This is a genomic window from Glycomyces sp. NPDC050141 (assembly GCF_055586545.1).
The window spans coordinates 106,374-160,659 of sequence record NZ_JBVJHZ010000002.1; the positions used below are offsets into that span (position 1 = coordinate 106,374).

Annotated in this window: 56 protein-coding genes and 1 pseudogene (1 of these 57 running past the window's edge); 19 read left to right on the forward strand and 38 right to left on the reverse strand. The window is 69.8% G+C overall.

The genetic code is table 11. The annotated features are described in order from the left end of the window. The first annotated feature begins 268 nt into the window (after positions 1-268). Positions 269-676, forward strand: coding sequence for a hypothetical protein (locus tag ACZ60M_RS01755; RefSeq protein WP_465413664.1), 408 nt, complete (start codon positions 269-271; stop codon positions 674-676). 141 nt (positions 677-817) lie between these two features. Here the strand turns inward: ACZ60M_RS01755 and ACZ60M_RS01760 are convergent, their stop codons facing one another. The 12 genes from ACZ60M_RS01760 to ACZ60M_RS01815 all read right to left on the reverse strand — a co-directional run bounded on the left by ACZ60M_RS01760 (position 818) and on the right by ACZ60M_RS01815 (position 10,000). After that, positions 818-1,048: a hypothetical protein gene (locus ACZ60M_RS01760; RefSeq protein WP_465413666.1), complete on the reverse strand. Its 231-nt coding sequence runs from the start codon at positions 1,046-1,048 to the stop codon at positions 818-820. Positions 1,049-1,081: 33 nt separating this feature from the next. Continuing rightward, positions 1,082-1,504 carry a hypothetical protein gene (locus tag ACZ60M_RS01765; protein WP_465413668.1) on the reverse strand — a complete coding sequence of 141 codons (423 nt, stop codon included), beginning with the start codon at positions 1,502-1,504 and terminating at the stop codon, positions 1,082-1,084. A 15-nt stretch (positions 1,505-1,519) separates the two neighbouring features. After that, positions 1,520-1,966, reverse strand: a complete 447-nt coding sequence (locus ACZ60M_RS01770; RefSeq protein WP_465413670.1) for a hypothetical protein — start codon at positions 1,964-1,966, stop codon at positions 1,520-1,522. 18 nt (positions 1,967-1,984) lie between these two features. Next, positions 1,985-2,515: a hypothetical protein gene (locus tag ACZ60M_RS01775; protein WP_465413672.1), complete on the reverse strand. Its 531-nt coding sequence runs from the start codon at positions 2,513-2,515 to the stop codon at positions 1,985-1,987. A gap of 4 nt (positions 2,516-2,519) precedes the next feature. Beyond that, complete coding sequence (locus ACZ60M_RS01780; protein ID WP_465413673.1) at positions 2,520-2,864, reverse strand: type VII secretion target; 345 nt, start codon at positions 2,862-2,864, stop codon at positions 2,520-2,522. Positions 2,865-2,984: 120 nt separating this feature from the next. Further along, positions 2,985-4,208 carry an amidohydrolase family protein gene (locus ACZ60M_RS01785; protein ID WP_465413675.1) on the reverse strand — a complete coding sequence of 408 codons (1,224 nt, stop codon included), beginning with the start codon at positions 4,206-4,208 and terminating at the stop codon, positions 2,985-2,987. Beyond that, entirely contained in the window at positions 4,205-5,332 is a 1,128-nt protein-coding gene (locus tag ACZ60M_RS01790; protein ID WP_465413677.1) for an ABC transporter substrate-binding protein, read from the reverse strand. The genes ACZ60M_RS01785 and ACZ60M_RS01790 overlap by 4 nt, the downstream gene beginning before the upstream one ends. 54 nt (positions 5,333-5,386) lie before the next feature. Beyond that, positions 5,387-6,241: an ABC transporter permease gene (locus ACZ60M_RS01795; RefSeq protein WP_465413679.1), complete on the reverse strand. Its 855-nt coding sequence runs from the start codon at positions 6,239-6,241 to the stop codon at positions 5,387-5,389. Then, entirely contained in the window at positions 6,238-6,990 is a 753-nt protein-coding gene (locus tag ACZ60M_RS01800; protein WP_465413681.1) for an ABC transporter ATP-binding protein, read from the reverse strand. Before ACZ60M_RS01800 ends, ACZ60M_RS01795 begins: the two co-directional genes overlap by 4 nt. Positions 6,991-7,129: 139 nt before the next feature. Continuing rightward, positions 7,130-8,314 carry an amidohydrolase gene (locus ACZ60M_RS01805; RefSeq protein ID WP_465413683.1) on the reverse strand — a complete coding sequence of 395 codons (1,185 nt, stop codon included), beginning with the start codon at positions 8,312-8,314 and terminating at the stop codon, positions 7,130-7,132. 21 nt (positions 8,315-8,335) lie between these two features. Next, on the reverse strand, positions 8,336-9,079 hold the full coding sequence (locus tag ACZ60M_RS01810) for a sulfite exporter TauE/SafE family protein (RefSeq protein ID WP_465413685.1): 744 nt from the start codon (positions 9,077-9,079) through the stop codon (positions 8,336-8,338). A gap of 222 nt (positions 9,080-9,301) precedes the next feature. After that, on the reverse strand, positions 9,302-10,000 hold the full coding sequence (locus ACZ60M_RS01815; RefSeq protein ID WP_465413686.1) for a GntR family transcriptional regulator: 699 nt from the start codon (positions 9,998-10,000) through the stop codon (positions 9,302-9,304). A gap of 72 nt (positions 10,001-10,072) precedes the next feature. Here ACZ60M_RS01815 and ACZ60M_RS01820 point away from each other — a divergent pair, with 72 nt between their 5' ends. Then, positions 10,073-11,122 carry an acetamidase/formamidase family protein gene (locus tag ACZ60M_RS01820; protein WP_465413688.1) on the forward strand — a complete coding sequence of 350 codons (1,050 nt, stop codon included), beginning with the start codon at positions 10,073-10,075 and terminating at the stop codon, positions 11,120-11,122. Then, a complete protein-coding gene (locus ACZ60M_RS01825) occupies positions 11,115-12,266 on the forward strand; it encodes an amidase (RefSeq protein ID WP_465413689.1) in 1,152 nt (383 codons plus the stop codon). Before ACZ60M_RS01820 ends, ACZ60M_RS01825 begins: the two co-directional genes overlap by 8 nt. A gap of 379 nt (positions 12,267-12,645) precedes the next feature. Here ACZ60M_RS01825 and ACZ60M_RS01830 read toward each other — a convergent pair whose 3' ends face one another. Beyond that, the gene (locus ACZ60M_RS01830; protein ID WP_465413691.1) at positions 12,646-13,266 is read right to left on the reverse strand and encodes a helix-turn-helix transcriptional regulator; all 621 of its coding nucleotides are present in this window, start codon (positions 13,264-13,266) and stop codon (positions 12,646-12,648) included. 189 nt (positions 13,267-13,455) lie between these two features. On the opposite strand from ACZ60M_RS01830, the gene ACZ60M_RS01835 reads away from it, so the two are divergent. Beyond that, complete coding sequence (locus ACZ60M_RS01835) at positions 13,456-15,192, forward strand: P-loop domain-containing protein (protein WP_465413693.1); 1,737 nt, start codon at positions 13,456-13,458, stop codon at positions 15,190-15,192. A 294-nt stretch (positions 15,193-15,486) separates the two neighbouring features. On the opposite strand, the gene groL is transcribed toward ACZ60M_RS01835, so the two are convergent. Together groL and groES are read right to left on the reverse strand one after the other, a co-directional pair. Beyond that, the gene (groL, locus tag ACZ60M_RS01840; RefSeq protein WP_465413695.1) at positions 15,487-17,124 is read right to left on the reverse strand and encodes a chaperonin GroEL; all 1,638 of its coding nucleotides are present in this window, start codon (positions 17,122-17,124) and stop codon (positions 15,487-15,489) included. A gap of 55 nt (positions 17,125-17,179) precedes the next feature. Further along, a complete protein-coding gene (gene groES / locus ACZ60M_RS01845) occupies positions 17,180-17,479 on the reverse strand; it encodes a co-chaperone GroES (RefSeq protein WP_270118789.1) in 300 nt (99 codons plus the stop codon). Between the two features lie 228 nt (positions 17,480-17,707). Between groES and ACZ60M_RS01850 the strand changes: the two genes are divergently transcribed. After that, complete coding sequence (locus tag ACZ60M_RS01850; RefSeq protein ID WP_465413696.1) at positions 17,708-18,862, forward strand: class I SAM-dependent methyltransferase; 1,155 nt, start codon at positions 17,708-17,710, stop codon at positions 18,860-18,862. Here the strand turns inward: ACZ60M_RS01850 and ACZ60M_RS01855 are convergent. The 3 genes from ACZ60M_RS01855 to ACZ60M_RS01865 form a co-directional block, all read right to left on the reverse strand. After that, the gene (locus tag ACZ60M_RS01855) at positions 18,859-19,140 is read right to left on the reverse strand and encodes a HigA family addiction module antitoxin (protein ID WP_465413698.1); all 282 of its coding nucleotides are present in this window, start codon (positions 19,138-19,140) and stop codon (positions 18,859-18,861) included. The genes ACZ60M_RS01850 and ACZ60M_RS01855 overlap by 4 nt on opposite strands. Before the next feature lies 1 nt (position 19,141). Further along, the gene (locus ACZ60M_RS01860; protein WP_465413700.1) at positions 19,142-19,273 is read right to left on the reverse strand and encodes a hypothetical protein; all 132 of its coding nucleotides are present in this window, start codon (positions 19,271-19,273) and stop codon (positions 19,142-19,144) included. Between the two features lie 104 nt (positions 19,274-19,377). After that, a complete protein-coding gene (locus tag ACZ60M_RS01865; RefSeq protein ID WP_465413702.1) occupies positions 19,378-19,899 on the reverse strand; it encodes a CGNR zinc finger domain-containing protein in 522 nt (173 codons plus the stop codon). Positions 19,900-20,012: 113 nt separating this feature from the next. Here ACZ60M_RS01865 and ACZ60M_RS01870 point away from each other — a divergent pair, with 113 nt between their 5' ends. Genes ACZ60M_RS01870 through ACZ60M_RS01880 form a run of 3 tightly spaced genes read left to right on the forward strand, consistent with a single transcriptional unit; the run spans position 20,013 to position 21,601 of the window. Beyond that, entirely contained in the window at positions 20,013-20,558 is a 546-nt protein-coding gene (locus tag ACZ60M_RS01870) for a carboxymuconolactone decarboxylase family protein (RefSeq protein ID WP_465413704.1), read from the forward strand. Between the two features lie 54 nt (positions 20,559-20,612). Further along, complete coding sequence (locus tag ACZ60M_RS01875) at positions 20,613-21,104, forward strand: HPP family protein (protein WP_465413706.1); 492 nt, start codon at positions 20,613-20,615, stop codon at positions 21,102-21,104. Positions 21,105-21,160: 56 nt separating this feature from the next. Next, the gene (locus ACZ60M_RS01880) at positions 21,161-21,601 is read left to right on the forward strand and encodes a nuclear transport factor 2 family protein (protein ID WP_465413708.1); all 441 of its coding nucleotides are present in this window, start codon (positions 21,161-21,163) and stop codon (positions 21,599-21,601) included. 51 nt (positions 21,602-21,652) lie between these two features. On the opposite strand, the gene ACZ60M_RS01885 is transcribed toward ACZ60M_RS01880, so the two are convergent. The 3 genes from ACZ60M_RS01885 to ACZ60M_RS01895 are packed head-to-tail and all read right to left on the reverse strand — an operon-like array spanning position 21,653 to position 23,733. Beyond that, the gene (locus ACZ60M_RS01885) at positions 21,653-22,042 is read right to left on the reverse strand and encodes a RidA family protein (protein ID WP_465413709.1); all 390 of its coding nucleotides are present in this window, start codon (positions 22,040-22,042) and stop codon (positions 21,653-21,655) included. A 45-nt stretch (positions 22,043-22,087) separates the two neighbouring features. Continuing rightward, complete coding sequence (purE, locus tag ACZ60M_RS01890) at positions 22,088-22,600, reverse strand: 5-(carboxyamino)imidazole ribonucleotide mutase (protein WP_465413711.1); 513 nt, start codon at positions 22,598-22,600, stop codon at positions 22,088-22,090. Next, positions 22,600-23,733, reverse strand: coding sequence for a 5-(carboxyamino)imidazole ribonucleotide synthase (locus ACZ60M_RS01895; protein ID WP_465413713.1), 1,134 nt, complete (start codon positions 23,731-23,733; stop codon positions 22,600-22,602). Before ACZ60M_RS01895 ends, purE begins: the two co-directional genes overlap by 1 nt. A gap of 182 nt (positions 23,734-23,915) precedes the next feature. Here ACZ60M_RS01895 and map point away from each other — a divergent pair, with 182 nt between their 5' ends. Beyond that, positions 23,916-24,683 (forward strand): type I methionyl aminopeptidase, encoded by a 768-nt coding sequence (map, locus tag ACZ60M_RS01900; RefSeq protein WP_465413715.1) that lies wholly within the window; start codon positions 23,916-23,918, stop codon positions 24,681-24,683. Here the strand turns inward: map and ACZ60M_RS01905 are convergent. From ACZ60M_RS01905 to ACZ60M_RS01920, 4 genes are all read right to left on the reverse strand, one after another. Beyond that, a complete protein-coding gene (locus ACZ60M_RS01905; protein ID WP_465413716.1) occupies positions 24,680-25,309 on the reverse strand; it encodes a GNAT family N-acetyltransferase in 630 nt (209 codons plus the stop codon). The genes map and ACZ60M_RS01905 overlap by 4 nt on opposite strands. 25 nt (positions 25,310-25,334) lie before the next feature. Beyond that, on the reverse strand, positions 25,335-26,573 hold the full coding sequence (locus tag ACZ60M_RS01910; protein ID WP_465413718.1) for a molybdopterin molybdotransferase MoeA: 1,239 nt from the start codon (positions 26,571-26,573) through the stop codon (positions 25,335-25,337). A 53-nt stretch (positions 26,574-26,626) separates the two neighbouring features. Continuing rightward, positions 26,627-27,517, reverse strand: a complete 891-nt coding sequence (locus ACZ60M_RS01915; RefSeq protein WP_465413720.1) for a UTP--glucose-1-phosphate uridylyltransferase — start codon at positions 27,515-27,517, stop codon at positions 26,627-26,629. 171 nt (positions 27,518-27,688) lie between these two features. Further along, on the reverse strand, positions 27,689-29,716 hold the full coding sequence (locus ACZ60M_RS01920; RefSeq protein WP_465413722.1) for a diguanylate cyclase: 2,028 nt from the start codon (positions 29,714-29,716) through the stop codon (positions 27,689-27,691). Between the two features lie 158 nt (positions 29,717-29,874). Here ACZ60M_RS01920 and ACZ60M_RS01925 point away from each other — a divergent pair, with 158 nt between their 5' ends. Then, positions 29,875-30,474, forward strand: coding sequence for a 5-formyltetrahydrofolate cyclo-ligase (locus tag ACZ60M_RS01925; protein ID WP_465413724.1), 600 nt, complete (start codon positions 29,875-29,877; stop codon positions 30,472-30,474). Positions 30,475-30,565: 91 nt separating this feature from the next. Further along, complete coding sequence (locus ACZ60M_RS01930; RefSeq protein WP_465413726.1) at positions 30,566-30,880, forward strand: FmdB family zinc ribbon protein; 315 nt, start codon at positions 30,566-30,568, stop codon at positions 30,878-30,880. A gap of 55 nt (positions 30,881-30,935) precedes the next feature. Here ACZ60M_RS01930 and ACZ60M_RS01935 read toward each other — a convergent pair whose 3' ends face one another. The 5 genes and pseudogenes from ACZ60M_RS01935 to ACZ60M_RS01955 form a co-directional block, all read right to left on the reverse strand. Then, complete coding sequence (locus ACZ60M_RS01935; protein ID WP_465413728.1) at positions 30,936-33,128, reverse strand: transglycosylase domain-containing protein; 2,193 nt, start codon at positions 33,126-33,128, stop codon at positions 30,936-30,938. A 62-nt stretch (positions 33,129-33,190) separates the two neighbouring features. Next, a complete protein-coding gene (locus ACZ60M_RS01940) occupies positions 33,191-34,144 on the reverse strand; it encodes a complex I subunit 1/NuoH family protein (RefSeq protein ID WP_465413730.1) in 954 nt (317 codons plus the stop codon). Then, on the reverse strand, positions 34,134-34,700 hold the full coding sequence (locus tag ACZ60M_RS01945; protein ID WP_465413731.1) for an NADH-quinone oxidoreductase subunit C: 567 nt from the start codon (positions 34,698-34,700) through the stop codon (positions 34,134-34,136). The genes ACZ60M_RS01940 and ACZ60M_RS01945 overlap by 11 nt, the downstream gene beginning before the upstream one ends. Next, positions 34,640-35,247, reverse strand: a pseudogene (locus ACZ60M_RS01950) (NADH-quinone oxidoreductase subunit B); the annotation flags it as partial. The gene ACZ60M_RS01945 and the pseudogene ACZ60M_RS01950, both read right to left, overlap by 61 nt. Further along, the gene (locus ACZ60M_RS01955) at positions 35,238-35,606 is read right to left on the reverse strand and encodes an NADH-quinone oxidoreductase subunit A (RefSeq protein WP_465413732.1); all 369 of its coding nucleotides are present in this window, start codon (positions 35,604-35,606) and stop codon (positions 35,238-35,240) included. The pseudogene ACZ60M_RS01950 and the gene ACZ60M_RS01955, both read right to left, overlap by 10 nt. Before the next feature lie 218 nt (positions 35,607-35,824). Here ACZ60M_RS01955 and ACZ60M_RS01960 point away from each other — a divergent pair, with 218 nt between their 5' ends. The 4 genes from ACZ60M_RS01960 (at position 35,825) to ACZ60M_RS01975 (ending at position 40,835) form a co-directional block, all read left to right on the forward strand. After that, positions 35,825-36,697: an RNA polymerase sigma factor gene (locus ACZ60M_RS01960; RefSeq protein WP_465413734.1), complete on the forward strand. Its 873-nt coding sequence runs from the start codon at positions 35,825-35,827 to the stop codon at positions 36,695-36,697. Then, positions 36,694-37,641, forward strand: a complete 948-nt coding sequence (locus ACZ60M_RS01965; RefSeq protein ID WP_465413736.1) for a hypothetical protein — start codon at positions 36,694-36,696, stop codon at positions 37,639-37,641. Before ACZ60M_RS01960 ends, ACZ60M_RS01965 begins: the two co-directional genes overlap by 4 nt. Positions 37,642-37,966: 325 nt before the next feature. Continuing rightward, positions 37,967-39,823: a 2-oxoacid:acceptor oxidoreductase subunit alpha gene (locus ACZ60M_RS01970; protein ID WP_465413738.1), complete on the forward strand. Its 1,857-nt coding sequence runs from the start codon at positions 37,967-37,969 to the stop codon at positions 39,821-39,823. Next, positions 39,816-40,835 (forward strand): 2-oxoacid:ferredoxin oxidoreductase subunit beta, encoded by a 1,020-nt coding sequence (locus tag ACZ60M_RS01975; protein WP_465413740.1) that lies wholly within the window; start codon positions 39,816-39,818, stop codon positions 40,833-40,835. Before ACZ60M_RS01970 ends, ACZ60M_RS01975 begins: the two co-directional genes overlap by 8 nt. Positions 40,836-40,896: 61 nt before the next feature. Here ACZ60M_RS01975 and ACZ60M_RS01980 read toward each other — a convergent pair whose 3' ends face one another. Together ACZ60M_RS01980 and ACZ60M_RS01985 are read right to left on the reverse strand one after the other, a co-directional pair. Beyond that, positions 40,897-42,084 (reverse strand): hypothetical protein, encoded by a 1,188-nt coding sequence (locus tag ACZ60M_RS01980; protein WP_465413742.1) that lies wholly within the window; start codon positions 42,082-42,084, stop codon positions 40,897-40,899. A 74-nt stretch (positions 42,085-42,158) separates the two neighbouring features. Further along, positions 42,159-43,067, reverse strand: a complete 909-nt coding sequence (locus ACZ60M_RS01985) for an IclR family transcriptional regulator (protein ID WP_465413743.1) — start codon at positions 43,065-43,067, stop codon at positions 42,159-42,161. A gap of 459 nt (positions 43,068-43,526) precedes the next feature. Here ACZ60M_RS01985 and ACZ60M_RS01990 point away from each other — a divergent pair, with 459 nt between their 5' ends. The 3 genes from ACZ60M_RS01990 (at position 43,527) to ACZ60M_RS02000 (ending at position 46,431) form a co-directional block, all read left to right on the forward strand. Continuing rightward, positions 43,527-44,693, forward strand: coding sequence for an MFS transporter (locus ACZ60M_RS01990; protein WP_465413745.1), 1,167 nt, complete (start codon positions 43,527-43,529; stop codon positions 44,691-44,693). Positions 44,694-44,770: 77 nt separating this feature from the next. Further along, positions 44,771-45,766 (forward strand): polyprenyl synthetase family protein, encoded by a 996-nt coding sequence (locus tag ACZ60M_RS01995; protein WP_465413747.1) that lies wholly within the window; start codon positions 44,771-44,773, stop codon positions 45,764-45,766. A gap of 71 nt (positions 45,767-45,837) precedes the next feature. Next, positions 45,838-46,431 carry a Uma2 family endonuclease gene (locus ACZ60M_RS02000; protein ID WP_465413749.1) on the forward strand — a complete coding sequence of 198 codons (594 nt, stop codon included), beginning with the start codon at positions 45,838-45,840 and terminating at the stop codon, positions 46,429-46,431. A gap of 7 nt (positions 46,432-46,438) precedes the next feature. On the opposite strand, the gene ACZ60M_RS02005 is transcribed toward ACZ60M_RS02000, so the two are convergent. Together ACZ60M_RS02005 and ACZ60M_RS02010 are read right to left on the reverse strand one after the other, a co-directional pair. Further along, positions 46,439-47,029, reverse strand: a complete 591-nt coding sequence (locus ACZ60M_RS02005) for a TetR/AcrR family transcriptional regulator (RefSeq protein ID WP_465413751.1) — start codon at positions 47,027-47,029, stop codon at positions 46,439-46,441. After that, a complete protein-coding gene (locus ACZ60M_RS02010; RefSeq protein WP_465413753.1) occupies positions 47,007-48,533 on the reverse strand; it encodes a DHA2 family efflux MFS transporter permease subunit in 1,527 nt (508 codons plus the stop codon). The genes ACZ60M_RS02005 and ACZ60M_RS02010 overlap by 23 nt, the downstream gene beginning before the upstream one ends. A gap of 284 nt (positions 48,534-48,817) precedes the next feature. Here ACZ60M_RS02010 and ACZ60M_RS02015 point away from each other — a divergent pair, with 284 nt between their 5' ends. After that, entirely contained in the window at positions 48,818-49,366 is a 549-nt protein-coding gene (locus ACZ60M_RS02015; RefSeq protein ID WP_465413755.1) for a hypothetical protein, read from the forward strand. Between the two features lie 56 nt (positions 49,367-49,422). Here ACZ60M_RS02015 and ACZ60M_RS02020 read toward each other — a convergent pair whose 3' ends face one another. The 4 genes from ACZ60M_RS02020 to ACZ60M_RS02035 all read right to left on the reverse strand — a co-directional run. Continuing rightward, complete coding sequence (locus ACZ60M_RS02020) at positions 49,423-50,334, reverse strand: peptidase inhibitor family I36 protein (protein ID WP_465413757.1); 912 nt, start codon at positions 50,332-50,334, stop codon at positions 49,423-49,425. 68 nt (positions 50,335-50,402) lie between these two features. Beyond that, entirely contained in the window at positions 50,403-51,191 is a 789-nt protein-coding gene (locus ACZ60M_RS02025) for a hypothetical protein (protein ID WP_465413759.1), read from the reverse strand. Positions 51,192-51,396: 205 nt separating this feature from the next. Then, positions 51,397-52,950: an NADH-quinone oxidoreductase subunit NuoN gene (nuoN, locus tag ACZ60M_RS02030; protein WP_465413761.1), complete on the reverse strand. Its 1,554-nt coding sequence runs from the start codon at positions 52,948-52,950 to the stop codon at positions 51,397-51,399. After that, on the reverse strand, positions 52,943-54,286 hold the 3' portion of the coding sequence (locus tag ACZ60M_RS02035; RefSeq protein WP_465413763.1) for an NADH-quinone oxidoreductase subunit M. Its footprint extends 201 nt past the window's final position; 1,344 of the gene's 1,545 nt are visible here — the last part of the coding sequence; its start codon lies off the right edge, out of view; it ends in the stop codon at positions 52,943-52,945. Before ACZ60M_RS02035 ends, nuoN begins: the two co-directional genes overlap by 8 nt.

The following is a 54,286-nucleotide window of genomic DNA, read 5'->3' on the forward strand; positions in this document are numbered from 1 at the left end:
GTTTTTGTTCCACCTGCGGGCCACACCCCCCCCCCCCTGCCGGAGGGGGGGCCGACGGCGCCCCCCCCCCCCCCCCCCCCCCCCCCCCGCCACAACAACTACAACCGCCCGATCCCGGGAGTCAGCTATGCCAGCAGCGGCGGCAAGTCCCGGGAGCCCGACATGTCAGCGGGGGTGACAGGTCGGCGTCAGGGCGGTGCAAGTCCGGCGGCCCATAGTTGCTTCATCAACGAGGAACACCTCACCGAAACGAAGATGGAGCAAGAAGATGAGCATCAACCTTTCCGCCCAGGACCAGACCGTCATCCGCACCGCCGCTTACGGCGCCGTCACCCTCATGTCCTTCGCGGGCATCGCCGGTTCGGCCCACAAGGTCAGCACCGACGGATCGCTGGCGCTCGCCGCTGCGACCGGCGCTGTCGGCCACGCCCTCGCCGGAGCCAAGGCGAAGGACCTGAAGTTCCCGGGCAAGTCCGCCGCCGCGATCGCCGACCAGGTGCTTCCGGCCATCAGCGAGTCCGTGAAGCTGCTGGAGGCGCAGGACCCGGCCGAGGCCGAGAACTTCCGCAGCACCATCACCGTCGTCGTCGAAGCCGCGACCCGCGCCCACAAGGGCGCGCCGAGCCCGGTCATGGCCGAGATGACCCGCAAGATCAACGAGGCCCTCAACGCCTAAGCGCCGCAAGCGCACTCACGCCGCCGTGCCACCAGGCACGGCGGCGTAACCCGTTTTCGCCGTCGACGCCCCGGGCGCCGGCATCGCGGGTGCCGTGATCGTCCGCGCGGGCATCGCCTTCGGGCTGCGCGCGCCGGGCGCTCAGCGCGAGCGCGCCTCGATCCAGGCCAGGGCCGCCTCGGCAGTGCTCGGCTCCGAGTCGTAGTCGATGTGGCCGCGCTGGTAGTCCAGGAAGTACAGGGTCGGGACCCAGCCCGGCTTCGAAAAGTCGTACTCCTCGTGGTGCGCGACCTCGCCGGTCCGGTAGGTGCGCAGCACCCCTGCGGGGCTGCGGCGCGGATGCGTCAGGAAGAAGTACTTGAGGTCGTCCATCGGGTGACTCTGCTGACCAGCGCACCGGCAGCTTTAGAGCTCTTCAACGCCGCAGTTGTCGATCTGGCCCTGCCTCAGCACCTCAAGTGCCGATTCCGAGGTGACCAGACTCCCGTTCGGACTCGTTCCGAAATCGTCGAGCTGTTGCTTTCCGGTAATCCGAAGCCACTTGAACTCCGGAAGCACTGCCTCGTCGTATCCGAAATCGAGGTACTCCTCGGACACCGTGATTTCCACTTCGGCTATTTCAAATCCCGTCAGACCGGCTGCTTCGAGGCGGGACGCCAACTGCGAGGTGACAATGAAGCAGGAGATCGCTTCGAGAAGTTCGTCTCCCAGCCAGTCGTCGAATTCGTATCCGAGTCGGGTCACCAGCGGAGGGTGGACGGATCGGTCCATGACTGTCGCATCGCCAAGCTGTCCGGCGACTTCGGGTCGCAGCAGGTAGTACTTCATGTTTTCTTTCTTCCGTTACGGGACTGGCGGATTGAACATCTTACCATATCTCAGGTCCAGCTTCGTGGCGTGAGCGAGCACTTCTGCTTTGGTGGCGTTCGGATTGTTCTTGTAGAACTCGTTCCAGTCCAGCCTGATGGCGCTCAAGTGAACCTTGTTGTTCACCATGCCCTTTGGAATGCCGCGGAGATTTTCCAGAGAATGGAGCTCATCGTCGGTGAACATATTCGGATAGAACTTGTGGATGTTCTTCTTCTCCACTGCATGGTGCACGACATAGTCGCTCGGACTCAGCGTCGGGTTGGCGGTGAAGAATGTGTTCCTGTAGTCATGATCGGTCGTCGACCCCACGGTCGCCTGGTAGGTGGCCGCGGGGCTCGCCGGCTGCGGCGCTTGCGGAGAAGGAGTCCGCCTGGGGTTGAGGTTTCCTAGGGAGTTCGCTTGCTGGTTGCTTCCTGTCATGGGAGGTGGGGGCCTTCCTCAGGAGGGGCTGAGTTCGAGGGCGGTGCGGACGATGCCGTAGGCGGCGGTGTCCTGGGCGATGAAGGCGGTGTACATGCTGATGAGTGCGGCGTTGAAGGCGACGGCTCCCGCTTGGTAGGCGGCGAGCACCGCCGGGGCGCCCGGTCCGGCCGAGGAGACTTGGGACCACTGGCTCGGTCCCATGATCACGAGGGGGGAGGGAAGGACCTTGTAGCCGATGCCTTCGGCTGCTTGTTTGGTGGCCTTCATGGCGGTGGCGGTGGCCATCATGGTCGCGCCCATAGTTTCCAGGGTTCCCGCGGCCGTGACCAGGGCGGCGTCGCTGCGTCCGATGTAGACCTCGACTTTGGTGGCCCATTTGACCAGGCCCTGGTAGTCCTCGCCCTGCCAGGAGGCGCCGAGACCGGCGACAGTCTGGCCGTACTGTGCGCCGACGCTCGTGAGCTTGCCAGCCGCTTGGAGCAGGCTGGCCCCCAAGGACATCAGCTGCGCCGGGTTGGAGTCGATCGCCTGCTGGAACGTCGGCATCCGGTCACGCCCCGCCGTTGATCGTCGGGACCTTGAAGCCGCTGAGGTCGGACTGCATCGGCTTGAAGGCGTCCGCGACGCCCTTGTCGGCCTCGTCCCAGTCCTCGGCGATGTCGTCGAGGACTTCCTGCGTGTCATCGAGATGCGCCGACAGCTTCTCCATGTCGGCCTTGAAGTCGTCGGCCAGGTCCTTCGCCGCATCGGCGCACATCAGCCCGCGGTTGGCACTCTCGGCGCGCTGCGCGGTCTGGACCACCTGCTGCGGCAGTGCCTTTGTCTCGGAAGCGAACTGCTTCATCTTCTGAGCCGCGCTGCGCAGCTGCATGGCCTCGACGAACACTCCGAGCATCGGCACCACCCCAGGGGCATAAGTGAACTCGACTCAGGGTACCAACATCCTGCCCACCTCGCAGTCGACGAATATCCGCCGCGGCACGTGCGGGATTCGCGGTTCCGGTTGCACCGCAGCCTAGTTGAGGGCCGCCCCGGCCCGGATCACGGTTGCGACGGCCGCAGATTGGAGGAGGGCTTCGTCGGCGGTGGCGGCGTCGAGGACGACGAGGTCGGCTCTCGCACCGGGCTTCGGGCCGTGTTCGGGGAGGCCGAGGATCTTCGCGGGGTTCGCGGTGATCGCGTCGAGGAGCATCGCGCGGTCGGTCGCGGAGACCGCTCGGAAGAGGAGGCCCGCGAGCCACGCGGCTTGGAGCTGGCTGCCGTTGCCGTAGGGCGCGAACGGGTTGCAGAGGTTGTTGTTGGTGATCGCGACCGTCACGCCCGCGCGGGCGGCGCGCAGGAGCGGGGCGACCGGGCGGGTCGCGTGCCAGTTCGTGGCCTCGCGCGGGTGGCCGGTGAGGTACACGTCGGTGGCGGGCATGACGGCGAGGGCGATCCCGGCGTCGGCGAGGGCGTCGAATGCGCGGTCGGCGCGGTCGGCGTCCATGGCCGCGAGGGTGGTGACGTGGCCGATCGCGACGCGGCCGCCCATGCCGGTGGCGCGGGTGCGTTCGACCACGAGGTCGATGAGGGACGCGTCGGGGTCGTCGCTGAAGTCGAGGTGCAGGTCGACGGGTGCGCCGTGGGCCTGGGCGAGGTCGAAGACGAAGTCGAGGTGCGCGGCCGGGTCGGCGTCGACGTAGGGGCAGCCGCCGACGACGTCCGCACCGGAGGCCATGGCGCCCTTGAGGAGTTCGCGCATGCCGTCGAGTTCGAGGCCGCGCTGCGGGAAGGCGACGGTCTGGAGGCGGATGCGGTCGGCGTTGCGGGCGGCGAGGCCGGCGTGGAGGTCCATGAGGTCGAGGCCGACGGCCGGGTCGAGTTCGACCATGGCGCGGGCCGCGAGAGTGCCGTTGCGTACCAGGGTGTCGACGGCGCGCTGGGCGCCGGACGCGACGGTCTCGGGGCCGAGGCGGGGGCGGAGCCGGGCGACCGCTGCGATCGCGTCGCCCAGGTCGGCGGTGAGCTCGGCGCCTTCGGCGGCGAGTTCACGTTCGATCGGGTCGAAGAGGAAGGCCTTGTCGAGGTGGACGTGCGCGTCGACGAAGGCCGGGAGGACCGCCCGGCCCGCGGCGTCGAAGATCCCCGGGCCGACCGCGGTGCCCGGCGCGGCGGCCCGGTCGACGTGTCCCCCTTCGAGGATCAGGTCGGCCGGGCCGCCCGGGAGGCTCGCCCCGGTGATGGCGCTGAGGTGCGTCACTGGAGTCCGATCGAGTCGTCGATGAACTCGTTCGTCATGATGTCGGCGGGCGCGATGCCCTCGGTGATCGCCTCGCCCTGGGCCTCGAAGATCGGCACGACCGAGTCGATGACCCGCTGGACGCGCTCCTCGTCGAAGTTCCCGAGCGTCGCGTCGGGGCCGTTGCCGACGATGCCCTCGGCGAGCTGCACCTCGACCGAGTTCGCGTTGCCCTCCAAGGTGATCGGCGGGCCGTCCGGGATCGTCTCGGCGATCTCCAGGATCGCCTCGTTGACCGGCCCAGGGTCGGCGATGTAGTCGACCTGGGCCTGCTGGAGCATCGGCACCAGCGCCTCCAGGCACGGGCTCAGCTCCTCGAGCTCGCCCGAGCGCACCGACCACGCGTGCGGGTAGATCTCGTACCCCGACTCGTGCACGAGCAGGTAGTCGGCGGGTTTCATCCAGCCTTCGACGTCGTGCTCCCAGCGGTACGGCTCGTTCGAGACGTACCCCTGCTGCATGGACTCGCCGCCGTCGGCGACGAAGCGGGCCGGGGTGCCGTCGAAGGACGCGTCCGCCTGCGACTCGTCGACGTAGCCGTTCGCGATGAGGTAGTCCATGAAGACCTTGCCCTCGGAGTAGACGACGGGCGCGCCGGTGCCCTTGACCTCGTCCCACGAGTCGATGTCGTAGGTCGCCGGGTCGAACATGATGATCTGCGGGTTGATGTCGAGCGACGCGAACACGCCCGTCACCGGGAACTCGGCGTTGGCGCGCACCGCGTCGTCGGTGGGCACGAAGCCGAGCGTGATCGACGTGTCCTGGTACATCTGCGCCGGGATCGGCTGGCCGCCGAGGAACGGGCCGCCAAGGCGCACTTCGATATTGACGCCGGTGTCGCCGAGCGGGCCGACGTAGGCGCCCTTGGCCGCGTCGACCGTGCCGTCGGGACCGACGAGCTGGAACGCGGCCGCGCGCTCGGGCGTGGCGAACCAGTCCGTCTGGATGACCACAGTAGACGGGCAGATGCCGGCGAGGGGGCCTTCGCCGGTGGGCTCGGGAGTCGCGGAGGTCGGCGCGGTGCAGGCGGCGAGGAGGCTCGCTCCGGCGGCGGCCGCGACCGCGGCGGTGAGACGGCGGGACATAGGGGTCTCCTAAGAGGTCGATGGAGTCGGGGCTCGCAGCGGTGGGAGCAGGTCTTAACGCTTGCCGTGCAGGCGGTCGACGCGGGCGGCGAGGAAGTCGAAGCACCAGAACAGGCACAGGCCGACCAGCGACGACAGCAGCAGGGCGGTGAGGAGCTCCTCGGTGGCGAGGCGCTGGCGGTAGACGTCGATCATGCGGCCGATGCCCGGCTCGCCTTGGCGGAAGAAGAAGTCCGCGACGATCGAGCCGATGATGGCCTGGCCGCCGGAGATCTTGAACCCGGAGATCATCGCCGGGAGCGCGGCGGGCAGCTGGAGCTTCCAGAGGCGCTGGAAGCGGCCCGCGCCGTGCAGGGTGAACAGGTCGTGCTGGGCCGGGGCCACGGACTTGAGCCCGAACAGGGTGTTCGTGATGACCGGGAAGAGCGCCACCATCACGCAGACGATCACGCGGGAGCCGAACTCGTACCCGAACCAGAACCCGAACAGCGGCACCACCGCGAGGATCGGGATCGTCTGCAGCACAACGGCGTACGGGTAGAGCGAGTACTCGGCCCAGCGGGTCTGGCTCATCACGACCGCGAAGAGCACGCCGAGGACGATCGCGAGCGCCAGCCCCACGAGCGCGACCTGCACGGTCGACCACAGGGCCGTCAGGATCTCGTTGCGCGCCACCGGGTCGAGCAGGCCCTGGGCGAGGACCTCTTCGGGGGAGGGCAGCAGGAACCGGGACTCGGCGGGAATGAGCAGGTGGCTGGCGCCGGCCCACGCGGCGAGGACGACGACGAAGACCGCGGCGGGCGCGAAGACGCGGACGGGTTTGACCTTGAACGGCCAGAGCGGGCGTTTCGTCTGGGGCGCTTGCGGTCCGGCGGTGGCTGCGGGCGGGGCCTCGAGGGTGGCGGTCATACGCGGGCCTCCTGTTTCGCGCCGCGCAGCGCGGCGGAGACCTCGGCGGCCACGGCCGCGAATTCGGCGGTGTAGCGCAGTTCCGGGTCGCGCGGGTAGGCGAACGGGACGGGGATGTCGGCGGCGACCCTGCCGGGCTGGCCGTTGAGGACGACGACGCGGGTGGACATGAAGACCGACTCGGGGACGGAGTGGGTGACGAAGACGCCGGCGAAGCCGTCGCGGACGAAGAGGCTGCCGACTTCTTCGTTGAGGCGCTGGCGGGTGATCTCGTCGAGGGCGCCGAAGGGTTCGTCGAAGAGGAAGATCTCGGGGTTCATGGTGAGGGCGCGGGCGATGGAGGCGCGCATGCGCATGCCTCCGGAGAGCTGCGCGGGGCGATGCTGCTCGAAGCCTGCGAGGCCGACCCGTTCGATGGCGTCCTGGGCTGCTTGGCGCCGTTGGGTTCTGGGGGTTCCGGCGAGTTCGGCGGGGAGTTCGACGTTGCGGGCGACGGTGCGCCAGGGCAGGAGGGTGGCTTCCTGGAAGACGTAGCCGAGGTGGTCGGTGGCGACTTCGACGGTGCCGCTTGTGGCTGTTTCGAATCCGGCGGCCAGGCGGAGCATCGTGGACTTGCCGCAGCCGGAGGGGCCGACGAGGGAGACGAACTCGCCGGGGCGGATCTGGAGGTCCACTTCTTCGAGGGCGCGGGTGCCGTTCGCGAAGGTGAGTGAGACGCCGTGGAAGGCGAGGGCCGGGTCGATGCTCATCGCGACCACCGCTGGCAGTCGTATACATGACCCGGCCCGAGCCTGGAACTGTGGTTGAGCCGTGGGTTCATGGCTCAGTTTTATAGGTATACCATTGCGATCCGCGAACCGGATCGTTACGAGAACATTTCGTATACAATCATCCGATGATGGTGCCGTTGTGCGCGACGACCTTGCCGCCCTTGACGACGAGCTTGCGGGACGGGACGCTGACCACGGCTTCCGCCGGTGCGGCGGCGTCCAAGGCCACGAGATCGGCATTGCATCCAATCGCGAGACCGTAATCTGCGAGGCCGAGAACGCTTGCACCGCCGTGGGTTCCGGCCGCGAGCGCGAGTTCGATCTCCTCGTCGGCGACGAGCCGGTCGCGGAAGGCGACCTGGTTGATCTTGCGGAGCATGTCGCCGTCGCCGTAGGGGGTCCACAGGTCGCGGATGCCGTCGTTGCCGATGGCCAGTCGCGCGCCGACCTCGTCCATGAGCCGCACCGGGACCACGGGCGCGCCGCCGACGGCGCAGGTGATCATGGCGACCCCGGCGTCGCGGAGCCCTTCGGCTATGCGGCGCTGGTGGTCGGGTTCGAGGCCGCCCATGGCGTAGGCGTGACTGATGGTGACGCGCCCGGCGAGGCCGGTTGCCTTGGTGCGCTGGATGATCAGCTCGTACTCCCAGGCGCCGAGGAGGCCCTGGTCGTGGAGGTGGATGTCGATCTTCGCGCCGTGGCGTTCGGCGAGGGCGAAGACGAGGTCGAGCTGGCCCGCGGGATCGCGGTCGAACCCGGCGGGGTCGAGGCCGCCGATGACCTCGACGCCGTTCTCGAGGGCCGCTTCGAGGAGGTCGGCGACCCCGGGGCGGGTGAGGAGGCCGCCTTGGGGGAAGGCGACGAGTTCGACGTCCACGCTGCCTGCGAGGCGGGCGGCGGCCTCGCGGACGGCTTCGACGCCGCCCAGGCCGACTTCGGGGTCGATGTCGATGTGGCTGCGGACGTGGGTCGTGCCGTGGGAGACCATGGCGGACAGGAGGTTCGCGGCGTAGTCGGGGTTGGGGAGGCCGAGTTCTTCGCGGCGGCCCTCGCCGTTGCGGATGCGGCCTTCGAGGGTGCGGCCGCCGGTGTTGGGGGTCCAGGGGCCGCCGAACATGGTCTTGTCGAGGTGGCAGTGGGCGTCGACGAAGCCGGGGAGGACGATCGCGCCGTCGAGGTCGATGGTGCGGGCGGCTTCGCCGGTGGGAGTGGCGATGCGGCCGTTCGTGATCGCGATGTCGGTGGTGACGAGGGGCGCGCCGGGGGTCCAGGGGCGGGCGTTGCGCAGGAGCAGGTCGGTCATGGGTGGTTCCTTTCTGGAGGGTCAGGTCAGGAGCATCGCGCCGCCGGCGGCGGTGCCGAAGGCGATGACGAGGACGCGGAAGGCGAGGGGTTTGAGGCGGTCGGCGAGCTTGGCTCCGGCGGCGCCGCCGAGGAGGCAGGCGGGCGCGAGGACGAGGACGTGGAGCCAGTCGACGGGGCCGAAGAGGGCGACGGCCACGGTCGCCGTGGTGGAGACGGTGAGGGTGAGCAGGCTTTTGAGGCCGTTGAGGCGGTTGATCGCGGCGTTGACGCCGAGGGCGAGGGCGGTGAGGAGCACGATGCCCATGCCGCCGTTGAAGTAGGCGCCGTAGACGCCGCCGGTGAAGACGCCGAGGTAGAGGAGGGTCGTGGAGTCTTTCTGGCGGGCGGCGAGGCGCTTGGTGATGACGGGCTGGAGGGCGAAGAGCGCGGTCGCGGCGAGGACGAGGTACGGGACGAGCGCGGTGAAGACCTCGGGCGGGGCGGCGAGGAGGGCGGCGGCGCCGCAGGCGGCGCCGAGCGCGCCGGTGAGGACGAGGCGCGGCACGAGGGGCCGGAAGTCGGCAAGGCGCGAGCGCAGCGCGGCGGCACCGCCGAGGTAGCCGGGCCAGACGGCGACGGCGTTGGTGACCGTGGCGGAGACGGGCGGCAGGCCCATGGCGAGGAGCGCGGGGAACGAGAGGAGGCTCCCGCCTCCGGCGATGGCGTTGCAGGCGCCCGCGCCGAATCCGGCGGCGAGCAGCAGGGCGAGGTGCGCGGGGTCCATGGGGTCCTTCCGGGAAGCGGCGGACCCAATCGTATACAACGATTCGCGACGGAGTTTCGAGGGCGCTGTTGGCCGGTTCGGGGGCGGCCGTCCACAGCCCCCACCCACCACTGGAGGGGGAAGTACTGTAGCGCCGATCCTCCCGCCCGGGTACGACAAAAACCGGGCACTGCGACGGTTATGTCACCCGAAAGAGTGGCGGCGGCGCGGCTTCGGGCGCGGTCAGGCGGCGGTCGGGGCCGGGTCCTCCGGGACCTGGCCCGACCTGCGCTCGCGCCTGCGGTAGGCGTGCGTCGCCCGGGCGACGTGCTCGGCGAGAAGAACCGAGGCGCGGTCGGCGTCGGCGTCCGCGATGGCCTGCACGATCGCTTCGTGCTCGGTCCAGGAGTCCTCCGCGCGGCGCGGCAGCTCGACCGCGTACACCCAGGCGATCTTCTGGCTGACCTGCCGGATCATCTGCCCCAGCACCTCCGACCCGGAGGCCTCGGCGATCACTTCGTGGAACCGCGAGTTCAGGCGCGGCAGCTCGGCGAGCCGCCCGTCCTGCACCGCGTCCCAGCCCAGGTTCAGCAGCTCCTTCAACCGGCCCAGCTGCTCGGGCGTGCGCTTCACGGCGGCCCGCGCCGCGCACATCGGCTCGATAGCCGCGCGGAGCTCCAGCAGGTCCTCGGCCTCGGCCTCGCTCAGCTCGCGCACGAACACGCCCACATACGGTTTGGCCTCGACGAACCCTTCCGCCTCGAGCACCCGCAGCGCCTCGCGCACCGGCACCCGAGACACTCCGTACCGCGCCGCCAGCGCCTCCTCGGTCAGGCGCTCGCCGGGCGCGTACACGCCCCGGATGATGTCCTCGCGCACCGCCCGCACCGCCTCCTGCGGGGGGCGCCGCGGCCCCTTCTCAGATGCCCGGTCGCCTGCCATGAAAAGCCTCCACTACGATCAGGCCACCATTGTCGTATACAGTCCCTCGCTCCCGGAACGCGGTGCCTCCTCATGACGCTCCTTCAGCCGCTCGGCGCGAACGACCGCGCCGGCAACTACCTTCCTTCCCGGCCCGACACCGTCAGTTGGGGCCTCCTGCCGAACGCGGCGAGCGCGCCGGTGCTGCGCGTCGCCTCGGGCGATGCCGTCGTCGTCGACACGGTCAGCCACGAGGGCCTGCTCGAGGACCAGGGCGGGGACCCTGCGGCGTTCTTCGCCGCGCACGGGATCGACGCGGTCCTGGGGGACGCCGTCGAGATCGCGCGCGACTGCGAGCGGAAGCCGGACGCGGGCCCGCACGTGGTCACCGGCCCGATCGGGGTTGCGGGCGCTGAGCCTGGCGATGTGCTCGAAGTCGAGGTGCTGCGGTTGGAGCGCCGTGCGCCGTACGGGGTGGTGAGCAACCGGCACGGGCGCGGGGCGCTCGCCGGGGAGTACCCGCTCGGGGAGGGGAACGTCAGCGTCGTCGCGACTGTGGACGAACGGGAGCGGGGCGTGATCCCGGTCGGGGACGGCCGGTCGCTGCGGTTCGGGCTCGCGCCGTTCCTCGGCATCATGGGTACTGCGCCGGCGACTGAGGCGCCGGTCCACTCGGTGCCGCCGGGTGCGCACGGCGGGAACCTCGACATCCGGTTGCTGGGCGCGGGCGCGAAGCTGTTCCTGCCGGTCGCGGTGGCGGGTGCGTTGTTCTACACGGGCGATCCGCATTTCTCGCAGGGGGACGGCGAGGTCGCGCTGACCGCGTTCGAGGCGCCGCTGCGGGCGACGCTGCGGCTCACGGTGCATGCGGACCCGGCGACGCGGCGGCTTGCGGCGGCCCTCGGCGGGCCGTTCGCGGAGACCGCGGAACACTGGATCACGACCGGGCTCGACGAGGATTTGGACGAGGCCGCCCGCAAGGCGACGCGGAGCGCGCTCGCGTTCCTGCGCGAGCGGCACGGCCTGCCCGGGCCCGTGGCGCTCGCCTATCTGAGCGCGGCGGTCGACCTGCGGATCTCGCAGGTCGTCGACCTCGTCAAGGGCGTTCACTGCACATTGCCGAAGGAGCTGGGCCTTGACTGATCCGTTCACGACGACGATTGAGGACGCCGGACGTGAAGGGCCCCTTGCGGGTCTGCGTCTGGCGGTGAAGGACCTGTTCGACCTGGCGGGCGTGCCGACGGGTGCGGGGAACCCGCGGTGGCGGGAGACGCATGGGGTGCCGGGCGAGGACGCGGTCGCGGTGGCGCGGTTGCGTGCGGCTGGGGCGCGGGTCGTGGGGAAGACGATCACGGATGAGTTGGCGTGGAGCCTCAACGGGACCAACGCGCACTACGGGACCCCGGAGAACCCGGCCGCGCCGGGACGGGTGCCGGGCGGGTCGTCGTCGGGGTCGGCTTCGGCGGTCGCGTTGGGGCGCGCGGACATCGGGCTCGGGACGGACACGGGCGGTTCGATCCGGGTCCCGGCGTCCTACTGCGGGCTGTTCGGGCTGCGGCCGACGCACGGCCGGGTGAGCCTGGAGGGCGTGGTGCCGCTGGCGCCGTCGTTCGACACGGCCGGGGTGCTCACGCGGGACGCGGCGACGCTGCGGCTGGCGATGGGTGTGCTCTTGGAGGGTGCGGCGGAGGCGGGGCCGATCACGCGTCTGCTGGCGCCGCAGGACATCTGGGATGAGATCCCGGAGGCGACGCGGGCGGTCGTGATGGCGAAGGCGGAGTCGTTGGGGCTGCCGATCGACCGCGAGCCGTTCTTCCCGGAGAGCGGGCCGGAGGGCTGGCAGGGGAGCGGGGACGCGGCGCCGCTCGAGACTGCGCGGGTCGCTTACGCGACGTTGCAGGCTTGGGAGGCGTGGCAGGCGCACGGGGCTTGGATCGAGGCGAACGACCCGGAGTTCGGGCCGGGAGTGGCGATGCGGTTCGCCAACGCGGCGAAGCTGGACAGCGCGGCTATCGCTGCGGCGCAACGGGTTCGGAGCGGGGTGGCGGCGCTCGTGTGGGACCGGCTTCCGGAGGGCACCGCCCTGGCGATCCCGGCCGCGCCGGGACCGGCGTTCAAGATCGGCGACCAGCCGAACCGCGAGGCGATCGTGCGGCTGACGTGTATTGCGGGCCTGTCGGGAGCGCCGGGATTGGCCGTTCCGGCGGGGACGGTCGAAGGGCTGCCGGTGGGCCTCCAGCTCGTCGCCGCGCCAGGAGGAGACGAGCGCCTGCTCGAATTGGCCTGAGCGAGAAGGCAGTCAAGTCGCCGGTCGCCGGTCGCCGGTCGCCGGATTGTCGTACCCTCGTGCGATCGTTGATTCGGGGGCGCTTGCGGGCCGACACTCCCGACCTCGGGGGCCGGACCCGAGTCGCCGGTCGGCCCGATGGGGCCGTTCCGCGGGGCCCCCTCGCCCCGCGGTTCCCTCGGTCCTGTCGTGTCACCGTTGTGTCGAGCGCACTGTGGCGCTCGCCATGCATCTTGCGCTGCCCTTGATTCGTTGCGCGCGTTGACATGCCGCCGTTCGTGACCCTGCCCGGTCACTGCGTCATGCTGCGCGCGTGTCGTTCCGGGGGACGGTCGCGTCCTCCCCTGCCAGTCGGGACGCGTTCGTCGCTAGTGGATGGTCAGCAGACGAGGCCCGAACGGAAGGCCTCGGCCACCGCGTGCGCCCGGTCGCGGGCGCCGAGCTTGCGGAACATCCGCCGCGCGTGGGTCTTGACGGTGTCCTCGGAGACGAACAGGTCGCGCCCGATCTCCGCGTTCGACTTGCCCTCGCTCATGCCCCGCAGGACCTGGAGTTCGCGCTCCGTGAGCTTCATGCCCTGCAGCGTGGATCGCTGCCGCGGCACGGTCTCGGTGACGCGCTGGAGCGTCGGCGAGGCGAACATGATCGCCTGCGCCAGCGCGACCAGCAGGTCGTCGGAGTTGTTGGACGGGGTGCGGATGACACCCCGGGCGCCCGCGGCGACCACCATGGCCGCCGTGCGCGGGTCGGTGGCCCCCGAGATGAGGACTCCTGTCCGGGGCGAGCGGGCGCGGACGGTCTTGACGAACTTGACCGGGTCGGGCGCGGCCAGGGCCACGTCGACCAGCACCACGTCCACTTGGCGGCGGCCGAGTTCGAGGAAGAGCTCGGGTGAGCCCTCAACCGACTTGACCGCCTGCGCCAGGCCCATGCGGGTCGCGCAGGCCGAGATCTTCTGTCCGGCTTGAGGAGTCTTAACACAGACCAGTACGGTTCTCACTTTTTTCTACCTTTCGCTGCGGTAGGCCGTGCGTGTCTCTGTTACCAGCACGCAGGCGGTCCGCCGCCATGACGCGAGTTCGCGCGAATTTTTCGAGTGACTTTTCGAGGTTTCCGGGGCGGGGCGTGGACGCCTGGTGTTCGGGCTCGCTTGACGCGAGTTCCTCGTCCCGGATGGGAAACTGGGGGCATGACACAGCGAAGAGGCGGACGACCGTACCGAGTCGAGTCCCGCGATATTGGTGACCATCGTTCACATCCACCTCGCCATGACTTGTCTAACGAACTAACGGCCCTGGAAGGTACGAGTTACGGCCGATATAAATCCTTGCGTGGCAAATGGTGGGCAGGTCCGGCGATTCTGGACATTTCGCGGGTTCAGTCGGACCCGTACGCGCCGCCGAGCCGCGTCGCTCTCGAGTTCGACGCCGAGGCCGCCGACCTGGTCGAAGACTGGTACGCGACGCCGGAGCGGCGGCGGGCGGTGGCGGTGCTGCTGGCGAAGCGGTTCCGGAAGGCGTGCACCACAAGGGACTTGCGGATCGACGGGGGCGGGCAGGAGATCCTGCGGCGGGCGTCGTGCACGGTGGGGTCGGACGGGTCGGTGGTGTTCCGGCTCGGCGCGCAGTTCCCGGGGCACGGGCGGCGCATCGCGGGGCGCCAGGCCGCGCGGCTGCTGTGCGAGGTCCTGCCGGACGCGGGCGACGACGCGCTGTCGGTGGGCGGGGACGAGGTGCTGGTGTGGACGCGCCACGCCGACGATGTCAAGGCGCTCAGGGAGTCCGTGAAGGCGGCGGGGCTCGTCGCGTTCGTGGCGGACGGGTCGATGCTCGCGCGCCGTTCGGGCGTTGACGACCGGCCATTGGAGGCGGGCGTGCCGTTCGCGTCGCCGGAGTCGATGGCGGTGGAGTTCGAGCTGCCGCACGCGGGCGCGGTGCGGGGCATGGGGATCGGGCCGGGCGTCACGTTGATCGTCGGCGGCGGGTTCCACGGGAAGTCGACCCTGTTGCGGGCCTTGGAGGCCGGGGTGTGGGACCACATTCCGGGGGACGGGCGGGACCTGGTGGTCGCGGACCCGTCGGCGGTGAAGATCCGGGCCGAGGACGGGCGCGCGGTGACGGGTGTGGACGTGCACGCGTTCGTCGACCATCTGCCGAGCGGGGACGACACGCGGCATTTCACGACGGAGAACGCGTCGGGCTCGACCTCGCAGGCGGCCGGGATCGTGGAAGCCCTTGAGGCGGGCGCGAAGGCGCTGCTCATCGACGAGGACACGGCGGCGACGAACCTGATGATCCGGGACGCGCGGATGCAGGAGCTCGTGGCGAAGGACCGGGAGCCGCTGACGCCGCTGGTGGACCTGGTGCGGTCGATGGCCGACGAGCACGCGGTGGCGACGATCCTCGTCATGGGCGGCTCGGGCGACTACATGGACGTGGCCGACCGGGTGGTCCTGATGGACGCGTACCGGCCCGAGGACGTGACGGAGCGGGCGAAGGCGTTGGCGGCCAAGCCGACCGGGCGGCAGGTCGAGGCCGAGGGGTTCCGGATGCCGCGGGCGCGGGTGATCGATCCGCGGTCGGTGTCGTCGGAGTCGCGGGGGAAGCAGAAGATCAAGGCCGGCGGCACGGACGGGCTGCGGTTCGGCGAGTCCGATGTGGATGTTCGCTCGGTGGAGCAGATCACGGACCCGGCGATGACCACCGGGATCGGGCTGGCGATCGAGGCGGCCGTGCAGCACGGCTGGATCGACGGCGAGGCCACGGTGGCGGAGGCGCTGGACCGCCTGGACGAGGCGTTGGACGCGGAGGGCGAGTCGGCGCTGCTGCGGATCAGGGACATCGACCTGGCGGTGCCGAGGCGGTACGAGGTGGCGGCGACGCTCAACCGGATGCGGGAGCTGCGGGTGCGCCAGAGCGGCGAATGAGGTTGGGGCCCTTGCGGAACCGTCCCGCGAGGGGAAATGCCGGGGCGGGGCCCGCAGGTCCCGGCCAAGGTGCCTGAACCAGCTGTTTTCAAGCAAAAAAGCGCCTTCGCGGCTCCGATCCCCAAAGGCCGCGAAGGCACTTGAACTCTATCGGTTTCCCGACAGCAGTGCGACTAACTGTCGGGATGTTGACACTTGCGGTTCCGACCCCGTCGACGACCTGGGGTGCAACCAGAGCCCGGAGACGCGGCAGGGCCGCCGACGCGACGTCGGCGGCCCTGCTGTCACTCAGTGCTAGTGCGAGTGGCTGTGCCCGCCGTGGGAGTGCGAGTGGCCGTGACCGGCCGCCTCTTCCTCTTCCTCGGGCTTGTCCACGATCGTCACCTCGGTCGTCAGCAGCATGCCGACGATCGAACCGGCGTTGAGCAGCGCGTTGCGGGTGACCTTCACCGGGTCGAGGATGCCGGCCGCGACCAGGTCCTCGTACTCGCCGGTGGCGGCGTTCCAGCCCTCGCGCCAGCCCTTGCCCTCGACCGCGTTGACGATCACGTCGCCGGACTCGCCGGCGTTGATCGCGATGCGGCGCAGCGGCTCGGACAGGGACTCCTCGACGATCTTGAGGCCCACGCGGGCCTCCGGGTCGTCCAGCTCGATCTTCTCGAGGACGCTGATCGCGTGCACCAGGGCCGCGCCGCCGCCGGCGACGATGCCCTCCTCGACCGCGGCCTTGGTCGCGTTGACCGCGTCCTCGATCCGGTGCTTGCGCTCCTTCAGCTCGACCTCGGTGGCCGCGCCGACCTGGATCACGGCCACGCCGCCCGAGAGCTTCGCGAGGCGCTCTTCGAGCTTCTCGCGGTCCCAGGACGACTCGGTCGTGGAAGCCTGCTGCTTGATCTGCGCGATGCGGGCGTCGACGGTCTCCTTCTCCCCGGCGCCGTCCACGATCGTGGTGGCGTCCTTGGAGACGGTGACGCGGCGGGCCCGGCCCAGGTGCGACAGGTCGGCGGCCTTGAGCTCCAGGCCCACCTCGGAGGAGATGACCTCGGCGCCCGTGAGGGCCGCGATGTCGCCCAGGATGGCCTTGCGGCGGTCGCCGAAGGCCGGGGCCTTGACGGCGCACACGCGAAGGGTGCCGCGCAGGGCGTTCACCGTGAGGGTCGCCAGGGCCTGGCCCTCGACGTCCTCGGCGATGATGAGCAGCGGCTTCGAGGTCTCGACGACCCGCTCCAGCACCGGCAGCAGCTCCTCGATGGAGCCGACCTTGGCGTTGGTGATGAGGATGTACGGGTCCTCGAAGACCGTCTGGCGCGAGTCCTGGTCGGTGATGAAGTTCGGCGAGATGAAGCCCTTGTCGAACTGCATGCCCTCGGTGACCTCGAGGATGGTCTCCAGGCTGGAGCCGTCCTCGACCGAGATGACGCCCTCGGCGCCGACCGCGTCCATCGCCTTCGCGATGAGCTCGCCGATCTCCGGGTCCTGCGCCGAGACGGCCGCGACCTGCGCGATGTGCTCGTGCGAGTCGATCTGGATGGCCTGGGCCAGCAGCTCGTCGGAGACGGCGTTCGCCGCGGCCTCGATGCCCTTGCGGATCGCGATCGGGTTCGCCCCGGCCGTGACCGCCTTGATGCCCGCGCGGCTCATCTTCTGCGCGAGGACCGTGGCAGTGGTGGTGCCGTCGCCCGCGACGTCGTTCGTCTTGGTCGCGACTTCCTTGACCAGCTGCGCGCCGAGGTTGGCGTACGGGTCGGCGAGCTCGATCTCCTTGGCGATCGTCACGCCGTCGTTGGTGATCAGCGGCGCGCCGAAGGAGCGCTGGAGGACCACGTTGCGGCCCTTCGGGCCGAGCGTGACCTTGACGGTGTCGGCGAGCTGGTCGATGCCGTGCAGCAGGTTGTGCCGCGCGTCCTCGGCGAAGTTGAGAATCTTCGGCATGGGTTTCCCTTCCTAAGACACGAAAGGGCCCTTCACGGGAAGGGCCCGATGCGTGCTAGTTCTCGACGACCGCGAGGACGTCGCGCGAGGACAGGACGAGGTACTCCTCGCCGTTGTACTTGACCTCGGTCCCGCCGTACTTGGAGTAGATGACCACGTCGCCGACCTTGACGTCGATCGGGAGGCGGTTGCCCTTGTCGTCGAAGGCGCCCGGGCCCACGGCCAGAACGGTGCCCTCCTGGGGCTTCTCCTTGGCGGTGTCGGGGATGACCAGGCCGGAAGCGGTGGTGGTCTCGGCCTCGTTGGCCTGGACAACGATGCGGTCGCCCAGCGGCTTGATGGCAGCCTTGCTCACTTGGTTTCTCCAAACCTTCGTGTTCAATACGGATGTGCGCCACGACGGCGCGGGTCTCGTCGTCGCGGGTGCCGAGGCACCGGCCCGTGGCTGTTGGCACTCTCGCATCGAGAGTGCCAAGCCGATCATAGCGCTTAGCAATCTCGACCTGCGAGTGCTAAGACGTAAGTTAGTTCGCGCAGGTGGGGACCGTCAACACCGGGTTCCGAACGTCATACCATGAGGCACGTGGACACCAGCCTGCTCGCCGCCCTCAGGGCCCGCCCCGAGCTCCAGACCCGGGCCGCCGACGCCCTGCGCACCGACGGCGACCGGGCCCCCTTGGCCCTGCGGAAGGCCGGGATCGAACCCGACCTCGCGGCGGCGGCGCTGACCCTCGCCGAGCTGAGGGAGAAGGCCCGGGGAAAGTTCGGCGAACGCGCGGCGAAGCTGTACTTCACGCGGGCCGGACTGGAGCAGGCCACCCGGTGGGTCGTCGCGGAACGGCGGGCGGCGCGGTTCGCCCGGCACGCGCAGGCCGTCACGGACCTGTGCTGCGGTCTCGGCACCGAGGCCCTGGCGTTCGCCGAGGCCGGCATGCGGGTCGAAGCCGTGGACATGAACGAGGCGACGGCCGAGTACGCGAGGGCGAACGCCGAGGCGACGGGCCTCCCAGTCGAGATCGCGGTCGGGGACGCACTGGAGACGCCGCTGGCCGAATCGGCCTTCGCCGACCCGGCCCGGCGCTCCGGCTCGACCCGCAACTTCAACCCCGCCGACTACTCGCCGCCCCTCGACCGGGTCCTGGCGCACATGGCGGGAACGAGGTTCGCGGCGCTGAAGCTCGGCCCGGGCATCGACCACGCGTGGATTCCCGAAGGCGCCGAAGCGGAATGGGTCTCGGTGGACCGGGACGTGGTCGAGGCGTGCCTGTGGCTGGGCGAGGCGGCCGAGGTGCCGAGGCGCGCCAGCCTGTGCAAGGCGGGCGAATGGCACGAGCTGACCGGAAGCGGCCAGGAGATCGCGCCGGTCGGCGAGGTCGCCGCATACCTCTACGAACCCGACGGCGCGGTCATCCGGGCCGGCCTGGTGGCCGAACTGGCGGAGCAGTTGGAAGCCCACACGGCGAACGAGACGATCGCCTACCTCTACAGCGACAGGTTGATCGAGACCCCGTTCGCGAGGGCCTGGAAGGTAGAGGAAGTCTGGCCGCTCCACCCGAAGAAACTCAAGGCGCTGCTGGCGGAACGAGGCATCGGCCGCCTGACGATCAAGCAAAGGGGAACGGGCATCGACCCGGCCGCCCTGCGAAAGCAGCTCAAGCTGAAGGGCCCCAACGAAGCGACGCTCGTGGCGACCCGAGTGGGCGACGCCCACGCAGCAATCCTCTGCCAAGAGGCCTAAGCGGCCGCGAACGGCTTGATCTGGCTCAGGTCGTTCGCCAGGCGGTCGCGCTCGATCTCGAGGTCGTAGCGGCTCTGGAGGTTCATCCAGAACCGGTCCGAGGTGCCGAAGTACCGGGCGAGTCGCAGCGCGGTGTCGGCGCTGATGCGCCGCTTGCCGTGCACGATCTCGTTGATCCTGCGCGGCGGGACCGCGATCGCCTGCGCGAGCCGGTACTGCGAGATGTCCAAGGGCTCAAGGAACTCCTCAAGCAGGATCTCCCCCGGGTGGAGCCGCACCCTAAGCGGCCTGGTAGCGGTGGTCTTCGATGCGGATCGCGATATCTCCGATCGGGATGTCGGTCATGAGCGAAATGGCCACGCGCGCCATCTCCTCGACCTCGACGAGGTCGCGGCCCTGCCCCTGCTTCATGTTCTTTGCCTCCCGGTCGGCGACGGTGTCACCCGAAAGAACGAGGCGAGGACTCGTCAGACACGGGGATGTCACGGAGGCGACAGTCCGGCACTCGGGAACGGTTAGGCGTGGCGGTCTTGGAAGCGTTTGGCCTTTGCCCTGTTGCCGCAGGTCTCCATCGAGTGCCAGCGGCGGCTGCCGTTGCGGGTGGTGTCCAGGTACCAGAGGACGCAGTCCGGGTTGGCGCACTTGCGGATGCGGTCGGGGCGGGTGTCGAGGAGGTCGAGGAGCCTGGCGGCGGCGCGCCAGGCGGGGAAGCGGGCGGGGTCGTCGACTTCGTAGGTGATGGTGGGGCGGCCGTCGACGAGGCGAAGACGGCGGACGCCGTGGGCGAGTACGGCGTTGATCCCCGCTTCGGCCCCTTCGGAATTCGAGACGACCGCGCGGATCGCTTCGCGGGACTCGATCAGATGGGCCTTGATCTCGGCCTCGGAGCCGTCCTGCGTGAACTCGTGCCCGGTGAGCCAATCATGCAGGCCCCCAGGGGCTTCGAGCATGTCGAAGGGCCCGTCGCCGGTCATCCAGACGGTGTTGAGCAGGTCGAGCGGCAAGGGTTCGCCGGTCAGGGGCCGTGTGATGGTCATCTCGCAAGTGTAACCGGTAAAAGTCTTGTAGAGGGTTAGGCGGCGGCGGTAACGTTCCTCTCATGAAACCGGCTAAACGAAATTAGACGGTTAGAACCGAAAGGCACACCCCGATGTCTCGTCTCCCCCTGGTCCAGCCCGACACCGACAACCGCAAAGCCGCCGAACTCCTGGCAGGCGTGCAGAAGGCCCTCGGCGTCACCCCGAACATGATGAAGGCCATGGCCAACAGCCCGGCCGTCCTCAAGGCCTACCTCGACTTCTCCGGCGCGCTCGCAGGCGGCGTGCTCCCCGCCCAGGTGCGCGAGCGCCTGGCCCTGCTGGTGGCGCAGCTCAACGCCTGCGACTACTGCCTCTCGGCGCACACCTACCTGGCCGAGAACGTCGCCAAGCTCGACGCCGGGCAGGTCGCGGCCGCTCGCCGCGGCGAGGCCGAGGACGCGAAGACCGCCGCGGTCCTGGCGTTCGCGACCGCCGTGGTCCACGCCAGAGGCGGCGTCGAAGACGCCGACCTCAAGGCGGCCCGGGAAGCGGGCCTGACCGACGCGGAGGTCGCGGAGGTCGTCGCCAACGTGGCCCTCCAGGTCTTCACCAACTACTTCAACAAGACCGCCGACACCGACATCGACTGGCCGGTCGTCGTCCGGCACGACCACTAGCACTTGAGCGGGGGCCCGGAAACGGGCCGCCGCAACCGAAACGGAGCAACCCCCATGACCACACTCCAACGCCCCGAGACCGAGCAGCCCGCCTGGACGAGAGTCGCCGCCCCCACGTTCGCAGGCCTGGCCGGGCTCCTCGCCCTCGCCGGACTCCAGGAGGCCACCGGCGCCGCGCTGTTCGCGCTGCCGTGGGTCGCGGCCGTCGGCATCATCGCCGTCGCCCCGCAGGCGCCGTTCGCGCAGCCCCGGAACATGTTCATCGGCCAGGTCAGCGCCGGGATCGTGGGCCTCGCGGTGGTCGCGGTCATGGGCCCTTCGATCTGGACCGCCGCCGTCGCGGCGGGCCTGGCGACCGCGCCGATGGTCGCGCTGAAAGCGCCGCACCCGCCCGCAACCGCCACAGCGGCCGTCATCGGCGCGACCGGTCCGTCACTGTGGTTCCTGCTCGACCCGATCCTGCTCGCCAGCGCCGCTACAGTCCTCGTCGGCTGGTTGATCGGCAGAGTCCTTCCGGGACACCGGTATCCGGTCCGCTGGTGGTAACCCACCCCCTGTAATCCCTTGTCCCCGAGAGCCTGTGCTCCGGAAAGGAAGCCGTTATGTCTGAAGCACGTCCCCCCTTGCCGCCGTTCACCGCTGAGACCGCTGCCGCGAAAGTGCAGGCGGCCGAGGACGGGTGGAACACCCGTGATCCTGAGCGTGTCGCGCTGGCTTATACGCCGGATTCGGTGTGGCGCAACCGTTCGGAGTTTCTTGAGGGCCGCGAGGAGATCCAGCGGTTCCTGGCCGCGAAGTGGGCGAGGGAGCACGAGTACGCGCTGCGGAAGCAGCTGTGGGCGTTCACTGAGGACCGGATCGCGGTGAAGTTCCAGTACGAGTGGCATGACGACGAGGGCCAGTGGTGGCGGTCGTACGGCAACGAGCTGTGGGAGTTCGATGCGAACGGTCTGATGCGGCGCCGTGAGGCGAGCATCAACGATGTGGAGATCGAGGAGGCGGACCGGACGATCTTCGGTCGGCGTCCGGACAGCGAGCGCTGACAAGCGGAAAGCCGGGCACTGCCAGAAGCGGTGCCCGGCTTTCGCCGTGTTTTAGGTGAGTCGGGCGGTGAGGTCGACTTCGACGAGTTGGCCGGCGTAGCCGAGGGCGGTGACGCCGACGACGGTGCTCGCGGCTTTGAACGCGGGGCCGAGTTCGGTCTGTTCGGAGAAGCGGTGCCAGGCGGCGCCGACGACGGCGCTGTCGGCGCTCACGACGTAGACGACGGATCGGACGACGTCGTCTGCGGCCGCGCCGACGGAGGCGAGTGCGGCGAGGCAGTTCGTGGCGGTCTGGTCGATCTGGGCGTCGAGGTCGCCGATGCCGACGACCTGCTGGTCGGCGTCGACGGGGCATTGCCCGGCGAGCATCGCCAGGCGTCCGGCCTCGACTACGGTCACGTGCTCGTAGCCCCCGGTGGGGTGCAGCTCAGTGTCGGTCACAGGCCGAGTCTATGGGCGGTGCCGTTGGGCGGGAACCGGTTTTCGCTACTCGGGGTGGGCGAGGCGGTAGCGGAGGTTGGAGTCCTTCTCGGTGACCATGCGTTCGAGGTCGACCTGGTAGTTGGCGAGTTTGTCGCGGAGGGGTTCGTCGGCGGCGCCGAGGATGCGGAGGGCCAGGAGCCCGGCGTTCTTGGCTCCGGCGATGGAGACGGTGGCGACGGGGATGCCTGCGGGCATCTGGACGATGGACATGAGGGAGTCCATGCCGTCGAGGTATTTGAGGGGGACGGGCACGCCGATGACGGGCAGGGGCGTCGCGGAGGCGACCATGCCGGGGAGGTGGGCGGCGCCGCCCGCTCCGGCGATGATGACCTGGAGGCCGCGGGAGGCGGCGGAGTCGGCGTAGCTGAGCATGCCGTGGGGGGTGCGGTGGGCGGAGACGACGCGGACCTCGAAGGGGACGCCGAACTCTTTCAGGACTTCGGTGGCGGGTTCCATTGTGGGCCAGTCCGAGTCGGAGCCCATGATGACGCCCACGCGGGGTTTCTGCTCTGCCATTACTCGCCTTCCTGGAGCCATTTCGCGGCCCGCAGGGCGCGGCGCCGGAGTACGTCGGGGTCGTCGCCGCAGACGGTGACGTGGCCGATCTTGCGTCCGGGGCGGACGGCTTTGCCGTAGAGGTGGACGTGGGCGCCGGGGTCTTCGGCGAGGAGGTGCTGGAGGCGTTCGTCGAGGCGTTTGCCGCCGGGTGCGCCGCCGAGGACGTTGGCCATGACGGTGTAGGGGGCGGCGGTCTCGGTGGAGCCGAGGGGGTAGTCGAGGACGGCGCGGAGGTGCTGTTCGAACTGGCTGGTGCGGGCGCCTTCGATGGTCCAGTGGCCGGAGTTGTGGGCGCGCATGGCGAGTTCGTTGACGAAGAGACCATTGGAGGTCTGGAAGAGTTCGACGGCGAGCATGCCGCAGACGCCGAGTTCGGTCGCGATGGTCTCGATGATGCGGCGGGCTTCGGCGGCGGTGTCGTCGGTGAGGCGGGGGGCGGGGGCGATGACCTCGGTGCAGATGCCGCCGGTCTGGACGGTCTCGACGACGGGGTACACGGCGGTCTCGCCGCGCGGGGAGCGGGCGATCTGGATGGCGAGTTCGCGCTGGAGGGCCATGCGTTCTTCGGCGATGAGGCGGATGCCGGAGGCGAGGACGGCCTGGGCGTCGGCGGGGGTGTCGATCATCCACACGCCTTTGCCGTCGTAGCCGCCGGTGGCGGCTTTGAGGACGCAGGGGAGGCCGAACGCTTCGACGTCGGAGATGGAGTCGACGGGGGCCCAGCGGGGCTGGGGGAGGCCGAGTTCGGTGAGGCGGGCGCGCATGGCCTGCTTGTCCTGGGCGTACAGGAGGGCTTCGGGGCGGGGCTGGACTTCGACGCCTTCGTCGACGAGGGCTTTGAGGGCGTCCTGGGGGACGTGCTCGTGGTCGAAGGTGAGGACGGTGCAGCCCTTGGCGAAGGCGCGGAGGTCGTCGGTGCTGCGGTAGTCGCCGAGGGTCGTCGCGGGGGTGACGACGGCGGCGCTCTCGGCGGGGTCGCCCGCGAGCACTTTGAGGGTCTGGCCGAGGGCGATGGCGGCCTGGTGGGTCATGCGGGCGAGCTGACCGGCGCCGATCATGCCCACCGTCGGAAGTTGCGTCGCGGCGTCCACGGCCAGAGCCTAACCCGGGCCCCGACCTCGGGCTCGGCGTTCGCGACGTGGCGTGACCTGCATCGTTACGGGATGATGGGATGTCTCGGCGGTCGCAGTTTGCGGGGGCTGCGGGCGGCGGCGGTCGGGAGCGGTGATGATGGAGGGGTCACCGCTTTGCCGAGTTCCGAAGGGCCGCCGCCATGATCGAGTACTACTCCCCCGCCGAGATCGAGGCGATGCGCCCGGCCGGGCGGTTCGTCGCGGGCATCCTCCAGGAGCTCTCGCAGGTGGTCGAGGTGGGCATGAACCTGCTCGAGCTCGACGACCTGGTGGCGCGGCGGATCAAGGAGGCCGGGGCGGTCTCCTGCTATGTGGACTACCACCCGTCGTTCGGCGGGAGCCCGTTCGGGAAGGTGCTGTGCACGTCGGTGAACGACGCGGTGCTGCACGGCCTGCCGTTCGACTACAAGCTGAAGGACGGCGACCTGGTGAGCTTCGACTTCGCGGCCGAAGTGGACGGCTGGGTCGCGGACTCGGCGCTGTCGGTCGTGGTCGGGAACGCGAGCGAGCACGACCTGCACCTGATCGACACGACCACGCGGGCGCTCGAGGCGGGGATCGCGGCCGCGACGGTGGGGAACAAGCTGGGCGACATCGGGCACGCGATCGCGACGGTGGCGCGCGGCGACGGCTTGAGCGTGAACACGCAGTTCGGCGGGCACGGCGTGGGCCGCACGATGCACGGCGACCCGCACGTCCCCAACGACGGCCGCCCGGGCCGGGGCATGAAGCTCAAGCCGGGCCTGGTCATCGCGATCGAGCCGTGGTTCCTGCAGACGACGGACGAGATCGTCTACGACCCCGACGGGTGGACGCTGCGCAGCGCCGACGGCTCCCGGGGCGCGCACATGGAGCACACGATCGCGATCACGGAGGACGGGCCGATCATTCTCACCGCCCGGAGCTAGTGGTCCGCTTCGGTCCGCGCCAGGCGGGCCATGCGGTCGATCATGCGCTCGGTGGCGATCTCCTCGGCGGTGACGGCGTACCCGTAGTGGTCGCGCCAGTCGCCGTCGATATAGAGGTACCGCTTGTGCAGGCCCTCGCGGCGCAGGCCGAGCTTCTCGGCGACCCGGTTCGACGGGCCGTTCTCGGGCCGGATGTTCACCTCGATGCGGTGGAGGCGCCCGGCGGTGAGGGCGTGGTCGACGACGAGCGCGAGCGCGGTCGCGGTGATGTTGCGCCCGGCGTGGCCCCGGTCGATCCAGTAGCCCGCGTACGCGGACCCGAAGGCGCGGCGCACGATGTTGCCCACGGTGAGGCCTCCGCAGAGCTGGCCCTGCCAGCAGACCGCGAGCGGCCAGCTCGTGCCGTCCTTGATGGAGCGTTTGAGGCCCCTGACCATGGCGCGGAACGCGGCGGGCGAGTGCGCCTCGTGCCAGGTGGTGCCGGTCCCGGGTTCCCAAGGGGCGAGCCAGGCTTCGTTGGCGCGGCGCAGTTCGGACCAGCGGGCGGCGTCGGAGCGTCGGAAGGGGCGGACGCTGACGTCGCCGTGGTGCAGGTGCACGGGCCAACCGGGGTTGGAGAGGGTCATTCGTTGTCCAACTGCGGTGAGTCGATCATCGGTTCCGGTCCAGGAGCAGCACGTCTACGGTCGAACCGGCGGGCACTCGGGTCGCGTTCTCGCCGATCGTCATGAGGCCGGTCGCCTCGGCGAGTCCGGAGAGCGTGTAGGACGTGGCTCCCAGCGGGGCGACGGTGTAGCCGCCGCCGCGCCTCTCGGCGACGCGGACGGGCCGGAATTCGCGCAGCCCGCTCGGTGAGGATACGGGTTCAGTCAGGTTGGCGCGCACGCTGGGCCGGAAAACGGGCTCGGCCCCGGCGAGGCGCTGGATGAGCGGCCGGGCGATCACCTCGAACGCGATCGTGGCCGCGACCGGGTCGCCCGGGAGGCACACGACGGGCACTTCTTCGGGGCCGATCGTGCCGAACCCCATGGTCTCGCACAGGTACACGGCGACCGGGTTGAAGTCGACCGCGCCGTCCCGGGAGAAGGTGCGGCGCACCATGTCCCCGGGGCCCAGGCCCGTGCCGCCGGTGGTGATGACGAGGTCGGCGCGCAGGATCTGGTCGTCGAGGACCGAGCGCAGCGCGTCCGGCTCGTCGTCGCAGATCCCGACGCGGTACGCGTGGGCGCCAGCCTCGGAGGCGGCGGCGGTGACCAAGTGCGAGTTGACGTCGATCAGCTGGCCGGGCTGGGAGGGGCGGCCGGTGTCGACCAGTTCGTCGCCGGTGGCGATGACGACGACGCGCGGCGTCGGGCGCACGACCACGTCGGCGATCCCGGCCGCGGCGAGCAGCCCGATGAGGTTGGGGGTGACGCGGCGGCCCTCGTGCGCGAGGATCTCGCCCGAAGGACGCTCGGAACCCATGCGGCGCACGCCGTGTCCGCGGCGCGGCACCTGCCGGACGTCGACGGTGGCCATGCCCTCGTCGGTCCACGCGAGCGGCACGACCATGTCGGCGCCCACCGGCAGGGCCGCGCCCGCGGCCACGGAGAAGCACGTACCGGAGACCAGGCGCACCGGCCGCCACGACGAGGCGGCCAGGTCGCCGAGGACCTTGAGGCCCACGCCGCGTTCAGGACTCGCGCCCGCGATGTCGTCGCCGTTGCACGCGTAGCCGTCGATCGCGGCGTAGTCGAACGCGGGGAGCGGACCGGGGTTGACGGCGTTCTCGGCCAGGACCGCGCCCGTCGACTGGGTCATGTCGATGTCGACCGGGGGCAGGGGTCGCACCAAGGCCAGCGCCTTCGCCAGGAAGTCGGCCAATGGTGTCGCCTCGCCGGTCCCCTTCACTCCTCATCCCCCCGTCGGTCTGTTCCTCTCAGCGCCGCCTCGCGGTCGCCGGGTCAGTCAAGTGTCGCACTGAATTCGCGCAGCCAGGCGTTGAAGCCGGGCAAGTCGTCCCGCTGGGTTGCGAGCTCGACCAGGGTCTGGAGGTACGCGACGGGCTCGCCGGTGTCGTAGCGGCGGCCGCGGAAGACGACGGCGTGAACGGGGGTTCCCTTGGCGCGCATGGTCTCCATGGCGTCGGTGAGTTGGATCTCGCCGCCGCTGCCGGGGTCGGTCTGCTCCAGGACGGGGAAGATCGCGCCGGGGAGGACGTAGCGTCCGATGAGGATGAGGTTGGACGGCGCGTCTTCGACGGCGGGCTTCTCGACGAGGCCGGTCACTTCGACGACGTCGTCGGTGTCGGTGGCCTGGACGGCGGCGACGCCGTAGCGGGAGACCTGGTCCTCGGGGACTTCGATGAGGGCCAGGACGATGCCGCCGGTCTCGGACTGGAGGTCGATCATGCGCGGCAGGAGCTTGTCGTCGAGGTGGCACCACTCGTCGCCGAGGAGGACCGCGAAGGGCTCGTCGCCGACGTGCCCGGCGGCGCGGCCGACGGCGTGGCCGAGGCCTTTCGCGCCGCCCTGGCGGATGGCGGTGATCTCGGCGATGGTCTCGGGGGCCTTGACCTTCGCGAGCATCGCGTCCTTGTGCTTGGCCTTCAAGGCGTTGTCGAGGTCGGCGCGGGCGTCGAAGTAGTCGATCATGGCGTCCTTGCCGGGGGCGGTGACGAGGGTGACGTCATCGGCTCCGGCGGCGGCGGCTTCCTCCACGATGTACTGCAGGACCGGCTTGTCGACGATCGGGAGGAGTTCCTTCGGGATCGCCTTGGTGACCGGCAGGAAGCGGGTGGCGAAGCCAGCCGCGGGGATGACGGCTTTCGTGGCGCGGGGCGCGGTTGCTGACATACCGCGAGGGTAGCGTGCACACGCAGCGTCGGCGGTCAGCGACCCTGTCGAACAGCGGGTGAACGTTCATGTCGGGTGGTCCGGGGGCTAGACGGCGACTCGCCCACACCCGTCGCCCCACCCAGCCGCTCGCTTCGCTCGCTTCCCCGAACTCGCCTAAGCGCTTCGCGCTCAGACCGCCACTCTCCAAGTGTCGCGGCCTGCTGCCTTGGCGGCGTAGAGGGCTTCGTCGGCGGCGGCGAGCACGCCTGTGGCCGTTTCGGAGTGCTCGCCGAGGACGGCGATGCCGATGGAGACGGTGACGTTGAGTTCGCGTCCGCCGGAGGCGTCGTTGACCTTGAACTTGCGGGCGTTGACGGCTTTGCCGAGGCGTTCGGCGACAGCGGTGGCGCCGCCCGCGTCGGTCTCGGGCAGCAGGACCATGAACTCCTCGCCGCCGTGGCGGAACGCGAGGTCGACTTCGCGGATCTGGGCGGTGATGCGGCGGGCGAGCTCGGTGAGGACCTGGTCGCCGACGGGGTGGCCGTAGGTGTCGTTGACGGTCTTGAACCGGTCGAGGTCGATCGCCAGGAGCGCGGAGGGCCGCTGGTAGCGGCGGGAGCGTTCGGCTTCGCGGCGCAGGGAGGTCTGCATGAACCGGTAGTTCCACAGGCCGGTGAGCGGGTCGGTGAGGCTGAGGCGTTCGGCCTGGCGGTGGAGGAGGACGTTCTCGACGGCGACGGAGGCCTGCCCGGCGAAGGTCTTGAGGGTGTCGACGTCGCCGGGTTCGAACTCGCCGCCGCCGATGCGGTTGTAGAGGACGAGGACGCCGAGGACGCCCGCGTCGGTGCGGGGGGCGCCGCCGAACTCGGATTCGGGGTGGCGGGCGGGGTCGGCGGGCTGCTTCCCCGGACTGCGTTCGGGGTCGGCGGGCTGGCGGCCCGTGCGTTCGTGCTCGACGGGTTGGCGCCCCGAGAAGGGCACGGCGACGATCGAGTCGGCGTCCGGTTCCGTCAGGGCGCGGGCGCGGTCCTCGAAGCGGCCGTCGATGATGCGGCCGTGGGCGGGGACGCCGCTGGCGGCGATCGCGCCGACGATGCCTTCGCCGATGCGGATGGTCGCGGGCTCGGTGATGCCGAGGTCGCCTTCGCCGGCCCGTTCGCGGAGCTGGTCGGCGTCGTCAACGTCGACGAGCATGATCGCTCCGGCCTCGGCACCGGCGGTGACCATCGCCGTGTCGAGGATGACTTCGAGGATGCGGTCGAGGTCCAGGGTCGCGGTGAGGGTCTGGCCGAGGCGGCCGAGCTGGCCGCGCATCTGGTCGCGGGAGGCGGTGAGGGCGTTGACGTACGACTGGGTCTGGGCGGTCATCCGGTTGAACGCGAAGGCGAGCTGCGCGACCTCGTCCCGGCCGTGGACCGGGACGCGCACGTTCAGGTCGCCTTGGGCGACGCGTTCAGCGGCGGCCGAGAGCTCCGCGAGCGGGCGCGTGGTCGAGCGGGCGAGCCAGGCCGCGAGGCCGACCGCGCAGATCGCGGAGGCGGCGACCATCGCGGCGAGGGTCCAGTACATGGGGGTGACGTCGGTGGCGACCGTGCCGATACTCAAGGGCAGGAACGAATCGGTGAAGTCCCAGCGCCCGGCGTCGGCGCTGCCGACCTCCAGGGGCGTGGCGCGGGCGTCCTGCAGGATGACGTCGGCGTCCGCGACGCGGGCGAGCCGGGCCAGGAACTCCTGGTCGACCTCGCGGAAGGCGCTGAACACGGCCGTGGCGCCGTCGGCGGTCTGGACCTCGGCCTGCGCGCCGAGCGCCACGATCGGGCCCGCGGCCTCGTAGGCGGCGGCCTCGCCGCAGTCGACCCACGAGCCCTGCGGGGCCTCGGCGCCGATGTCGGTGCCCGGGGCGGTGCTCGCCGACGCGAGGCTGGAGAAGACCACGCCGTCGACCACCGCCCGGTCGACGAGGAGTTGCGCCATTTCGACCGCGTTCTCCTGATCGCCGTTACGGTAGTTCAGAGCCACCGCCGCGGCCGAGGCCTGGATGCGCTCGCAGATGGTGCCGAGGGTCGAGTCGACCATCGTCACCGCCGAGTTCGCCAGCGCCTCTCCGCGGGAGTCCGCTAGATGGGACATGACGGCAGCGACGAAGACGGCCCCCACCAGGACCGGCCCGAGCACGACGACGAGGAACGCCGTGGTGAGCCGTGAGCGCAGCGACACCGAATCCCCCTCAAGTTCACTACTAAGAAGACTACCTAGAGCTACCGACTCGACACGACTTGGCAGGGCTATGTAAACGGGACTAACCGAAAGGGTGAGTGGAGGCGGCCGTTCAGGGGAATCATCCCAGTTGACAGCTTCAAAAGGAAGGAAACACCATGCAAGAGGCGAAGACTGCGGCGCGTCGGCAGCTGCTCGCGGCACGAAACGCGATGCCCGGGGAGCAGCGCGGGTACGCCGATCTGGCTACTTGGAAGGCCTTGCGGGACTTCCTGATCGAATCCGTGGAGGAAGGTGCCGTGGTGGCCGCGTACCGGCCGTTCGGCTCCGAACCGGGCGCGGCGCTCGAACCGCAACTGCCCGAACGGCTCGCGGTGGTCTACAAGGTCCTCGAGCCGGTCCTGCTGCCGGACAAGGACCTCGCCTGGAAAGTGGTGGGAGGCCCTGGGGGGCAAGGGGAACCGCACGTCAACCCGGAGAATGAGGAGGAGCCGGACGCGGCGGAGGTGCTCGGACCGGACGCGATCAGCGGGGCGGCGGCGGTCATCGTCCCCGGCCTCGCCGTCTCAGACGATGGGATGAGGCTCGGGCGGGGCGGCGGCTCGTACGACCGGGCGCTGGCCCGGGTCGGCCCGGCGGTGCCGGTCGTGGCGCTGCTGCGCGACGGCGAGGCCGGGTTCCTCGTCCCGGCCGAGCCGCACGACCGGCCGGTGACGGGTGTGATCACCCCGGCCACGGGGTTCACCTCGTTGAGATAGGCCACACCCCTCAGGCGGATGGGATTAGCACTCTTCTGCGTTGACTGCTAATGTCGATCGGGATTTGTGTTGACTGCTGGAGGTCCGTGAAGTGCCTGTCTACGAATACCGCTGCAAGGAGTGCGGTTACGAGTTCGACAAACACCAGTCGTTCTCCGAAGCGCGCCTCACCGACTGCCCGAGCTGCGAGGCCAAGGGCGCGCTGCGCAAGGTCTTCGGCAACGTCGGGGTGACCTTCAAGGGCTCCGGCTTCTACCGGACCGACTCGCGGTCGACCGACTCCAGCTCCCTCAGCTCCAACGGCTCCAAGAACGGGGCGAAGAAGAGCGAGGCCAAGTCGGAGGCGAAGTCCGAGACCAAGGCCGCCCCGAAATCCGAGTCGAAGAGCGCCGCCAAGGCCGCCTAGCTCGAAGTCTTTCAGCCGGTGCCCGGCCGCGTTTCGCGGCCGGGCACCGGTGTCTTCATCCCCAGATCCAGTCGTCGGTCGTCTGCTCGGTGTCCGGTTCGACGGTGGTGTCGGGTTTGTCGGTGGCCGGTGCTTCGTCGGACTGCTGCGCCGCCTCTTCCTCGGCGGCCTGCTCGCCGGACTCGTCGGCCAGGCCGTCGTCGGGCGGCGGGGGCTCCTCGGAGTAGGTGTTCTCGACCTCCCCGGCGGTGTCGTCCGGGGTCGGTTCGGCAGGCCAGCGGTACTTGTCGGACCGGTCCTTCATGACGTGCCACCAGATGCCCTCGGCGACCGTGCCCTTGTGGTCGCTGCCGTCGCCTTCGCGCGTCTCGTCGCCCGCCCAGACCGCGAGGGCCATACCGGGGGCGAAACCGGTGTGCCAGGTCGAGGACGCGTTCACGCCGATCTGCTCATCGCCCGCGGTCGAGCCGTTCATGTAGAGCGGGAAGGCGGCATCGCCCGCGAACTGCATCTGGGAAAGCATTTCGGCGTCCGGTTCGGCCTCGTAGCGCTCGCCGTCGGGGCCGTCGACGCGCTCCACGAAGTAGGGCTCGACCACCTCGCCGCCGCTGTAGAGCGTCGCGTGCAGGACAGCCGTGTCGAGGACCGTGACCGGGTACGAGCCGATGCCGATATCCGGCTGGAAGCCGGTGGCCCCGGCGGGGTCGATCTCGGCGGCGACACCGTTCTCGTCGAGGTCGTGCGGGTCCCACATGCGGTCGATGCCGAACGCGGCGGCGGTCCGGGCGATCGCGTCGCCGCCCACGGACTCGGCGACCTGGTAGACCGGCGTGTCGAGCTTCTCGAGGACCGCGTCGTAGAGGCTGATCTCCGAGTCTTGAGCGCCGCCGATGTTCACGAGGTCGATCTCCTCGCCTTCGGCGTTGAGATAGGTCTTGAACCGGCGCGGCGAGGAGCCGTCCAGGATCGGCGACCAGGCGTCGAACCCGTTCTCGAGGGCGGCGGCCATGACGACCGGGTTGAACATGGTGCCCGGCCGGTGGCCGACGTCGGCGGCCAGGTCGAGGCCCGCGCCGTTCTCGCCGCCGTAGTAGGCGAGGACGCGGCCGGTGCCCGGCTCGACGGCGGCGAGCGCGGCGGCCATGTGCTCGTCCTTGGCAGTGACCTCGCGGATGCCGCTGCGTTCGACGGCGAGCTCCTGGAGTTCAGCGTCGATGGTGGTCGTGATGTCGAAGCCGCCGCGCAGCACCTCGTCGGTGCCGATCCCGGCGTCGGCGAGCTCCTGGAGCACGAAACCGTTGGTGACGAACCCTTCCGGGCCCAGGCCCTCGGCGTCGTCGGTGGGGTCGAGGGTCTCCGGGAGGCCCGTGATCGAGTCGCGCTTGACCTGCTCGAGCCTGCCGGTGGCGACCATCTGGTCGAGCACGTACTCCCAGCGTTCGGTCGCGACCTGGATGTCGCCGCCCTTGCCGTAGGGGTCGCGCGGGTCGTACGGGCCGTCCGGGGACTTGATCTGGGCGACCAGGAGCGCTGACTGGGACGTGGAGAGGTCGGCGGCCGGGATGCCGAAGAACGCCTGCGCGGCGGCCTCGACCCCGTACGCGCCGCGTCCGAAGTAGACGATGTTGAGGTAGTGGTTGAGGATCTCGTCCTTCGTGAACTCCTCCTCCATCTTCATCGCCATGGCCGCTTCGCGGGCCTTGCGGAGGTAGGAGCCGTCGCCGCGGATGTCCGCGACGTAGCCGACGTACTGCTGCGTGAGGGTGGAGGCGCCTTGCTGGTCGCCGCCTTTGAGGTTGTTGACGAGCGCGCGGAGCACGCCCTTGGCGTCGACGCCGGGGTGCTCGTAGAAGTTCGCGTCCTCGGCCGCCACAACGGCGTTCTCGACGTCGTCGGCGATCTCGTCGAGGTCCACAGAAGTGCGCTGCTCGGCGGCGAGCTCGCCCATGACCGTGGTGCCGTCGCTGTAGTAGACCGTCGAGCCCTGGCTGAGCGCGTCGTCGAGCGCGTCGGGCAGGTCGACGCTGGCGTAGAAGACGTAGCCGACCACCGAGACGGTGGTGGAGAGGATGAGGACCGCGAGCCCGAGGGCGGCGATCTTGCGCTTCTTGCGGCGGTGCTTCGGCTTGGCGCCCTTGGGGCGGCTCGGAGGTTCCTTGGGAGCGGCGGAGCGCCGTCTCCTGAAAGGCCGCAATTTGAGCGTGCGGCCGGGATCTTCGGTCTCGGTTGCGTCTCGACCTGATTCCATATCGGGGAAGACGCGCGAAACTCACGAAAGAGTTGCGTCGGTACGAAAGGGACCGGTGTGACTCAGAGGGCCAGTGCGACTGATGTGGTCAGAACGAGCTGCGCCAGCGCGATCGGGACGAGGGCCTTCCAGCAGAGGGCCTGGATCTGGTCGACGCGCAGGCGCGGCCAGGCGACGCGGAGCCAGATGACGACGGCCGCGAGCGCGCCGGTCTTGGCGAGCATCCAGACCGGGCCGAGCGCTTCGGGGCCGGGGCCCTTCCAGCCGCCGAGGAAGAGCACGGCAGTGAGGGCCGAGATGACGACGATGCCGACGTACTCGGCGAGGAGCAGCAGCGCGAACCGGAGCCCGGCGTACTCGGTGAGGTAGCCGAAGACGAGCTCGGAGTCGGCGACGGGCGCGTCGAACGGCGGGCGGCGGATCTCGGCGAGCCCGGCGGTGAAGAACACGAGCGCGGCCGGGGCCTGCCACACGAGCCACCAGGGGTTCCAGGCCTCGACGATCTGGGGGAGGCTGAGGGTCCCGGCCGCGACGGCGACCGAGGCGGCGGCGAGGACGAGCGGCAGTTCGTAGGCCATGAGCTGCGCGGCGCCGCGCAGGGCGCCCACGAGCGTGTACTTGTTCGCCGAGGACCACCCGGCCATGAGCACGGCGAGGACGCCGACGCCGACGAGCGCGACGACGATGAACAGGCCCATGTCGAGGTCCGCGCCGACGAGGTCGCCGGGGCCGAGCGGGATGAAGAGGATGACCAGGAGGTACGGCAGGAGCGCGACGGCGGGCGCGAGCTTGAAGACGGGCTTGTCGGCCTCGTCGGGGACGAGGTCTTCTTTCTGGGCGAACTTGACGCCGTCGGCGATGAGCTGGGCCCAGCCGTGGAAGCGCCCGGCGTGCATCGGGCCGAGGCGGCCCTGCATGTGGGCCATGAGCTTGTGCTCGGTCTGGCCGACGACCAAGGGCAGCACCAGGAACGCGGCGAGCACGGCGGCGAGCTTGACCGCGATCTCAAGAAGCATCGGGCCGCCTCAGACGCGGGTCCGGTTCGATCCAGTCGTCGGGGACGCCCGGCGGTTTCTTGGGGGCGCGTTTGCGGACCGTGCCGTGCCCTTCGCCGGGTTCCTTCGCGCCGGGCCAGGGTTTGACGACGCGGGCGGCGAGGATGAAGTCCTTGCGGAGCGGGTGGCCCTCGAACTCGGGGGCGAGGAGCAGCGGCTGCAGGTCGGGGTGGCCGGGGAAGTCGACGCCGAACATCTCGTGGGTCTCGCGCTCGTGCCAGTCCGCGCCCGGGTAGAGGTCGATCACGGAAGCGATGGCGCCTTCAGTGAGCATGGCGCGCAGGAGCACGCCGCGTTTCTCGGCGACGGACCAGAGGTGGGCGATGACGCGGAAGCGGATGCCGGGCGCGCCGTCCTCGCCGGGGCCCTCGTCCACGGCCGAGAGCCAGTCGAAGAAGTCGCAGCCGAGGTCGTCGCGGCAGGTGCGCACGGCCTCGTGCCAGTCCTTGGGGTCGACGTCGGCGACGGCGCGCGGGCCGTCGGTGCCGGTCGCGTCGAGGTCGAGGGCGGCCTGCACGCGGGCTTCCCAGGGGTCGTCAGTCACGGGGCCTCCTCACGAGCGGGCCGAACTTCGGTTTGCGGAGCGGTTCGCGCGCAATCTTCTTCTGAAGTTCACCTATGCCGTAGAGGAGGGCTTCGGGGCGCGGCGGGCAGCCGGGGATGTAGACGTCGACCGGGATGATCTGGTCGACGCCCTTGGTGACGCAGTACGAGTCCCAGTAGGGCCCGCCGGTGTTGGAGCAGGCGCCGAAGGAGATGACGTACTTCGGCTCGGGCATCTGCTCGTAGAGGCGCTTGATCGCCGGTGCCATCTTGTCCGTCACCGTGCCCGAGACGACCATGAGGTCCGCCTGGCGCGGCGAGTGCGCGAACGGGATGACCCCGAGGCGCATGAAGTCGTGGCGGCTCATCGAAGCTGCGATGAACTCGATCGCGCAGCACGCGAGCCCGAAGTTGAAGACCCACAGCGAATAGCGCCGGCCCCAGTTCAGGACGAACCGGATCGGCTCGCCGAGGATGTTCGTTTCCGTTGGCCGCGAAGGGAACGGGAGTTTCACCGCCATCGCAGGACCCCTTTCCGCCAGGCGTAGGCGAGGCCGAGGGCGAGCACGCCCACGAACACGCCCATCTCGACCGCCGCCGCAGGCCCGAAGGCCCGGAACACGGCGGCCCACGGGAACAGGAACACCGCCTCGACCGCGAAGAGCACGAACAGGAACGCGTACACGTAGTACCGGATCTGGACCTGCGCCCAGTCCTTGCCGACGGGATCGACGCCGCACTCGTACGTCAGGCCCTTCTCCTTGGAAGGGGCGCTGGGTCGCAGGAGCCGGTTGGCGGTCATAGCGGCCGCGACGAACGCGAATCCGGCGAGCAGGAGCACCCCGAACACGGCGTAATCGCTCAACCGGTCGGTGTCCATGACCACACCTTAATGCCGCACAGCGGCTCGCGATACCCGTGCGCGCGGGGGAATCGACGCGATTCCGAGCGGACTTTGAGGAAGTTCGGCGCACCGGGCGCAACCGGTCGGCACGCAGCGACGTGTGTTGTACGAAGAGGATTCACTCGACCGCACCGCGGCCTCCCCATCATGGGGCCGCGCGCGAACGCACAGGTAATAGAATGGGATCACCGCACATGACCGCCGCCGGCGCACCGACGCTGCTCCGGGCCGACGCCGGGTACGCCACGATGCTGCTCGACCGGCCCGTGGACCCCGGCTACGCCGAGGGGGGCGCGGCCGCTCCGGTCGTTGAGAGGATTGTCGACATAACGACCCCGCCTCGCATCTCCCCCTTCGCTGACGCGACAATGGTTGCCGCCGGGCACGAACCCGAAGACCCGGACGATTCCCTTGTCCCACCGACCTGCGCTGGAGCGGATGTGCGAACGGAGGCGGACTTCGCCGACCTCTACGAGAAGCATTTCTCGGAGCTCGCGGCCCAGGTATGCGCCTACCTCGGTGACGCCACCGAAGCCCAGGACCTCGTTCAGGAAGCTTTCCTAAGGGCCTGGCAGCGCTGGGAGAAGGTCGGCGGCTACGAGGAGCCGGTCGCGTGGGTCCGCCGCGTCGCGTGGAACCTCGCCACGAGCAGGCACCGCCGCAACCAGGTGGCGCGCAAGTTCCTCCAGAAGTCCTCGGCGCCCGAGCTCGCCCCGGCCGCCAGCCCCGACCACGTCGCGCTCGTGGCCGCGCTCAAGCAGGTCCCGGCCAAGCGGCGCCAGGCGCTCGTCATGCACTACATGGCCGACATGACGGTGGCCTCGATCGCCGCCGCGACCGGCGCGAAAGAGGGCACCGTGAAGTCCTGGCTGCACCGCGGCCGCAAGGAACTCGCCGTGCTGCTCACCGACCCCGGTGCCGACGCGAGGCCCGCCAAGGCCGCGAAGGCCGCCCCCGAGGCCGACCCCGACACCATGCCCATCCGCATCAAGCGCGCCCTGCCCGGCGCGCAGCGAACCGCGCGCGCCGCGAACCGCCGAGCTTCCGTGAAGGAGGACCGCTCATGACCGTCGACCCTGAGGACGACATGGTCGCAGCGGCGTTCGCGAGCTTCAAGGCGGAGTCCGCCGCGCAGTTCCCGCCGCCGCCGGTCAACGAGCTGCTCGGCCGCGCCCCGGCCGCGCGCCGCCGCCGCCTCGTGTCGCTGGCCGCCGTCGTCGGCGCCTGCACCGCGGTGACCGCGGGCGGTTTCGCCGTGGCCTCCACGATCGGCCCGATCACGTTCGGCCCCGAGCCCGCGACCGAGAAGACCACGGTCGCCGAGTCCTCCTCGTCCGAAGAGACCCCGACGCTGAGCATCGGCGACCCGGCCAGCCCGCAGTCCTCCGGCGGCGAAGGCGAGACGCCGACGACCGCGCCCTTGAGCGAGTCGTTCATCGTCATCCCCGAGAACGCCGACTGGGACGCGGCCCCGGACGAGTGGAGCCAGGACTGCGGCACCGGCCCGCAGGAGGCCGACCTCGAGACCTGGACGATCACGGCCGAAACCGGCTGGCAGATCGTCGACTCCGCGCAGCACGCCGATATCGCCGTGAGCGACTACCAGTACGCGTACGGGACCCTGCTCGACCTCGACGCCGACGGCGAGATGGACGACGTGCTCCTCGAGCTCGCCTGCGGCGACACCGCGAGCGGCATCGGGGCGTTCACCTGGGTCGAGTCCGAGTCCACGCTCGAACTGCTCGCCTGGGTGTGGGAGCCCGCCGGCTCGAACGAGACGGTCGCGATCCAGTCCGTCGAGGACGGCGTCATCGGGCTCGGCGGCTACGACGTCCACCCGTCGACCTGGTCCTCCGAGTACGTGTGGGACCCGGCGGCCGAGGACTTCACGCTCATCGAGGACCAGGCGACCGGGTCGCCGACGCCGACCGAGAGCTCGACCAGCTCGGCCCCCGCCGAGACCCCGAGCGCCGACGAGAGCGCCGACTCGACGGCCTCCACCGAGTCCTGATAGGAGACACGAACCGGGGTCGGATTCACGACTCCGGCGTGTCGCCGCGCGCCGCCGCCGTCCACGATCCGGGACGGCGGTCGGCAGCAAACCGGGCCCCGGGAAGCCGAAACGAGAGGTCCAGGTCACTATGGGCCCCTCAGTGTCTCAGCATGTGAGTCGGATCGCTGAAAGTGGTGTCGCCTACATCGCGCCCGCGTCGCAGGGTTGGCATCGCGAGGTGACGCCCGCGTAGCATCGCAAGTAGCAGACACGGCGGAGCCCCGCTCCCCGACCGAAACGCCGCAGTCCTTGCGTGCCCCAGAACCCGCATGAGGAGATCTAGGTGAATACCGTCCGGCAGCTCGACCGGGTCGTCATCCGCTTCGCAGGGGACTCCGGCGACGGGATGCAGCTCACGGGTGACCGCTTCACTGCGGAGACCGCCAAACTCGGCAACGACTTGTCGACGCTCCCGAACTACCCCGCCGAGATCCGGGCGCCCGCCGGAACGCTCCCGGGCGTGTCGAGCTTCCAGATCCACTTCGCGGACACCGACATCCTCACCCCGGGCGACCAGCCCGAGGTGCTCATCGCGATGAACCCCGCGGCGCTCAAGGCGAACCTCGGCGACCTCAAGCCCGGCGGCACCATCGTCGTCAACACCGACGAGTTCACCAAGCGCAACCTCACCAAGGTCGGCTACGACGCGAACCCGCTCGAAGACGGCTCGCTCGAGGACTACCAGGTGCACGCCGTCGCCCTCGCGACCCTGACCATCGGCGCGCTCGCCGAGCACGAGGTCTCGAAGAAGGACGCCGAGCGCTCGAAGAACATGTTCGCGCTCGGGCTCGTCTCGTGGATGTACTCGCGGCCCATCGAGGCCAGCGAGGAGTTCCTGCGCGGCAAGTTCAAGGCCAAGCCCGCCATCGCGGAGGCGAACATCGCCGCGCTCAAGGCCGGGTGGAACTACGGCGACACCACCGAGGCGTTCGCCGTCCGCTTCGAGATCCCGCCGGCGAAGCTCAAGTCGGGCACCTACCGGAACATCACCGGCAACCAGGCCCTGGCCTGGGGCATCACCGCCGCCGGTGTCGCATCGGGCCTGCCGGTGTTCCTCGGCGCGTACCCGATCACCCCGGCCAGCGACATCCTGCACGAGCTGTCGAAGCACAAGCGCTTCGGCGTCACCACCGTGCAGGCCGAAGACGAGATCGCGGCCGTCGGCGCGGCCCTCGGCGCCTCGTGGGGCGGGGCGCTCGGCGTCACCACCTCCTCGGGCCCGGGCATCGCGCTCAAGTCCGAGACGATCTCGCTCGCCGTCTCGCTGGAGCTGCCGCTCCTCGTCGTCGACGTCCAGCGCGCCGGGCCCTCCACTGGCCTGCCGACCAAGACCGAGCAGGCCGACCTCGTGATGGCCATGTTCGGCCGCCACGGCGAGGCCCCGATCGCGGTCCTCGCGCCGCAGTCCCCTTCGGACTGCTTCGACATCATGGTCGAGGCCGCGCGCATCGCGCTCGCCTACCGGACCCCGGTCATGGTCCTCTCGGACGGGTACATCGCCAACGGCGCCGAGCCGTGGCGCCTCCCCGAGACCGCCGAGCTGCCCGACATCTCCGTCGAGTTCGCGACCGAGCCGAACGGCACCGACAAGGCCGGGGAGCCGGTCTTCCTGCCGTACCAGCGCGACCCCGAGACGCTCGCGCGCCCGTGGGCCGTGCCCGGCACGCCCGGCCTGCAGCACCGCATCGGCGGCATCGAGAAGGCCGACAAGACCGGCGACATCTCGTACGACCCGGCCAACCACGACTTCATGGTGCGCACCCGCGCCGCGAAGATCGCCGGGATCGACGTGCCCGACCTGGAACTGGACGACCCGACTGGCGATGCCAACGTGCTCGTCCTCGGCTGGGGCTCCACGTGGGGCCCGATCGGCGCGGCCGTGCGGGCCCTGCGCGACAAGGGCGTCTCCGTCGCCCGCGCGCACCTGCGCCACCTCAACCCGATGCCGAAGAACACCGGCGAGGTCCTCGCGCGCTACGACAAGGTCGTCGTGCCCGAGATGAACCTGGGCCAGCTCACCATGCTGCTGCGCTCGAACTTCCCGGGCACCGATGTGGTCGGCTACAACCAGGTGCGCGGCCTGCCGTTCACCTCCAACGAACTCCAGGACGCCATCGAGGAGGTCATCAAGAATGGCTGACGTCAAGCTCGACGCCCCCAAGCTGAAGGCCAAGGACTTCAAGTCGAGCCAGGAGGTGCGCTGGTGCCCCGGCTGCGGCGACTACGCCATCCTCGCCGCCGTCCAGTCGTTCCTGCCCGAGCTGGGCCTGGAACGCGAGAAGATCGCGTTCATCTCCGGCATCGGCTGCTCCTCGCGGTTCCCGTACTACCTCAACACGTACGGCCTGCACTCGATCCACGGCCGCGCCCCTGCCATCGCCACGGGCCTGGCGACCTCGCGCCCCGACCTGTCGGTGTGGGTCGTCACCGGTGACGGCGACGCGCTGTCGATCGGCGGCAACCACCTCATCCACGCGCTGCGCCGCAACGTGAACCTGAAGATCCTGCTGTTCAACAACCGGATCTACGGTCTCACCAAGGGCCAGTACTCCCCCACCTCCGGGCCGGGCACGCTCACCAAGTCGAGCCCGATGGGCTCGGTGGACGCGCCGTTCAACCCGCTGTCGCTCGCTTTGGGCTCCGAGGCCACGTTCGTGGCCCGCACGCTCGACTCCGACCGCGCGCACCTGCAGGAGGTGCTGCGGGCCGCCGCCGAGCACGAGGGCAGCGCGTTCGTCGAGATCTACCAGAACTGCCCGATCTTCAACGACGGCGCGTTCGAGGTCCTGAAGAACCCGGAGACCCGCGACGAGTCGATCATCCGGCTCCAGGACGGCGAGCCGATCGCCTTCGGCGACAAGGTCGTCGTGCAGTCCGGCTACGGGCTCCAGGTCAAGGACGCTTCCGAGGTCGACGCTGCCGACGTGGTCGTCCACAAGTCGGATGTGGACGACCCGGCCTACGCGTTCGCGCTGTCGCGCCTGTCGGGCATCGCGCTCGACCACACCCCGATCGGCGTGTTCCGCAACGTCAAGCGGCCCACGTACGACGCCGGTGTGCGCCAGCAGGTCGACGAGGCCGCCGCCGGAGTCGACCGCAAGGAGGCCCTCGACCGGCTCCTGCACTCGGGCGACACCTGGACCGTGCTGTAAACAAGCATTAGAAAGCGGGCCGGACCCTTCGGGGGTCCGGCCCGCTTTCGTGCTGCACTGCTTAGCTTTCGAGGATCTCCTGGGCCTGGGTCAAGATCCCGCGGACCTCCTCCTGCCAGGCGTACACCTCGGTCTCGATCGACAGGTAGTACTCCTCCTGCGTATCGCCCCAGGCCTTCTCTGCGGTCTCGCGGTAGCCGGTCTCGTCGCCGCACTCGGCGAGCTCGACCGCGAACGCGATCTCGAACGCCAACTGGTCCTCGAACTCGGTCGGGGCGTCCTCGGGCAGGTCCGGGTGGTCGTGGACGTCGGCCTCGCCTTCGTAGAGCTCCCAGAAGTAGTCCGTGGTCGGGAGAACGCCCTCGTCGTCGAACTCCCAGCCGGGGTGCCCGTGCTCGGCGAGGCACTCGACCAGCTCGCCCTGGACGCCGGTGATCCGCTCCTCGTAGAGGATGTCGAACTCCTCGTAGGCCGCGGCGTCGTCCACCGGGTTCACCGGACGCCAGGACCAGGTCGCCTCCCGGTACTCCTCGCCTTCGGGGGTCTCGTTGAGCCGCAGCGCGTCGCCGTAGAGCGCGTCGATCATCTCGCGCTGGCACCCGCCCGGTTCGGGCTCCACGTAGTCGAAGTCGTCGAGGTCGATCGCGCCTTCGGTGCCGCCGTTGTCCTCCGGTGCCTCGGCGCCGATCAGGTAGCCCCACTCCTGCGCCGCGGCCGCCTCGCCGAAGTAGGCGACGTACCAGCCGTACTGCGCTGCGGGGGAAAGCGCCTCGAACTCGGCGTTGTCAAAGCTGCTGCCGCCTCCGCCCGCTTCGGGCGAGAACTCGTCGGTCTCGTAGCCCTTGAACGCCGCGTACTCCTCGGCCAGGTCGGAGCCCGCGCCCTCGTCGGTGAACCGCCAGGAGCCGAGCCCGTACTTCTGGGCCTCATCGAGCTGGGGGAGCCAGTTCCCCCAGTCGTCCTCGCCGAACAGCGCCTCCTGCTCCTGAGGTTCGGTGACCGAGAAGAACAGCTGGTCGTGGACCGGGTGGCCCGCCTCCAGGAGGCAGTCCTGGATGATCCGGTTCTCCGCCGACTCCAGTTCGTACAGAAGGCGACTGCTCTCGTTGACCATGTCGACCAGGCGCGGCTCCTCGAACACCTCGCCCGCGCCCTCGGCCCCGCCGCCGCCCTGCGGGTCGTCGGTGCAGGCGGCGGCCGCCAAGGCCAGCGCGCAGACGATGAACCCGGCTTTGCTCTTGCGCAGCATCGATCCGCGTTCCTCTCGGTGAAGTCGTCACGACTCCCTGAGTACGCGTGCCGCGGATGCTCCGGTTGCCCGGCCTAGACCAGCGGTTCGAGCTCCATGGCCGCGGCGCGCAGGCGCTCGGAGAGGTCGGGCCAGGACGTGCGGATCTCCTGCAGCGGCAGCGCGACCGCGAAGACGATCCGGTCGGAGGGCGAGTCACCCACGCGCACCACGACTCCCGCGCAGCCGACGCCTTCGCGGAACTGGCCCATCTCGGCGAACACCCCGGACTCGCTGTAGACGGCCAGGTCGTGTTCGAGGGCGTCCGGTTCGACAAGGGTGCGGCGCGTGAACGGGCGCATCCCGGCGGACTTGAGGAAGCGGTCGCGCTCGTGCGGCTGCAGCGTGGCGAGGAGGGCCTTGCCGAGCGCGGTCGCGTGGGCGCCGTCGTCGAAGCCGACGATGAGCTCTTCCACGTGCGGGCTGCGGTTGCCTTCGATGACATCCGTGACGGCCGGGCGGCCCTCCACGAAGCGGGCGATGAAAGTGGAGTAGCCGGTCTCGGTCGACATGCGGCGCATGAACTCGCCGCACGTGCTCGGCCCGGCGATCGCGCGGGTCAGCTCGGAGTAGCGGTCGGAGACTTCGAGGCCGAGCGTGTAGCGGCCGTTCTCGTCGCGGCGCAGGTAGTGCTCGTAGACGAGCGTGCGCAGGAGGTTGTACGCGGTGGCGCGGTTGAGGCCGCACTCGAACGCGATGCGCGGGGCCGTGACGCCCGCGGGGTGGTTGCCCACGAGCTCCATGATGCGCAGCGCCCTTTGGACGCTCTGGATCATCTTGGTCGGCTCGCCCTGCGAGCTCGGGAAGGCGCTGGCCGCCGATGCCTTGGCGGGCTTGTGGTCCGGCGCCGCGGGCCGGACCCTGGTCGCCCGCTTCCGGGGCGCGCCTGAGTAGTTCGGGACGCCGCTCTGCGGTTCGTCCCCTGGTCGCCGCTGCTCCACCATGCCGCCGCTCCAATTTGCACCAGTTGGTCCGACGTGGGGCGCCAGGGGTGGCACCGGTCGGACCGGTCGTGTTCTAACTATATAAACAAGGGCCGGTTGCGTCACAGTCACGGAGAGGGCAATATCTAAGTGTCAGCACCGTTCGCGGTCCGGTTCACCGGTCGCGGACAACCCGCGGCGGCGGCGTCGAGTCCCCACCAAACTTCCTCGTCGCCGCCGCGGAACATTCGAATAACCGAAACGCGGCGGCTCCCTCCCACCAGGGCCGCCGCGTTTCGTTCGCCATGGCTTGAACGAAGTGCACCGGTCCGTCGTAAGAGAACGCTGTCGTACAAACGCAACAGTCGCACACGCTGTGTGTCGGAGTCAAGACAGATCACGCGAACGGGCGACGCACCTTCACGATCCCGCGTTGTGCGACCAATCTGGTTATCAGATAAGCGGAGTACGGTTGCCGTCGTGTCCACCTCCGCACCGGCTCGTCCCCGTACGTCCACCACCGTCACCGCCGCCATGACCGTCCAGGTCGCCGCCGTCCTCCCGCTCTTCCTCTTCGGCGGGCTCGCCGTGCAGATCGCCGCCGAGCTCGGCATGGGCCTCAGCGCCATCGGCTGGATCTCCGGCGCGTACTTCACCGTCACCGCCGCGACCACCGTGCCCTCCGGGCGGCTCGTCGACCGCTTCGGCGCGCTCGTCACCGCCCGCACCGCCATCGGCATGTCCGCCGCCGGGCTCCTCGGCGTCGCCGCGTTCGCGCACGACCCGGTCGTGCTCACCGTCTTCATGGTCCTGTGCGCCCCCGCGAACGGCCTCGGCCAGCTCGCGTCGAACACCGTGCTCAGCGAATGGGCGCCGCACGGGCGCCGCGGCCTGCTCTTCGGCGCCAAGCAGGCCTCGGTGCCGCTGTGCACCATGCTCGGCGGCCTCAGCGTGCCGCTCGTCGCGCTCACCCTCGGCTGGCGCTGGGCGTTCGTCATCGGCGCCGGACTCGTCCTGCTCGCGCTCATCCCGCTCGCCGGGCTCGGGCGGCCCGCCGTGCGCCCCAAGAACAAGGCCGCGCGCTCCTTCGACCCGCAGCTCGTCCTGTTCGCCGTGGCGACGTTCCTCGGCGCGCTCGCCGCCACCCCGATCGGGACGTTCGCGACTACGTTCACCGTCGACATCGGCGGCTCCGAGAGCTACGCCGGGCTCGTCCTCATGATCGGCGGCATCGCCGGGGTCATCGGCCGCACCGGCTTCGGCGCGCTCGCCGACGTGCGCCGCGGCGGCGAGTTCCAGATCATCGCGCTCATGCTCACCGCCGGGGCCGCAGGGCTCGCCACGTACCTGTTCGAGCTGCCGTGGCTCCTGCCGTTCGGCACCGCCGCCGCGTACGGGCTCGGCTGGGCCTGGCCGGGGCTGATGAACCACGCGGTCGTCCAGCGGTACGCGGACGCCCCGGCGCTGGCGACCTCGGTGACGCAGACCGGGATCTTCCTCGGCGGCGCGGTGGGCCCGATCGGCTTCGGGCTCATCGTCGACCACTTCGGCTGGGCCACCGGGTGGACGGCCGCGGTGGCGGCCATGGCGGCGTCGGCCCTGTTCATCGTGGCGGGCAGCACGGTCGGCAAACGCCTCGCGCATTGACGTTCCTCGTTGCGGCGCGCGCGACTCCCGGATCCCGTGCCGAACGGTCCGGCGCGTGAACACGATAAGGTGAGGCGGTGGTGACCACCCGACGCGCCCAGACCGCGCTGACCTTCTCCGACGAGGCCTTCGCCGAAGAGATCCGAGCTTCGCTCGATCTCGTCGAGGAACGACTGCTCAAAGCGGTCGACACCGACCAGCCGCTGCTGCGCCAGTCCGGGTCCCACCTCATCCGCGCGGGCGGGAAGCGCTTCCGGCCGATGCTGACCCTCGCGTGCGCGCACCTGGGCGACCCGCACCGCCCCGGCATCCTCGACGCCGCCGTCGCGCTCGAGCTCACGCACCTCGCCACGCTCTACCACGACGACGTCATGGACGAGGCGCTCGTGCGCCGCGGCGCCCCCAGCGCGAACGCCCGCTGGGACAACTCGGTCGCGATCCTCACCGGCGACTACCTGTTCAGCCAGGCCGCGCAGATGATGGCCGACCTCGGCATCGAGGCCGTGCGCCTCCAGGCGTCCACGTTCGCGCGGCTCGTGCGCGGCCAGATCAACGAGACCATGCCGCAGCCCGAGGGCATCGACCCCGTCGAGTGGCACCTGGAGATCCTGTCGGAGAAGACCGGCTCGCTCATCGCCACGTGCGCCAAGTTCGGCGCGTGGTTCGCGGGCGCCTCGAAGGAGACCATCGCGACCGCCGAGGAGTTCGGCGAGGTCATCGGTGTCGCGTTCCAGATCGCCGACGACATCATCGACATCGCCTCGGACTCCTCCGGCAAGACCCCCGGCACCGACCTCCTCGAAGGCGTCCCGACCCTCCCGGTCATCTACGCGCTCGCCGGGGACGACCCGTCCGAAACCCGACTCAGGGAGCTCGTCGCGGGGCCCGTCCCCGAGGCCGACCTCCCTGAAGCGCTCGCGCTCCTGCGCGCCTCGAACGCCCTCGACCAGGCGAAAGCCACGCTCCTGCAGTACCAGGAGCGGGCCCGGACCCTCGCGAAGGCCCTCCCCGAAGGGCCCGCGCAGAAGGCCCTGGTGGACATCTGCGAGTACATGCTGGCACGCGACGCGTGACATCTTCGGCCGGGAACCTGCCATAATCGTCCGTATGCTCTAGTGCCCGGGGACGACACGAGGAGGCGAAGATGGCCATGACCCTCGCACGGAATACAAACGGTACAACTGACTATGATGGTGCGGAACGGGAGTTTCACGCACAACTCGCCATTGCGGACGAGATGGAGGCTCCCGGACACAATATCGAGGTCTTCGGGGGGAACATCGTCGTGTCGCCGTTTTCTCGCTGGTCGTACGCGAAACCGATGAGATCGGTTCTCCGCCAGTTGGATGGACACGCGCCGACGGGTTACGACGCTATGGGCGAGCCGTTCAAGTTCATCTTCCCCACGACACACGGGGCCGTCGGTCCGGATATCTTCGTCGTGGACTTGGATATCGCCGAGAACGACACCCCTTTCGCCCCTTGCGAATCACTGGCCCTGGTCGGCGAGATGACGTCGCCGTCGACCCGCGGTAACGACCTGACCTACAAACTCGACATCTACGGTCAGTCCGTTCCGATCTATGTGCTCTTTGACATGAAGAAACAGCAGGTCACGGTCTACTCAGAACCGTCCGACCGCGGCTACCGCACCCAGACCACGGCCCCCTTCGGCGACCCGGTCCGCGTTCCGGCCCCCTTCGACTTCGAACTCGACACCACGGCCTTCACCAAGTAGCCCGGCCCTAGAGGGGGACGCCGGCTTCGAGGTGGTCGAGGCAGCGGTTCATGGTGGTTTCGAGGTCGTGCTTGGTGCCTTCGGTTGCGGCCCAGGTGCTGATGGCGACGGTCCAGGAGGCGACGACGAGGGCCGTGAAGTGGCGGACTTCGAGTTCGTCCGGTGAGCGGCCGGTGCGTTCGGCGACCATGCGGGCCAGGAGTTCCTCGGTTACGGCGGTCTGCTGGCCTTGGCGGGCGCGGAGGGCCGGGACGGCGAAGATCAGGCGGACGCGGCGGCGGACCCGGGCGATGTCCGCTTCGGTGAACTCGGCGAAGAGGACCGCGAGGACCTGGCGGAGCGCTGCCAACGGCGGATCGTCCTCGGAGCTGCTCTCGAAGACGTTCACGATCAGCGGGTCGTACTCGTCCTGCACGACCACGTCCTCTTTCACCGGGAAGTAGCGGTAGAAGGTCGAGGGGGAGACGCCTGCGGCCGCGGCGATCTGCTCGATCGTCGTTGCTTCGTAGCCTTGCTCGTCGAAGAGCCGCAGGGCCTCCTCCTGCAACCGGTGCAGGGTCTCGATCTTCTTGCGCTCACGCAGCCCGGGACGGTTCATGCTGCGATTGTGCCTCTTCGGCGCCCGGGCGTTTCGGGAACCTCGGGCCCGCCGCGCACGCGACCACGACCGCGAGGACCGCGCAGACCAGGAACACCGCGCCCATCCCGTCGGTGAACGCCGCGAACGCGGTGCCCGCGGTCTCCGGGGAGCCGAGCGCTTCGGCAACGGCCGCGGCACCGGCGACGGAGTCCTCGGCGGCCTTCTCGGCCTCGGCCGGGAGCGGCGGCAGATCGAGCTCGGCCCGGTAGACGCTGGAGGCGACCGAACCGAACACGGCCACGCCGATCGCGCCGCCGGTCTGGCGCAGGGTCTGCATCAGGGCGGAGCCGATCGCGGCGCGGTCGGCGGGGAGTGCGGCGAGGACGGCGTCCGTGGCGGGCACGAGCGACATGCCGAAGCCCGCGCCGAGGACCGCGAGCCAGGCGGCGACCAGGCCGAAGCCCGTGCCGGGGTCGGTGGCCGTGGCGAGGGCGCACCCGGCGGCGGAGAGCGCCAGGCCCGCGACGACGGTGAACCGGTACCCGAAGCGGGCGGCGAGCCGTTCGGCCCCGAGGCCGCCGACCATGAGGCCGCCGATCATCGGCAGCAGCCGCAGGCCCGTCCCGAACGCGGAGTGGCCCTCGACGATCTGGAGGTACTGGGGCACTAGGAACAGCGCGCCCATCATGAGCATCGACGCGGCCGTCGCGATCATCGAGCCCCAGAGGAAGGCCCGGTCGCGGAAGAGCCCGAGGTCGACCATGGGAGCGGAGGCGCGGGCCTGGGAGACGACGAACGCCGTGATGAGGACGAGCCCGCCGATGCCGCCCACGAGCGTCGGGGTCGAGAGCCAGCCGTCCACGGGCGCCTCGATGACGCCGTAGACCAGGGCGGCCAGCCCGGTCACGGCCGCGAGTGTGGCGAAGCGGTGCAGCTTCGGGGCGTTGCGGTCGGTGGACTCGGGGAGCAGGAACGCGATCGCGAAGAACCCGATCACGATGAGCGGCAGGTTGATGAGGAAGACCGAGCCCCACCAGTAGTGCTCCAGGAGCCAGCCGCCGAGGAGCGGGCCGAGCGGGAGGCCGATCGCCATCCCGGCGGTCAGCAGGGCGACCGCGCGGGTGCGTTCGGCGCCGCTGAACATGCTGGGCACCACCGCGATCGAGACGGGCATGACCACGGCCGCGCCGACGCCCATGAGGGCGCGGGCCACGATGAGCGTGCCGACCGAGTCCGCGATGGTGGCGAGGCCGCAGGCGACGCCGAAGATCGCGAGCCCGGCGAGGAGGACCTTCTTGCGGCCGAGCCGGTCGCCGAGGAGTCCTGCGGGCAGCAGGAGGGCGGCCAGCGCGACGATGAAGGCGTCGACGATCCACTGCAGGTCGGCCGTCGAGGCGTCGAGGTCGACGGCGAGGGTCGGGAGGGCGACGTTGAGGATCGTGACGTCGAGGCCGACGACGAGCAGGCCGAACAGGAGCGAGAGAAGGGCCCACCAGCGACGGCGGGCGGATACGGGTGCCATGGCGCCTCAATTCTGGAAGTAACTGTCATTTGACAGTAGCTATCAGAATTTCGGCTGTCAAGCCGGCCCGAACTGTGTCCGGATCGTTCGTGTTCTGGATCGCACCGGGTCCCTGGGGGTGGCCGGGGTTCGCTATCGTTCAAAGGTCGCTTTCCCCAGGAAGCGGCGCCCCCAGTTCCGACCTGGTGTCGACTGCGTAAGTCCTCCGGGCACAATTACGGCTCGCAAGCTTCGCCGAGGGCGCGATCCTTCGGCCGCGTTTCCGCTGCCGAGAAGGGAGCGCAGTGCGACCCCGACACCACGGGCCCTCTGCCAAGCCGAAGTCCGTCCTCGCCGCGCAAGGCGTCATCTGGCTCCAGTTCGCGGCGATCGTGCTGCTCTACTCGATCGGCGTCCGGTTCCTCTTCGACGCCACCAGGTCCTCGTCGAGCCACGACTCGATGCTCGACGTGATCGGCTCGATCGACCTCGAACGGCTGGTCACGATCCTCCTGAGCGTCGCCGTCACGGTCTCGATGCCGTTCATCGCCACGCGCCTCGGCCGCCGCCGCGCCCACGCGGTGAAGGCCGCGTGGTGGGCGCTGGCGATCGTCCCGGCCGCGATGTACCTGTGGATTCTGGGCCGCGCCTACTTCGCGACGTTCCCGGACGAGGCGCCCTTCTTCGTCAGCGCCGCCGCCATGCTCGTCGTGTGCGGCTCCTTCCCCACCGCGACGCTCCTGCTGCTGCGTTCCAAGGCGTCCAAGGCCTGGTTCGCCGCGGAGGAGCTGTTCGAGGAGATCGACCGCGAACTCGCCGAGACCGGGGAGCTCGAGACGGTCGAGTCCCGCTAGCAGGCATAGCAGAAGCCGCGGAGAACCGGAGTTCTCCGCGGCTTTTCGCTGCGCTGCTAACCGAACTGGCAGCAGATGTTGTAGCCCCGGGCCGCCCAGAAGCTGGTCGGGTTCGGGTTGGTCAGGGTCGGGTCGCCGACGCTCGGCGCCGCGGCGGTCTGGCGGCCGTTGCGCATCTCGACGTGGGTGTGGGCGCCGCCGGAGGAGCTGACGCCGCGCCAGTCCTCGACGCCGACCTTCTCCCCTACGGAGATGACCGTACCGACGCCGACCGTGGGGTCGAGGTGCAGGTAGACGATGGTCTTGTCGAGGCTCGAGTTGTAGACGGCGAGGGTCGAGAGGCCGCCGGAGCCGCGGGCGCCCTCGGTCATGCGGACCACGGTGCCCGAGACCGGCGCGTACACGTTCGCGCCGACGGTGTGCGCGATGTCGACGCCTTCGTGGCGGCCCGAGGTGGTCGTGTAGCCGTCGAAGTAGGCGGTGATGGCCGCCGACGAGGAGTGGTAGACGGCGTACTCGAGGTTGTCGGAGGCGGTGCCGCTGACGCCGAAGAGGTGGGCGGCGTTCTCGTTCTTCAGGTAGTCGCGGAGGTTGGCCTCGGCGCCGGGGCTGAAGTTGTCGATCGGGCCGCTGTAGCCGCTGTTGTAGAAGACGGTGATGTAGCGGCTCGTGCGGTTCCAGGCCGAGGCGGCGTTGTTCTTGACGCACTGGCCTTGGCCCGCACCGGCGCTGACGAACTTGTAGCAGCCGGTGCCGGTCCCGTAGTCGCTGATGGACCCGGTGAAGTCGCTCAGCGACCCGGACGTGTCGCTGTTGTAGTAGAGGCAGAACTCACCGGTCTCGCACACGCCGTTGCGCGGCGTCGCGGCCTGCGCGGGGGCGACGAGGGCGAGCGCGGCAACGGCACCGGTCACGGCCGCCACGACCAGCGCGAGCAGGCCGCGCCGCTTCGATTGGGTCCATCTCATGACTGCTCCTAGGGGAGGAAGGGAAGTCGATCGAATCCAATCCAGAATGTGGCAAGAATCTCCATACGTCAAGCGTCGGTTGAAGAAATTCTTCGTTTCGTGGGAGTGGCCGACCGCTTGAGAGAGAAGCGGTTCCAGGCCAGTTGGAGCAGCCCCGCCGCGGCGGGGACCGCGAAGAGGGCCAGCAGCCAGCTCGTGGCCGGATCGCCGCCCGGGTAGTGGTTGAGGAACCAGAACATGTTGCCGAGGCACAGGAGCGCAGTGGCGCCGTAGACGATCCGGCGGCCTTCGGCACGGATCGCGGCGAGCGCGAAGCACAGTGCGGCCGTGCCGAACCCGATCCGCATCTCGATGGTGGGGTCCTCCGAGACGAAGAGCGCCGACAGCACGATCAGCAGGTGCACCGACTGCATGAGCACCACGAGCGCGATCTCTCCCGCGATGCCGTCGACCCGCGACTTCGGTGTTCTCCATGCCGCCCAGACCAGGGCGACGCCGAAGAGCGGGAGCATGCCGCCGTCGAGCCCCCAGACCGCGGTCAGGGCCCACTCGGGCAGGCCCCATTCGGCATAGCGCTCGAACACGCTCATGGGGAACATGATCGCGAGCGGTACCCCGGCGACGGCCACGCCCGCCCACGCGGCGGTTCGGACCGCGGAGTGCTTCGCCTTGACGGCGAGCGCGAACGAAACGACGCCGGAGAGCGCGAACGCGATCCCCGAAGGCCACAACGGGTAGGTGCCGACCCACCACAGCACGATCGCGGCGGCGAGGAAGACGGCGGCGGCGAGGCCGCCGAGGAGGTCGGTGAGGCGTCGGCTGCGCGGCGGCCTCTCGGTGCTGAGTGAAGTAGTCATGAAACCAGTGTCGACACCTGGTGCAACACCGCGACTACCGATTTCACGTCATCGTTGTAGGTTCCCCACAACGAAAGCCGCGAGATCGTCCGGTTCGGGGTCGGATTTTCTAGGAATCCGCCAAACGGAATCGGAGCGGATCTCGACGATTCGGTAAACGGAAAAGCCGCGGGGAGTGTTCCCCGCGGCTTTTGCGCTGCGTGCGTTAGGTGTTCAGGAAGGTGCTGGCCTGGTCGACGATGTCGAGGAGGAAGCCGGGCATGATCCCGAGGAGGATCGTGGCGGCCACGCCCGCGGCGACGACGGTGCCGGCCATGGGGCTCGGCAGGTTGACCGTGGGGGCGTCGGGCGCGGGCTCGTTGAGCCAGAGCAGGACGACCACCTTCAGGTAGGGGAACGCGAGGATCGCCGAGGAGACGACGCCGACGATCACGAGCCCGAGCTCGTCGGCCTGGAGGGCCGCGGTGAACAGGCTGAACTTCGCGGTGAAGCCGCTCGTGAACGGCAGGCCCGCAAGGGCGAGCATCAGGATCGTGACCACGACGGCCGTGCCCGGCGAGTTCTTGCCGAGCCCGGCCCAGCGCGCCAGGTGGGTGGCCTCCTCGTCGCCGTCGCGCACCAGCGAGACGACCGCGAACGCGGCGATCACGGTGAAGCCGTAGGCGGCCAGGTAGAACATGGTCTGACCGACCGCTTCGCCGAGGGCGATGACGCCGATCAGGAGGTAACCCGCGTTCGCGATGGAGCTGTAGGCCAAGAGCCGCTTGATGTTCCGCTGCGTCACGGCGAAGATCGCGCCGCCGAGCATCGTCGCCACGGCGATCACCGTGAGGATCAGGTGCCAGTCCCAGGCCGAGGACGAGAGGCCCACGTTGAAGACCCGCAGGAGGCCGCCGAAGGCCGCCACCTTGACGCAGGCCGCCATGAGCGCGGTGACCGGGGTCGGCGCGCCCGTGTAGACGTCGGGGGTCCACATGTGGAACGGGACCGCCGCGGCCTTGAAGAGCATCGCCACCGCGATCATCGCGACGCCGATGTACAGGAACAGGCGCGGCTGGCCCGAGTCGATACCGGCCCGGTTGATCCCTGCGAGATCGACCGTGCCGGCGAAGCCGAAGAGCATCGCCATGCCGTACACGTAGAACGCGGAAGCGAAGGCGCCCAAGAGGAAGTACTTGAGCGCGGCCTCCTGGCTGATGAGGCGGCGGCGCTTGGCGAGGCCGCACAGGAGGTACAGCGGGAGGCTGAGCATCTCCAGGGCCACGAACATGGTGAGCAGGTCGCCCGCGGTCACGAACATCATCATGCCGCCGACCGCGAAGAGCGTCAGCGGGAAGATCTCCGTCGCGCCGTCCTCGCGCCGCTGCGCCTTGTCCGCGGCCGAGTCCGCGACGACGGCCGCTTCGGCCACGAAGTCGCCGCCTCTCGTCGTGCGGCGTTCGGCCAGGAGCAGGACCGCGATGACCGCGAGCACTGCGAGCGTCCCCTGGAGGAACAGGCCGGGGCCGTCCAGGACCACCGAGCCGATGTCCGTGCCTTCAAGGGAGAACGCGGTCCCGCTCTTGCCCGCGTTCAGCACCACGGCGACGAACGCGGCGGCCAATGCGAGGACGGCGAGGCCGACCTGCACGACCAGCCTGCGGGCCTTGGGCACCGCCGCTTCCACGAGCAGGCCGCCGAACGCCGCAACGAACACGATGATCATGGGGGCCAGTCCGGCCCAGTCGATCTCGAGCCCCGCTTGCTGGGCCTCATTCATTGGTGACTCCTTCGGCGGCGGGCAGGTCCTCCGGCGAGCCGGAGATGAAGAGGAGCGTGTTGTCCACGGCCGGTTCGACCGTGTCGATCAGCGGCTGCGGGAAGAACCCGAACCCGAGGATCGCGATCACCAGCGGCGCGACGAGCGCCTTCTCGCGCATCGTGAGGTCGCGCTTCATCGCGGGCAGCTCGTCGAGCGCCGGGTTCCGGTCGCCCTGCATGGTGCGCTGGTACATCCAGATCACGTACGCGGCGGCGAGGATGATGCCGAGCGTCGCGAGGACCGCCACCGGTTCGTTGCCGGTGAAGGCGCCGAACAGGACCAGGAACTCGGAGATGAACGGCGCGGTGCCCGGCAGCGAGAGCGACGCGAGCCCGGCGAACAGGAAGATCCCGGCGAGCACGGGCAGCGTCTTGGCGGCCCCGCCGTAGTCGTTGATCTGCGCGGAGCCGCGGCGGATCGCGAGGAAGCCCACGACGATGAACAACAGGCCCGTGGCGAGGCCGTGGTTGAACATGTAGAGGACCGCGCCCGTCGCGGAGGCCTGCGTGAACGCGAAGATCCCGAGGCCGATGAACCCGAAGTGCGCGATCGACGTGTACGCGACGAGGCGCTTCAGGTCGGTCTGCCCGATCGCGACGAACGCCGCGTAGACGACGCCGATGACGCTCATGCCGATGATCCACGGCGCGAACGTCTGCGTCGCATCGGGGAACAGCGGGATGCAGTAGCGCAGGATCGCGAACGTGCCGATCTTGTCCATCACGCCGACCAGGAGCGCGGCGACGGCGGCAGGTGCCGCGCCGCCCGCGTCCGGGAGCCACGTGTGGAACGGGAAGAACGGGGCCTTGATCGCGAACGCGAGGAAGAAGCCGAGGAACAGCCAGTTCTGCAGCGTCCCCGAAGCCATCGGCTCGGTGTCCACAAGGGTCTGCCAGTCGAAGACGCCGCCGTTGTTCACCCACAGACTGATGACGGCGACGAGCATGAACAGGCCGCCCAGCAGCGAGTACAGGAAGAACTTGACCGCCGCGTACTGCTTCTTCGGGCCGGTGCCGTAGGAGCCGATGAGGAAGTACATCGGGACGAGCATCGCTTCGAAGAAGAAGTAGAAGAGCAGGACGTTGGAGGCCAGGAAGGTCGCCAGCATCGCCGCCTCGAGCGCGAGGATCAGCGCGAAGAAGGCTGGGACCGAACGCTTCACGGCGTCCAGGTCGCGCCAGGCCGCGAGCATCGCGATCGGCGTCAGGCCCGCCGTGAGGATCACCATGAGCAGCGCGATGCCGTCCACGCCCCACGACAGGTTCAGGTCCCACGCGTCGATCCACGTGTAGGA

Coding starts and splice junctions, on each gene's coding strand:
- ACZ60M_RS01755 (WP_465413664.1), top strand. CDS start 269: ATGAGCATCAACCTTTCCGCCCAGGACCAGACCGTCATCCGCACCGCC.
- ACZ60M_RS01760 (WP_465413666.1), bottom strand. CDS start 1,048: ATGGACGACCTCAAGTACTTCTTCCTGACGCATCCGCGCCGCAGCCCC.
- ACZ60M_RS01765 (WP_465413668.1), bottom strand. CDS start 1,504: ATGAAGTACTACCTGCTGCGACCCGAAGTCGCCGGACAGCTTGGCGAT.
- ACZ60M_RS01770 (WP_465413670.1), bottom strand. CDS start 1,966: ATGACAGGAAGCAACCAGCAAGCGAACTCCCTAGGAAACCTCAACCCC.
- ACZ60M_RS01775 (WP_465413672.1), bottom strand. CDS start 2,515: ATGCCGACGTTCCAGCAGGCGATCGACTCCAACCCGGCGCAGCTGATG.
- ACZ60M_RS01780 (WP_465413673.1), bottom strand. CDS start 2,864: ATGCTCGGAGTGTTCGTCGAGGCCATGCAGCTGCGCAGCGCGGCTCAG.
- ACZ60M_RS01790 (WP_465413677.1), bottom strand. CDS start 5,332: ATGTCCCGCCGTCTCACCGCCGCGGTCGCGGCCGCCGCCGGAGCGAGC.
- ACZ60M_RS01795 (WP_465413679.1), bottom strand. CDS start 6,241: ATGACCGCCACCCTCGAGGCCCCGCCCGCAGCCACCGCCGGACCGCAA.
- ACZ60M_RS01800 (WP_465413681.1), bottom strand. CDS start 6,990: ATGAGCATCGACCCGGCCCTCGCCTTCCACGGCGTCTCACTCACCTTC.
- ACZ60M_RS01805 (WP_465413683.1), bottom strand. CDS start 8,314: ATGACCGACCTGCTCCTGCGCAACGCCCGCCCCTGGACCCCCGGCGCG.
- ACZ60M_RS01810 (WP_465413685.1), bottom strand. CDS start 9,079: ATGGACCCCGCGCACCTCGCCCTGCTGCTCGCCGCCGGATTCGGCGCG.
- ACZ60M_RS01815 (WP_465413686.1), bottom strand. CDS start 10,000: ATGGCAGGCGACCGGGCATCTGAGAAGGGGCCGCGGCGCCCCCCGCAG.
- ACZ60M_RS01820 (WP_465413688.1), top strand. CDS start 10,073: ATGACGCTCCTTCAGCCGCTCGGCGCGAACGACCGCGCCGGCAACTAC.
- ACZ60M_RS01835 (WP_465413693.1), top strand. CDS start 13,456: ATGACACAGCGAAGAGGCGGACGACCGTACCGAGTCGAGTCCCGCGAT.
- groL (WP_465413695.1), bottom strand. CDS start 17,124: ATGCCGAAGATTCTCAACTTCGCCGAGGACGCGCGGCACAACCTGCTG.
- ACZ60M_RS01860 (WP_465413700.1), bottom strand. CDS start 19,273: ATGAAGCAGGGGCAGGGCCGCGACCTCGTCGAGGTCGAGGAGATGGCG.
- ACZ60M_RS01865 (WP_465413702.1), bottom strand. CDS start 19,899: ATGACCATCACACGGCCCCTGACCGGCGAACCCTTGCCGCTCGACCTG.
- ACZ60M_RS01870 (WP_465413704.1), top strand. CDS start 20,013: ATGTCTCGTCTCCCCCTGGTCCAGCCCGACACCGACAACCGCAAAGCC.
- ACZ60M_RS01875 (WP_465413706.1), top strand. CDS start 20,613: ATGACCACACTCCAACGCCCCGAGACCGAGCAGCCCGCCTGGACGAGA.
- ACZ60M_RS01880 (WP_465413708.1), top strand. CDS start 21,161: ATGTCTGAAGCACGTCCCCCCTTGCCGCCGTTCACCGCTGAGACCGCT.
- purE (WP_465413711.1), bottom strand. CDS start 22,600: ATGGCAGAGCAGAAACCCCGCGTGGGCGTCATCATGGGCTCCGACTCG.
- map (WP_465413715.1), top strand. CDS start 23,916: ATGATCGAGTACTACTCCCCCGCCGAGATCGAGGCGATGCGCCCGGCC.
- ACZ60M_RS01905 (WP_465413716.1), bottom strand. CDS start 25,309: ATGACCCTCTCCAACCCCGGTTGGCCCGTGCACCTGCACCACGGCGAC.
- ACZ60M_RS01915 (WP_465413720.1), bottom strand. CDS start 27,517: ATGTCAGCAACCGCGCCCCGCGCCACGAAAGCCGTCATCCCCGCGGCT.
- ACZ60M_RS01925 (WP_465413724.1), top strand. CDS start 29,875: ATGCAAGAGGCGAAGACTGCGGCGCGTCGGCAGCTGCTCGCGGCACGA.
- ACZ60M_RS01935 (WP_465413728.1), bottom strand. CDS start 33,128: ATGGAATCAGGTCGAGACGCAACCGAGACCGAAGATCCCGGCCGCACG.
- ACZ60M_RS01940 (WP_465413730.1), bottom strand. CDS start 34,144: ATGCTTCTTGAGATCGCGGTCAAGCTCGCCGCCGTGCTCGCCGCGTTC.
- ACZ60M_RS01955 (WP_465413732.1), bottom strand. CDS start 35,606: ATGGACACCGACCGGTTGAGCGATTACGCCGTGTTCGGGGTGCTCCTG.
- ACZ60M_RS01960 (WP_465413734.1), top strand. CDS start 35,825: ATGACCGCCGCCGGCGCACCGACGCTGCTCCGGGCCGACGCCGGGTAC.
- ACZ60M_RS01965 (WP_465413736.1), top strand. CDS start 36,694: ATGACCGTCGACCCTGAGGACGACATGGTCGCAGCGGCGTTCGCGAGC.
- ACZ60M_RS01975 (WP_465413740.1), top strand. CDS start 39,816: ATGGCTGACGTCAAGCTCGACGCCCCCAAGCTGAAGGCCAAGGACTTC.
- ACZ60M_RS01980 (WP_465413742.1), bottom strand. CDS start 42,084: ATGCTGCGCAAGAGCAAAGCCGGGTTCATCGTCTGCGCGCTGGCCTTG.
- ACZ60M_RS01985 (WP_465413743.1), bottom strand. CDS start 43,067: ATGGTGGAGCAGCGGCGACCAGGGGACGAACCGCAGAGCGGCGTCCCG.
- ACZ60M_RS02000 (WP_465413749.1), top strand. CDS start 45,838: ATGGCCATGACCCTCGCACGGAATACAAACGGTACAACTGACTATGAT.
- ACZ60M_RS02005 (WP_465413751.1), bottom strand. CDS start 47,029: ATGAACCGTCCCGGGCTGCGTGAGCGCAAGAAGATCGAGACCCTGCAC.
- ACZ60M_RS02010 (WP_465413753.1), bottom strand. CDS start 48,533: ATGGCACCCGTATCCGCCCGCCGTCGCTGGTGGGCCCTTCTCTCGCTC.
- ACZ60M_RS02020 (WP_465413757.1), bottom strand. CDS start 50,334: ATGAGATGGACCCAATCGAAGCGGCGCGGCCTGCTCGCGCTGGTCGTG.
- ACZ60M_RS02025 (WP_465413759.1), bottom strand. CDS start 51,191: ATGACTACTTCACTCAGCACCGAGAGGCCGCCGCGCAGCCGACGCCTC.
- nuoN (WP_465413761.1), bottom strand. CDS start 52,950: ATGAATGAGGCCCAGCAAGCGGGGCTCGAGATCGACTGGGCCGGACTG.